General features: G+C 73.4%; 52 protein-coding genes, 1 tRNA gene and 1 riboswitch (1 of these 54 only partly in view). Of the genes, 32 read left to right on the top strand and 21 right to left on the bottom strand.

The genetic code is table 11. The features are described from left to right. Positions 1-123: 123 nt before the first annotated feature. Both ABEA93_RS04890 and ABEA93_RS04895 read left to right on the top strand, forming a co-directional pair. Positions 124-1,470 carry a sensor histidine kinase gene (locus ABEA93_RS04890; protein ID WP_345674018.1) on the top strand — a complete coding sequence of 449 codons (1,347 nt, stop codon included), beginning with the start codon at positions 124-126 and terminating at the stop codon, positions 1,468-1,470. Positions 1,471-1,484: 14 nt separating this feature from the next. Further along, positions 1,485-2,123 (top strand): response regulator transcription factor, encoded by a 639-nt coding sequence (locus ABEA93_RS04895; RefSeq protein WP_345674287.1) that lies wholly within the window; start codon positions 1,485-1,487, stop codon positions 2,121-2,123. 37 nt (positions 2,124-2,160) lie between these two features. On the opposite strand, the gene pheA is transcribed toward ABEA93_RS04895, so the two are convergent. After that, the gene (gene pheA, locus ABEA93_RS04900; protein ID WP_345674019.1) at positions 2,161-3,108 is read right to left on the bottom strand and encodes a prephenate dehydratase; all 948 of its coding nucleotides are present in this window, start codon (positions 3,106-3,108) and stop codon (positions 2,161-2,163) included. Between the two features lie 143 nt (positions 3,109-3,251). Here pheA and ABEA93_RS04905 point away from each other — a divergent pair, with 143 nt between their 5' ends. From ABEA93_RS04905 to ABEA93_RS04915, 3 genes are all read left to right on the top strand, one after another. Beyond that, a complete protein-coding gene (locus ABEA93_RS04905) occupies positions 3,252-4,118 on the top strand; it encodes an ABC transporter permease (protein WP_345674020.1) in 867 nt (288 codons plus the stop codon). 305 nt (positions 4,119-4,423) lie between these two features. Continuing rightward, positions 4,424-4,666 (top strand): hypothetical protein, encoded by a 243-nt coding sequence (locus ABEA93_RS04910; protein WP_345674021.1) that lies wholly within the window; start codon positions 4,424-4,426, stop codon positions 4,664-4,666. A 7-nt stretch (positions 4,667-4,673) separates the two neighbouring features. After that, entirely contained in the window at positions 4,674-6,347 is a 1,674-nt protein-coding gene (locus ABEA93_RS04915; protein WP_345674022.1) for an alpha/beta hydrolase, read from the top strand. A gap of 3 nt (positions 6,348-6,350) precedes the next feature. Here ABEA93_RS04915 and efeB read toward each other — a convergent pair whose 3' ends face one another. The 6 genes from efeB to ABEA93_RS04945 all read right to left on the bottom strand — a co-directional run bounded on the left by efeB (position 6,351) and on the right by ABEA93_RS04945 (position 12,387). Then, entirely contained in the window at positions 6,351-7,577 is a 1,227-nt protein-coding gene (efeB, locus tag ABEA93_RS04920) for an iron uptake transporter deferrochelatase/peroxidase subunit (RefSeq protein ID WP_425584818.1), read from the bottom strand. Between the two features lie 5 nt (positions 7,578-7,582). After that, positions 7,583-9,385, bottom strand: a complete 1,803-nt coding sequence (locus ABEA93_RS04925; RefSeq protein WP_345674023.1) for a copper resistance protein CopC — start codon at positions 9,383-9,385, stop codon at positions 7,583-7,585. Beyond that, positions 9,375-9,911, bottom strand: coding sequence for a copper chaperone PCu(A)C (locus tag ABEA93_RS04930; protein WP_345674024.1), 537 nt, complete (start codon positions 9,909-9,911; stop codon positions 9,375-9,377). Before ABEA93_RS04930 ends, ABEA93_RS04925 begins: the two co-directional genes overlap by 11 nt. Then, complete coding sequence (locus ABEA93_RS04935; RefSeq protein WP_345674025.1) at positions 9,908-10,606, bottom strand: SCO family protein; 699 nt, start codon at positions 10,604-10,606, stop codon at positions 9,908-9,910. The genes ABEA93_RS04930 and ABEA93_RS04935 overlap by 4 nt, the downstream gene beginning before the upstream one ends. 42 nt (positions 10,607-10,648) lie before the next feature. Further along, a complete protein-coding gene (locus tag ABEA93_RS04940) occupies positions 10,649-11,407 on the bottom strand; it encodes a YcnI family copper-binding membrane protein (protein WP_345674026.1) in 759 nt (252 codons plus the stop codon). A gap of 212 nt (positions 11,408-11,619) precedes the next feature. Continuing rightward, positions 11,620-12,387: a hypothetical protein gene (locus ABEA93_RS04945; RefSeq protein ID WP_345674027.1), complete on the bottom strand. Its 768-nt coding sequence runs from the start codon at positions 12,385-12,387 to the stop codon at positions 11,620-11,622. 242 nt (positions 12,388-12,629) lie between these two features. Between ABEA93_RS04945 and ABEA93_RS04950 the strand changes: the two genes are divergently transcribed. Together ABEA93_RS04950 and ABEA93_RS04955 are read left to right on the top strand one after the other, a co-directional pair. Next, positions 12,630-13,073 (top strand): ATP-binding protein, encoded by a 444-nt coding sequence (locus ABEA93_RS04950; protein ID WP_345674028.1) that lies wholly within the window; start codon positions 12,630-12,632, stop codon positions 13,071-13,073. Between the two features lie 175 nt (positions 13,074-13,248). Further along, positions 13,249-15,450 carry a hypothetical protein gene (locus tag ABEA93_RS04955; protein ID WP_345674029.1) on the top strand — a complete coding sequence of 734 codons (2,202 nt, stop codon included), beginning with the start codon at positions 13,249-13,251 and terminating at the stop codon, positions 15,448-15,450. Here ABEA93_RS04955 and ABEA93_RS04960 read toward each other — a convergent pair. Further along, positions 15,394-16,896 carry an MptA/MptB family glycosyltransferase gene (locus ABEA93_RS04960; RefSeq protein ID WP_345674030.1) on the bottom strand — a complete coding sequence of 501 codons (1,503 nt, stop codon included), beginning with the start codon at positions 16,894-16,896 and terminating at the stop codon, positions 15,394-15,396. The two genes, ABEA93_RS04955 and ABEA93_RS04960, sit on opposite strands and share 57 nt — an antisense overlap. A gap of 117 nt (positions 16,897-17,013) precedes the next feature. Then, the gene (locus ABEA93_RS04965) at positions 17,014-17,850 is read right to left on the bottom strand and encodes a glycosyltransferase (RefSeq protein ID WP_345674031.1); all 837 of its coding nucleotides are present in this window, start codon (positions 17,848-17,850) and stop codon (positions 17,014-17,016) included. Positions 17,851-18,301: 451 nt separating this feature from the next. Between ABEA93_RS04965 and ABEA93_RS04970 the strand changes: the two genes are divergently transcribed. From ABEA93_RS04970 to ABEA93_RS04980, 3 genes are all read left to right on the top strand, one after another. Continuing rightward, positions 18,302-19,024: a bifunctional DNA primase/polymerase gene (locus ABEA93_RS04970; protein WP_345674032.1), complete on the top strand. Its 723-nt coding sequence runs from the start codon at positions 18,302-18,304 to the stop codon at positions 19,022-19,024. 158 nt (positions 19,025-19,182) lie between these two features. Continuing rightward, a complete protein-coding gene (locus ABEA93_RS04975; protein ID WP_345674033.1) occupies positions 19,183-19,941 on the top strand; it encodes a hypothetical protein in 759 nt (252 codons plus the stop codon). Between the two features lie 297 nt (positions 19,942-20,238). Beyond that, positions 20,239-20,880 carry a hypothetical protein gene (locus ABEA93_RS04980; RefSeq protein ID WP_345674034.1) on the top strand — a complete coding sequence of 214 codons (642 nt, stop codon included), beginning with the start codon at positions 20,239-20,241 and terminating at the stop codon, positions 20,878-20,880. 323 nt (positions 20,881-21,203) lie between these two features. Here the strand turns inward: ABEA93_RS04980 and ABEA93_RS04985 are convergent, their stop codons facing one another. From ABEA93_RS04985 to ABEA93_RS05000, 4 genes are all read right to left on the bottom strand, one after another. Continuing rightward, entirely contained in the window at positions 21,204-22,184 is a 981-nt protein-coding gene (locus ABEA93_RS04985; protein WP_345674035.1) for a DUF5926 family protein, read from the bottom strand. Positions 22,185-22,402: 218 nt separating this feature from the next. Beyond that, the gene (locus tag ABEA93_RS04990; protein ID WP_345674289.1) at positions 22,403-22,885 is read right to left on the bottom strand and encodes an ATP-binding protein; all 483 of its coding nucleotides are present in this window, start codon (positions 22,883-22,885) and stop codon (positions 22,403-22,405) included. Positions 22,886-23,160: 275 nt separating this feature from the next. After that, complete coding sequence (locus ABEA93_RS04995; protein ID WP_345674036.1) at positions 23,161-23,970, bottom strand: glycerophosphodiester phosphodiesterase; 810 nt, start codon at positions 23,968-23,970, stop codon at positions 23,161-23,163. Between the two features lie 76 nt (positions 23,971-24,046). Further along, positions 24,047-25,396, bottom strand: a complete 1,350-nt coding sequence (locus ABEA93_RS05000) for a purine-cytosine permease family protein (protein ID WP_345674037.1) — start codon at positions 25,394-25,396, stop codon at positions 24,047-24,049. 209 nt (positions 25,397-25,605) lie between these two features. Here ABEA93_RS05000 and ABEA93_RS05005 point away from each other — a divergent pair, with 209 nt between their 5' ends. From ABEA93_RS05005 to ABEA93_RS05020, 4 genes are all read left to right on the top strand, one after another. Continuing rightward, a complete protein-coding gene (locus tag ABEA93_RS05005; protein ID WP_345674038.1) occupies positions 25,606-26,076 on the top strand; it encodes a TFIIB-type zinc ribbon-containing protein in 471 nt (156 codons plus the stop codon). Between the two features lie 144 nt (positions 26,077-26,220). Continuing rightward, a complete protein-coding gene (locus ABEA93_RS05010; protein ID WP_345674039.1) occupies positions 26,221-27,909 on the top strand; it encodes a S1C family serine protease in 1,689 nt (562 codons plus the stop codon). A gap of 490 nt (positions 27,910-28,399) precedes the next feature. Beyond that, positions 28,400-28,488, top strand: a tRNA-Ser gene (locus tag ABEA93_RS05015). Between the two features lie 82 nt (positions 28,489-28,570). Next, positions 28,571-29,062, top strand: coding sequence for a peptidylprolyl isomerase (locus tag ABEA93_RS05020; protein ID WP_345674040.1), 492 nt, complete (start codon positions 28,571-28,573; stop codon positions 29,060-29,062). 144 nt (positions 29,063-29,206) lie between these two features. On the opposite strand, the gene ligD is transcribed toward ABEA93_RS05020, so the two are convergent. Then, the gene (gene ligD / locus ABEA93_RS05025; RefSeq protein WP_345674041.1) at positions 29,207-30,964 is read right to left on the bottom strand and encodes a non-homologous end-joining DNA ligase; all 1,758 of its coding nucleotides are present in this window, start codon (positions 30,962-30,964) and stop codon (positions 29,207-29,209) included. Between the two features lie 152 nt (positions 30,965-31,116). Between ligD and ku the strand changes: the two genes are divergently transcribed. Next, the gene (gene ku / locus ABEA93_RS05030; RefSeq protein WP_345674042.1) at positions 31,117-32,139 is read left to right on the top strand and encodes a non-homologous end joining protein Ku; all 1,023 of its coding nucleotides are present in this window, start codon (positions 31,117-31,119) and stop codon (positions 32,137-32,139) included. A gap of 812 nt (positions 32,140-32,951) precedes the next feature. Then, a complete protein-coding gene (locus tag ABEA93_RS05035) occupies positions 32,952-33,698 on the top strand; it encodes a transglycosylase family protein (protein WP_345674043.1) in 747 nt (248 codons plus the stop codon). A 171-nt stretch (positions 33,699-33,869) separates the two neighbouring features. Here ABEA93_RS05035 and ABEA93_RS05040 read toward each other — a convergent pair whose 3' ends face one another. Next, complete coding sequence (locus ABEA93_RS05040; protein ID WP_345674044.1) at positions 33,870-34,043, bottom strand: hypothetical protein; 174 nt, start codon at positions 34,041-34,043, stop codon at positions 33,870-33,872. A gap of 234 nt (positions 34,044-34,277) precedes the next feature. Between ABEA93_RS05040 and ABEA93_RS05045 the strand changes: the two genes are divergently transcribed. The 3 genes from ABEA93_RS05045 (at position 34,278) to ABEA93_RS05055 (ending at position 38,389) form a co-directional block, all read left to right on the top strand. Beyond that, complete coding sequence (locus ABEA93_RS05045; RefSeq protein ID WP_345674045.1) at positions 34,278-35,678, top strand: vWA domain-containing protein; 1,401 nt, start codon at positions 34,278-34,280, stop codon at positions 35,676-35,678. Positions 35,679-35,860: 182 nt separating this feature from the next. Next, a complete protein-coding gene (locus ABEA93_RS05050) occupies positions 35,861-36,901 on the top strand; it encodes an LLM class flavin-dependent oxidoreductase (protein ID WP_345674046.1) in 1,041 nt (346 codons plus the stop codon). Between the two features lie 117 nt (positions 36,902-37,018). Beyond that, the gene (locus ABEA93_RS05055) at positions 37,019-38,389 is read left to right on the top strand and encodes an MmgE/PrpD family protein (protein ID WP_345674047.1); all 1,371 of its coding nucleotides are present in this window, start codon (positions 37,019-37,021) and stop codon (positions 38,387-38,389) included. Between the two features lie 4 nt (positions 38,390-38,393). On the opposite strand, the gene ABEA93_RS05060 is transcribed toward ABEA93_RS05055, so the two are convergent. Beyond that, positions 38,394-38,978, bottom strand: a complete 585-nt coding sequence (locus ABEA93_RS05060; RefSeq protein ID WP_345674290.1) for a TetR/AcrR family transcriptional regulator — start codon at positions 38,976-38,978, stop codon at positions 38,394-38,396. Between the two features lie 159 nt (positions 38,979-39,137). On the opposite strand from ABEA93_RS05060, the gene ABEA93_RS05065 reads away from it, so the two are divergent. Genes ABEA93_RS05065 through ABEA93_RS05080 form a run of 4 tightly spaced genes read left to right on the top strand, consistent with a single transcriptional unit; the run spans position 39,138 to position 41,072 of the window. Further along, on the top strand, positions 39,138-39,809 hold the full coding sequence (locus ABEA93_RS05065; RefSeq protein WP_345674048.1) for an FMN-dependent NADH-azoreductase: 672 nt from the start codon (positions 39,138-39,140) through the stop codon (positions 39,807-39,809). Position 39,810: 1 nt separating this feature from the next. Next, positions 39,811-40,128, top strand: coding sequence for a DMT family transporter (locus ABEA93_RS05070; protein WP_345674049.1), 318 nt, complete (start codon positions 39,811-39,813; stop codon positions 40,126-40,128). A gap of 42 nt (positions 40,129-40,170) precedes the next feature. Next, a complete protein-coding gene (locus ABEA93_RS05075) occupies positions 40,171-40,653 on the top strand; it encodes a thioredoxin family protein (RefSeq protein WP_345674291.1) in 483 nt (160 codons plus the stop codon). Then, complete coding sequence (locus ABEA93_RS05080; RefSeq protein ID WP_345674050.1) at positions 40,650-41,072, top strand: DUF4395 domain-containing protein; 423 nt, start codon at positions 40,650-40,652, stop codon at positions 41,070-41,072. The genes ABEA93_RS05075 and ABEA93_RS05080 overlap by 4 nt, the downstream gene beginning before the upstream one ends. A gap of 4 nt (positions 41,073-41,076) precedes the next feature. On the opposite strand, the gene ABEA93_RS05085 is transcribed toward ABEA93_RS05080, so the two are convergent. After that, complete coding sequence (locus ABEA93_RS05085) at positions 41,077-41,277, bottom strand: hypothetical protein (protein ID WP_345674051.1); 201 nt, start codon at positions 41,275-41,277, stop codon at positions 41,077-41,079. A 100-nt stretch (positions 41,278-41,377) separates the two neighbouring features. Further along, positions 41,378-41,489, top strand: a riboswitch (TPP riboswitch). Between ABEA93_RS05085 and thiC the strand changes: the two genes are divergently transcribed. Further along, complete coding sequence (gene thiC, locus ABEA93_RS05090) at positions 41,480-43,243, top strand: phosphomethylpyrimidine synthase ThiC (protein ID WP_345674052.1); 1,764 nt, start codon at positions 41,480-41,482, stop codon at positions 43,241-43,243. It overlaps the preceding riboswitch by 10 nt. Positions 43,244-43,310: 67 nt before the next feature. Here thiC and ABEA93_RS05095 read toward each other — a convergent pair whose 3' ends face one another. The 3 genes from ABEA93_RS05095 to ABEA93_RS05105 form a co-directional block, all read right to left on the bottom strand. Next, positions 43,311-43,940 (bottom strand): hypothetical protein, encoded by a 630-nt coding sequence (locus ABEA93_RS05095; RefSeq protein WP_345674053.1) that lies wholly within the window; start codon positions 43,938-43,940, stop codon positions 43,311-43,313. A gap of 253 nt (positions 43,941-44,193) precedes the next feature. Next, a complete protein-coding gene (locus tag ABEA93_RS05100; RefSeq protein ID WP_345674054.1) occupies positions 44,194-45,117 on the bottom strand; it encodes a metallophosphoesterase family protein in 924 nt (307 codons plus the stop codon). A 327-nt stretch (positions 45,118-45,444) separates the two neighbouring features. Next, positions 45,445-46,542, bottom strand: coding sequence for a LacI family DNA-binding transcriptional regulator (locus tag ABEA93_RS05105; protein WP_345674055.1), 1,098 nt, complete (start codon positions 46,540-46,542; stop codon positions 45,445-45,447). Positions 46,543-46,814: 272 nt separating this feature from the next. On the opposite strand from ABEA93_RS05105, the gene hisC reads away from it, so the two are divergent. Continuing rightward, positions 46,815-47,915: a histidinol-phosphate transaminase gene (gene hisC, locus ABEA93_RS05110; protein ID WP_345674056.1), complete on the top strand. Its 1,101-nt coding sequence runs from the start codon at positions 46,815-46,817 to the stop codon at positions 47,913-47,915. 91 nt (positions 47,916-48,006) lie between these two features. Here the strand turns inward: hisC and ABEA93_RS05115 are convergent, their stop codons facing one another. Next, positions 48,007-48,630, bottom strand: a complete 624-nt coding sequence (locus ABEA93_RS05115; RefSeq protein ID WP_345674057.1) for a hypothetical protein — start codon at positions 48,628-48,630, stop codon at positions 48,007-48,009. Between the two features lie 202 nt (positions 48,631-48,832). On the opposite strand from ABEA93_RS05115, the gene ABEA93_RS05120 reads away from it, so the two are divergent. The 7 genes from ABEA93_RS05120 to ABEA93_RS05150 form a co-directional block, all read left to right on the top strand. Then, positions 48,833-50,332 (top strand): efflux RND transporter periplasmic adaptor subunit, encoded by a 1,500-nt coding sequence (locus ABEA93_RS05120; RefSeq protein WP_345674058.1) that lies wholly within the window; start codon positions 48,833-48,835, stop codon positions 50,330-50,332. After that, the gene (locus ABEA93_RS05125; RefSeq protein WP_345674059.1) at positions 50,329-51,153 is read left to right on the top strand and encodes an ABC transporter ATP-binding protein; all 825 of its coding nucleotides are present in this window, start codon (positions 50,329-50,331) and stop codon (positions 51,151-51,153) included. The genes ABEA93_RS05120 and ABEA93_RS05125 overlap by 4 nt, the downstream gene beginning before the upstream one ends. Next, complete coding sequence (locus ABEA93_RS05130) at positions 51,150-52,370, top strand: ABC transporter permease (RefSeq protein WP_345674060.1); 1,221 nt, start codon at positions 51,150-51,152, stop codon at positions 52,368-52,370. Before ABEA93_RS05125 ends, ABEA93_RS05130 begins: the two co-directional genes overlap by 4 nt. Continuing rightward, positions 52,363-53,169: a hypothetical protein gene (locus ABEA93_RS05135; protein WP_345674061.1), complete on the top strand. Its 807-nt coding sequence runs from the start codon at positions 52,363-52,365 to the stop codon at positions 53,167-53,169. Before ABEA93_RS05130 ends, ABEA93_RS05135 begins: the two co-directional genes overlap by 8 nt. Before the next feature lies 1 nt (position 53,170). Continuing rightward, positions 53,171-53,971 carry a response regulator transcription factor gene (locus ABEA93_RS05140; RefSeq protein ID WP_345674062.1) on the top strand — a complete coding sequence of 267 codons (801 nt, stop codon included), beginning with the start codon at positions 53,171-53,173 and terminating at the stop codon, positions 53,969-53,971. Between the two features lie 128 nt (positions 53,972-54,099). Next, on the top strand, positions 54,100-55,593 hold the full coding sequence (locus ABEA93_RS05145) for a sensor histidine kinase (RefSeq protein ID WP_345674063.1): 1,494 nt from the start codon (positions 54,100-54,102) through the stop codon (positions 55,591-55,593). A 343-nt stretch (positions 55,594-55,936) separates the two neighbouring features. After that, positions 55,937-56,661, top strand: the 5' portion of a protein-coding gene (locus ABEA93_RS05150) for a cytochrome ubiquinol oxidase subunit I (protein WP_345674064.1). The gene runs 724 nt beyond the window's last position; only the first 725 of its 1,449 coding nucleotides appear in the window; it begins with the start codon at positions 55,937-55,939; the stop codon falls past the right edge of the window.

The raw sequence follows: 56,661 nt of genomic DNA on the forward strand, positions 1-56,661 counted from the left end.
GGCCGTGGAGCGGGCCCGGACCGCGGCCGGTCGGCGAGGCCCGAAGGCAAGCGGCGGAACCGGTCCGTCGGGTCGGTGTGTAGCGTTCGCGCTCCGACCCGGAGCGATCGTGAGAGGAGCGTCGTGCTGCTGTCCGCCCGCTTCGCCCGCCGACGCACCGGGGTCCGTCCGGCCGCCGCCGCGCGGCTGCCGCACCTGGCCCGCGGCCTCGGCTACCTCGCCCTCGGCCTGCCGTCGGCGCTGCTTGCCGCGCTGCTGTTCGGCGGTCTCGCCGTGCCGGTGCTGACGGCGGCCGGGCGGCTGGACGGGGTCTCCTCGGTGGAAGACGCGGTCGTGCCCGCCCTGCTCCTGCTCCTGGGGCTCCTGCTCACCGTCGTCCTCGCGCCCTGGGCCGCCGCCCCGGTGGCCGCCCTGGAACGGCGCAGGCTCCGGGTGCTCACGCCGGGCGCCGCCCACGAGCCCCGGCACCGCGAACCGCGCCCGGCAGCCGCCCGGTTCCGCGAGCGCTATGCCCGGGCGTGGCGCGAGGTGGCCGCCGGATACCTGACCGCGGTCGGGGTGACCCCGCTGGTCCTGCTCGCGCTGGTCTGGGCTCTGGTGTGCCTGGGCTGGATCACGGCTCCGCTCCTGGTCGCGGCGACCGGCAGCGGCCCGGTGGCGCTCGTCGTCGGGCACACCGACAGCGCGCTCGCGGCGGTCCCGTACACGCTCGCCGGGCTGGCCGGCGCCGGCCTCGGCGCCGTGGTCTTCGCCCGCCTGGCGTACCTCCAGGCCGGCCTGACCCGGGCGCTCGTCGAACCCCGCTCCGACGCCCTGGCCTCGCGCCTGGTCGAAGTCACCCGCTCCCGCTCCCGCCTCGCCGACGCCTTCGCCGCCGAGCGCCGCCGCATCGAACGCGACCTGCACGACGGCGCCCAGCAGCAGCTCCTCGTCCTCACCCTGGAACTCGGCCTCGCGCGCATGGACCTGCCCGCCGACTCCCCGGCCGGGCAGTCCGTCGCCAAGGCCCACGAGCAGGCCAAGACGCTGTTGGCCGACCTGCGCGGGCTCATCCGCGGCATCCACCCCCAGGTGCTGACCAACCGCGGGCTCGGCGCCGCACTGTACGAACTCGCCGAGTTCTGCCCGCTGCCCGTCGGCACCGACATCGACCTCCCGCACCGTCCGCCGCAGGCCGTCGAGACCGCCGCCTACTTCGCCGCCGCCGAGGCGCTCGCGAACGCCCTCAAGCACAGCGGCGCCGACGACATCCGCATCACCGCCCGCCTGCGGAGCGGCAGCCTCACCGTCGACGTCGAGGACAACGGGCACGGCGGCGCGAGCTTCTCCGACGGCACCGGGCTGACCGGGCTCGCCGACCGGGTCGCGGTGGTCGACGGGACCCTCCGGCTGTCCAGCCCGGCGGGCGGCCCCACCGTGGTGCGGGTGGAAATACCCTGTCCGACCCTCAGGAGCAAGGACGACCACTGAACACGCTGCGCCTCATCCTCGCCGAAGACTCCGTCCTCCTGCGTGCCGGGCTCACCGGGCTGCTGGAGCGCCTCGCTTTCGAGGTGACCGCGGTCCCGGACGGTGCCGCGCTCACCGCGGCCGTCCGCGAGAGCGTCCCCGACCTCGTGGTGACCGACGTCCGCATGCCCCCGGCGTTCGCCGACGAGGGGCTGCGCGCCGCGCTCGCGCTGCGCGCCACCCGGCCGGACCTCCCGATCGTCGTGCTCAGCCAGTACATCGAGCCGGACGGCGCCGCCGAACTCCTCACCACCGGCGGCGGCAAGGCGATCGGCTACCTCCTCAAGGACCGCATCGTCGACGTGGACGACTTCGCCGCGACCCTGCGCCGCGTCGCCGCGGGCGGCACCGCCGTCGACCCGCAGGTCGTCGCCCGCCTGCTGCGCCGCCGTGCGGAACCCGTCGCGGCGCTGTCCCCGCGCGAACGCGAGGTCCTCGGACTCATCGCCGAGGGCCTGTCCAACGCCGCGATCATGCGTGCCCTGGAGATCTCCGAGCCGGCCGTCGGCAAGCACGTGCGCGCCATCTTCACCAAGCTCGGCCTGCCGCCGGACGACGACACCCACCGCCGCGTCCTGGCCGTCCTGGCCTACCTCGGCTCGGGGATCGGCTGATTGCCCCGCGCCGGCTTGTCCCTCGGGTGGCGCCCGGTCAGCTCTCCCCGCGGCGCGCCCGGTCGAGCCAGCGGGCCGCGTCGTCGAACTCCGCGTCGGACGTGCCGCGCCGCACCTGCGGGCGCGCGCCGTCGGCCCGCGGATACGAGCCGAGGAACCGCACCCCCGCACACACCCGCCGCAGGCCCATGAGCGCTTCGCCGACCCGGGCGTCCGCGATGTGGCCCTCGGCCTCGATCGCGAAGAAGTAGTGGCCGAGGCCGTCCCCGGTGGGGCGGGACTGGATGTGGTCGAGGTTGACCCCGCGCACCGCGAACTCCTGGAGGATCTCCAGCAGCGCACCCGCGTGGTCGTCGACGATGAACGCCACCACCGACGTGCGGTCCGCCCCGGTCGGCGGCGATACCGGAGCCGGCCGCCGGACCTGCACGAACCGTGTCACCGCGCCCTCGACGTCGTGGATCTCGGCGACCAGCGGCACCAGGCCATAGCGCTCGGCCGCGAACTCGCCCGCGAGGGCGGCGTCGTAGCGGCCTTCCTGGACGAGCCGGGCGGCATCCGCGTTCGAGGCCGACGAGAACCACTCGGCGTCCGGGAGGTTCGCCCCCAGCCAGCGGCGGACCTGCGGCTGCGCGTGCGCGTGGCTCGACACGGTCTTGATGTCGGCCATCGTGGTGCCGGGCCGGACCAGCAGGGCGAAGGAGATCGGCAGCAGGATCTCCCGCTCGATGACGAGCGGCTCGCCGGTGGCCAGTTCGTCGATCGTGACGGACACGGAGCCTTCGACCGAGTTCTCCAGCGGCACGACCGCCGCGTCGGCCTCCCCGCGCCGCACCGCGTCGAGCGCGGCCGGCACCGAGGCCATGGGCAGCGCCTCGGCCCGCGCGGCCTCCGGCAGCGTCAGCAGCGCGGCCTCGGTAAACGTCCCTTCCGGCCCGAGGTAGGACCAACGGGGGGCACCGGAAGCGGCGGAGGAGTGAGGCATGCCAGCAAGCGTATGCCCTCGCTCCGAGAGCACTCGCCGACGGATCATCACCCATCCGGGCGAATCACCGTTCCGGTCCGTTCCTCGGCCGCTTCCCTGCGCGTCCTCTCCCGCGCCCGCCCCCGACGCCCTACCGTCACCCCATGCCCCACCAGCCCTGGGAACCCCACCTGTTTCCCGACGCGGCCCCCATGGATTCCTCCGTCTTCTCCCCGCTCGCCGCGCCCGCCCCTGCAACCGCGGCATCCTCCTCGGGCCAGCTCCCGGTCACCCCTTCTCTCGGCGCCGCCATCGCCGTCCTCCTGCTCCTGGCCTTCGCGATCACCGCGGTCTCGCACCTCGGGCACGGCCGGGCGGTGCTGCTGGCCGGGGTCCGGGCCGCGCTGCAGCTGCTCGTGGTCGCGGTGGTCATCACGCAGGTGGTGGACCACTGGTGGGCGAGCCTGCTGTTCATCGCCGTCATGTACGCGGTCGCCGTGGTCACCGCGTCCGGCCGCATCGTCGGCGCCGTCTACGAACCCTGGATCGCGGTCCCGATCCTCGTCGCCACGATTCCGGTGCTGGCCGTCCTCATCGCCGTCCGCATCGTGCCGTTCGAAGGCCTTGTGCTCATCCCTATCGCAGGCAGCCAGCTCGGCGGCGCCATGACCGCGACCGTCCTCTCCGGGCGCCGGGCATTGGAGGAGCTCACCCTGCGGCACGGCGAAGTCGAGGCCGCGCTGTCGCTCGGGTTCCTCGACCGCGACGCGCGGACGGAGATCTGCCGGCCCGCGGCGTCGGGTGCGCTGATCCCCGCGCTGGACCAGACCCGGACGGTCGGACTGGTCACGCTGCCGGGCGCGTTCGTCGGCATGCTGCTCGGCGGCGCCTCGCCGTGGAACGCCGGTGCGGTGCAGTTGTTCGTGCTGATCGCGCTGCTGGCGGTGGAGGCCGCCGCGATCACGGTGACCGTCGAGCTGATCGCGCGCGGCCGCATCGCCCGGCCGCGGACCGCAGGGGTCACCACCTGAGTCGCCAACGACGCGCGGGCTTCCGGCAATTCGGCAGCAAACGCCAGACCTTTATCCACAGGGTTGTGGATAATTTCCCGGGGATCACCGGCCTGCCTGTGGATATCTCTGTGGACTGCCTCGCCGGCGTACGGGAGATGCCCCTTATCGGTGAAGATTTCCGATCTCCCCGTGAACTGGCCGATTTGGCACCGCACTCCGCATAGAGTCGGAGCCGCAACCAACCGGCCGGAAGTGCGAGGGGAAGGCATTCCGTGCATGTGGATCCTGCCGTACTGAGGACGGCCGCCGCGGAAGCGCATCGGATGGCGGACGAACTCCCCCGGCTCGCCGACGGCATCGTTATCACCGGTCATGAAGCCGCCGCGGCCTGCCCGGGGTTCGCCACCGCCACCGCGCTCGCCGAGGTCACGGCCGCCTGGCAGGGCCGACTGGCCGCCGTGGGCGAGACGTTCGCGCGCACCGCACAGGCTCTCGCGAGCACGGCAGACCGCGACTCCGCGGCCGACGGCCGCGCCGCCGCCGCGTTCGACGCCGCCGCACGCTGAGCGGACCATGACCCCCGGCACCGTTTCCTGGCTCCGGAATCTCCGCCCGGACACCCTGGATGCCGCCGCTCGCCAGTGGCTGCGCTTGGCCGGCGACGTGGAGAACGCCCTCGGTCGGGCCGCGGCCGAGATCGCCGGGGTTCTCACCACCGCCGTTTGGCAAGGGGCCGACGCCGATGCGGCCGCCCGACAACTCGACGACCAAGAAACCGAGTTGCGCATCGCGACGCAGGAAGCGGCGGCCGTGGCCGCCCTGATCGGCCGGGCAGCCCAGGAACTGGCCGCCGCCCGGCGGAATGGGGAATGCCTGCTGGCCGAGGCCTCCGCGGCAGGACTCCAGGTCGACGACGACGGCACCATCCGTCCCACCGCCGCTGCCGGGGATCCGGCCGACGCCGCCCGCCTCACCGCCGCGCTCACCACCGTGCTCGACTCCGCCGCCATGGCCGACCGCCGCTTCGCGGCCGTCCTGCGCGACCTGGCCCCGGACGCGGTCCGCCCCGGCCTCGACCGCTGGGCCGACGCGGTGGACGACGGCACCGCCGTCGCCCTCCTCGCCCGCATCGACGCCCGCGCCATCCCGTCGGCGGCGAGTCCGGACGCCGTACGTGCCTGGTGGGCAGGCCTCGACGACGGCGCCCGGCAACGGTTCCTGGTCGGCTGCCCCGCCGTGCTCGGCAAGCTCGACGGACTCCCCGCCACCGTGCGCGATCGCGCCAACCGCTTGCTGCTGCACGCGTCCGAGGCCGGCCTCCGGCGGGAACTGCGGGCAGCGGAGACCGCGTTGGCGCAGGCCGGAGCGCGCAACGGCGGCGGTCCCGCACTCGTGAGCCGCATCGGCGACCTGCGCCGCCGTCTCGCCGGGGTCGAGACCCTGCGCGGCCACCTGGAGTCCGCCGCCCACCGGTGGGGTCCCACGTATCTCCTCGCCTTCGACCCCGACGGCGACTACGCCGCGGGCGGCCGAGGACGCGGACGGGCGGTCATCGCCGTCGGCAATCCCGACCACGCGCGCCACACCGCCGTGTTCGTCCCCGGCATGGGCGTGGGCCTCGACGCCGCGGGGGACGAGTTGGGGCGCGTGGCCGACCTGCGCGCCGCGGCCCAGGCCAAAACCGGCAGCCCGGACGTGGCGGCCGTCGCCTGGATCGGCTACGACACCCCCGACCGGCTCGCCCAAGCCCTCGATCCCCGCTATGCCGAACGCGCCGCCCCGCACCTCGGCCGCTTCACCGGGGGACTCCGCGCCGCGCACGAGCCGGGCGCCGGCCACCTCACCGTGATCGGCCACAGCTACGGATCCCTCGTCGTCGGCGAAGCCGCCCAGACCGGCTCCGGCCTGCACGCCGACGACATCGTCGTGGTCGGCAGCCCCGGTGTGCACGCCACCCGGGCCACCCAACTGGGCGCCGGACCCGGCCATGTCTGGGTGGGCCGCGCGCAGGGCGATCCGGTGCCCGGCCTCGGCGCGATGACGTACGCAAGCCCGGTCACCGGAACGACCCCCACCGACCCGGCGTTCGGCGCCAACCGGTTCACCACGGACGGCGCCGCCGGCCACAGCGACTACTGGAGCACGGCCCGCCCGGACAGCCTCGCCAACCAGGCCGCGATCGTGGCCGGCAGGTACGGCGACGTCCGGTTGGTCTCCGGCGCCCCGCCCGCGGACGGGAAGCCGTAGCCGCTACCCCTCGAACAGCCCCTGCCCGACGTACCCGCCCGGCGCGCAGCCCGGCGGCGCCACGAACAGTCCGCTCGTCTCGTGCCGGATGAACGGCGACAGCGCGTCCCCGCGGGCCAGCTTCTGCTGCACCGGCACGAACCCGTCCCGCGGATCCGCCTGCCAGGCGACGAACAGCAGCCCGGCGTCCGCCGTCCCGTCCGGGCGGAACCCGTCGTCGTAGGAGTAGCCGCGCCGCAGCATGGCCGCCCCGCGGTTGAACTCCGGTGCGGTGACCCGGATGTGCGCGTTCGCCGCGATGACCGGCGTGCCGTCGCCGTTGCGCCGCCCGTAGTCCGGCTCGGTGCGTTCCGCGCCGCCGGTCAGCGGCGCCCCGGTGTCCTTGCGCCGCCCGATGACCCGCTCCTGCGCGGGCACGTCCAGCCCGTCCCAGCTGTCGAGCAGCATGCGGATGCGCCGCACCACGACGTACGAGCCGCCCCGCGCCCACACCGGATCCGCCGTGGGCGCGATGAACAGCTTGGCCTCGAAGTCCGCGTCCCCCGGACGCGGGTTCTTGGTGCCGTCGACCTGGCCCATGAGGTTGCGGTGCGTCATCGGCGCGGCCGTCGCGCCCGGCGACCGGGCGAACCCGGCCATCCGCCAGCGGGGGCGTGCCGTGCCCCGGGCGAGCTTGTGCAGCGTGCGCAGCGCGTGGAAGCCGACCAGCGCGTCGTCCGCGCACACCTGGACCAGCAGGTCGCCGTCGCTGCGCGCCGCGTCCAACTCTTCGCCGGGGAACGCCGGAAGGGGTTGGAGCGCGGCGGGCCGCCGGTCGGCCATGCCGAGCTTGTCGAACAGCGCGGACCCGAACGCGAACGTCACGGTCAGCGACGAGGGCCCCGCGTCGAGCGCCACTTGGTCGTCGGCGTCGGCGCGTCCCCCGCGGCTCATCCGCGCGGCCGCGTCCGACCAGCGCCGCAGCAGCGCCGCGGTCTTCGCCCGGTCGGCTCCCGGCTCCAGGTCGTAGGCGGCCAGTACGGTCCGGGCCTGCGGCGGCGTCGTGATGCCCGCCTGCCGGGCGCCGTGGAACGGCACCGCCGTCGACCCCAGCGAGGTCAGCGCGGGACCGCCGCCGGACGAATCCGCCACGGCCGCCGCGACCCCGGCGCCGCCGGCCCCGCCGAGCACCAGCCCGGCCGCGCCGGCGGCACCCAGCAGACCGCGCCGCGACATTCCGTCGTTGCCCACTGTCCTCACCGCACCTTCACCGGCAACGTCACCGTCGCCCGATCGATCTCACTCGTCCGCACCGAGACCGACAGCTGCCACGTGCCCGCCATCGGCAAGGACACGTTCTGCGCCCGCCACTGCCCCGGCCCGATGTGCTCCAGCGCCAGGGTGATCCCGTCGATCTGCTTGTCGGGCAGCGCGATGGCCGCGGTGACCTCGGGCGGGTCGATCGGGTTCTTCTGCGGGTCGCGGACGAACACGTCCACCGTGTTCGTACCGGTGCGGGCCGGGTCGACGACCGCCTCCACGAGGCCCTTGCCTGCCGCAATGCCTGCCGAGCCACCCGCGTCGTACTGCTGCGTGACGCTGACCGTACGCGGCTTCGTCGCCTGCTCGCGCTCCCACGCGGTGCGTCCCGGCTCGGTGTTCACCAGCACGGCGGTGACCGCGATGACCGCGATCGCGAGCGCGGCTTCCGCGCCGACCGCCCGCTGGAGGGTCCGGCGCTGCGGCAGCGGGTCCCCGGCGCGGGCGCCCGCACCGGCGCGCGAGCGCAGCCGGGCTTGCAGCCAGCGCCGCGCGACCCACGCGGCGGCGATCATCAGCACGACGAAGTTGACCTTGAGGATCAGCAGCAGGCCGAACGTCGTGGAGAACAACGCGTCGAACGACCCGACTTGCCGCCACGCCGCGTACACGCCGGTGACCGCCAGCACGGAAACGCTCGCCATCGCCGCCTTCGAGAACGTGCCCACCGCGGGCACGTCGAGGCCGCCGGGCAGTTCCTCGCCGTCCTCGTCCCGGTCCGGACCGAACAGCAGGGTCAGCATGACCGCGAGCCCGCCGATCCAGCAGCCCATCGCGAGCAGGTGCACGATGTCCGCGGCCGTCGCGAGCGGCGCCTGCCGCCCGACGGACGCGTGGTCGGCCATCGACCAGGTCGCGGCAAGGCCCGTGGACAGCAGGACCCACGCCGAGCCCAGCACGATCCTGGCGCGGCGTTCGGCTTCGCCGAGCACCGCCACCAGGTAGCCGAGCAGGGCGCCGGCCGCGCCGAGGACCAGGATGCGCACCGACAGCGCGCGCCCGAGTTTGCTGTCCAGGGTCACCCGCAGCACGTCCAGGTCGAACGCCGACGAGAACGACAGCCCGGAGGCCCTGGGCCCGTAGAACATCAGCGCCGCGACCGTGGACACGAGCAGTCCGGCCCACGACGCGAACAGCAGCATCCACACCCGGAACCGGCCGACCGCGGCAGGCCGCAGCGCGACCAGGAACAGCACCGAGCCGGACAGCAGCGCGAACGACAGGAACGCCGCCCACCGCGCCACCCCGTCGGCGAAGTTGACCGCGCTGTCGGTGCCTTGCCCGAGCCCGGACACGTTCGCACCGGCCGAGGCCCGGATCACGTTGAACGTGAACGCGCCGGAGACGGGGTGCGAGTCGTCCGAGACGACCCGCCACGCGACGGTGTAGGTGCCGGGACCGAGCCCGGACAGCAGCTTGACGCGCACCGTCGAACCGCCGCCGATGCCGTGCTCCGGGTTGCCGGAGTCGACGCGCTTCCCGGCCGGGTCGAGGACCTTCACGCCGCCGAGTTCGGTCGACACGGACTCGCTGAACCGCAGCGTCACCGTCGGCGGGCCGGACGGCAGCGTCGACCCCGACACCGGATCGGTCGAGTCCAGGCTCGCGTGCGCGGACGCGGTGCCCGCGCCGCCGAGCACCAGCGCCACCAGCAGGACGGGCAGCGCGAAGATCCAGGCGAACCGGCGGCGCCCGGGCCCGGCGGCGGCCGCCGGACCCGTCATCGGCTCAACCGCCATGGCCCGTGTGCTCCGGTGACCCCGCCGTCACGGCCGGTCCGGACGGTACGCCCGGATCGCCGGGCCGGTCCGCCGCCCCGAGCACCGGCACGTGCACGGTGATCGGCGCGGATTTCGCGAACGTCAGCGTCACGTCGACGGATTCGCCCTTCTTCAGCTGGCGCGTGGGATCCATGAACATCAGGTGCATGTTGCCGCGTCCGAGCACGCCTTGGCCGTGCGCCGGGATGTCGAGGCCTTCGACTTGCTGCATCGAGTTGCCGCTCGACTCGTGGATCTCCGCGCTCGGCGCGAACGTCGAGCTGACCGCGACCAGCCGGTCGGCGGAGTCCCCGTCGTTGCGCACGACCAGGTACCCCGCCGCCACATCCGGCGACGCGGGCTGCGGGATGTACGGGTCGACGACCGCCAGCTTCGGCGCCGACCCGGACGACCCGCCGCTCGCGCACGCGACCAGCGCGATCCCGCCCGCGAGGACGACGGCCCCGGCCGCTCCGAAGAGCACCGTGCGGTGGGGCAGCCTCATGACGCGTCCGGGTGGATCAGCAGCGGCAGGTCGTGCGCGAAGTCGTCGGCGGTGATCCCGGCCGCGCTGCCGTCCGGGTTCATGCCGACCGACGCCAGGTACACGACGCGCGCCCGGTTGTCCGGCGAGAACGCCACGACCTGGGTGCCGTGCGTGCTGGTGACCTTGCCGTCCTTGACCACCGGCGGCTCGATCGGCACGCCGACGCTCTTCGCGGCCGCCCGGATCGTCTCGAACGAGCCGGTCAGCCCGGTGAACGACGGATCGAACGCGTCGAGCCACTGCCGCAGTTCCGGACCGGTGTCGCGCTCCGGGTCGGTGGTCACGAACACCACGTTGACGTTCGCCCGGTCCTCCGCCTTGAGCTTGGTGAGGGCGCGGGCCACGTCGGCCATGGTGGTGGGGCACACGTCGGGGCAGTGCGTGTAGCCGAAGTACAGCAGGGTGACCTTGCCGGCCGTGCGGGCCTTGAAGTCGTACGCCTGCCCCGACGTGTCCGTCAGCGCCAGATCGGGCTTCTCCATGGGCCGGTCCAGTTCGGTGCCGCGGAACTTCGACGGCGGACCCGACGAGGTGATCTTCACCGGCGCGCCGTTTCCGCTCGGAGTGCCGTTGCCGTCGGAGCTGCTGCAGCCCGCGGCGAAGAGCAGCCCCGCCACGGCGAGTGCCGCGGTCCTGACCAGTGCCTTGCGCATGGATTTCTTCCGATCGATGACGTGGACGGAGGGGGAGCGGGGCTACGAGGCCCGGCGCGAGCCGCGGATCAGGCCGAACGCGCCGACCGCGAGGCCGAGCACGCCGACCACCAGCCCGGCGATGCCGAGCGTGCGCGCGGTGGAGTCACTGGCCTTGTCCGACTTCGACGCGGCGACGGTGACGTTCTGGTCGGACGCGCCGGACGCCGCCGGGCTCGGCTTGGCCGCGCTGCCGGTGCCCGCCGGGACCAGCTTCAGGGTCGGCGCGGGCTTCTCCGGCTCCTTGCCGTCCGGGCCGGGCAGGTCGATCCAGCGCACGACGTCGCCGTTGTCGTACGTCTGCAGCGCCTTGAAGACGAGCTTGTCGGTGTCGGTCGGCAGCGGGCCGAGGGACACCTCGAAGTCCTCGTACTGGCCGGGGTTGATGCGGGTGCCCGCGTTGGCGGTCCACGTCACCTTGGACACCGCCTCGGTGATCGTCTTGCCGTGCGACGTGATCGGCGTCGCCAGGGTCTTCTTCTCGACGTTGGCCGTCCAGCCCGCCAGCGGGCGGGTGCGCACCGAGGTCAGCGGCTTGTCGTCGGGCAGGTTGACCTCGAGCTTGGTGGTGCCCGCGTTGTCGTTCTCGTTCGGGACGCGGAACGTCACGCCCGCGTAGCCGCCCTGCTCGGCCTGGCCGGGCTGGACGCTGACGTGCGCGGACGCGGGCGCGGCGAGTCCGAGGACGGCCGCCGCGGCGATCGCGGTCAGCGTCAGCGCACGGCGGCGGGCGGGACGGGCGGTGCGGATGTTTGCACGCATGGGTGCTGAGTCTCCCTGGATGGGCGTACGCCGCCGCGGCACAGCGCGGGCGGGGTACGGAAACCGGATGCGCGGCCTTCGCGGACGCGCGGGCGAGAACGGCGGAAACGCCGGACAGGCCTGCCGGATCCGGTCTCCTCCCACGGCACGGCGGCCGAGGCCGCGCACACGCCCGGATACCGGGGCGGCGGCCGACACAGCAGGAGAAAGGGTCAGCAGGCGGGCGCGAACGCCGGCGGCCCGCGCCGCACGACGGCATGCCGCAACTCGGCCGACAGCAGGCGGCGCACCGCGGCCCGCGGACGGCGCACCGGCAGCGGGGTGCCCGCCGCCGGAACGGTGCCGAACAGCACGGCCAGCACCGCGCGCAGCGGCGCCACCGCGGCGCCGCTCAGGCGTGCCAGCAGGCGGAACAGCGCCGCTTCGCCCTGGCGCAGCCACCACGCGGCGACGAGCGCGGCGGCCGCGTGCGCGGCGAGCATGCCGTAGCCGCCGTCGAAGATCATCGGGCCGACGGAGTGGCCTCCGCCGTGTGCCCCGCCCGGCATGGAGGGCAGCGCGCCCGCCTTGTCGGGGTCGATGCCCGCGCTCGCCACGACGTCGCGGGCCGACCAGCCGGACGGCAGCATGATGTGCCCGCCGGAGTCGCGCGACCCGCACAGCAGCCGGTCGAGGACGCTCAGCCCGGAGGCGCGGCCGTCCATCGCCGCGCCGGTGTGCGACGCGGCCATGCCGAAGCTGAAGAGGGTGTGCAGGGCCACCTGCCCGGCGGCCAGCAGCACGCCGATGCCCGCCCACGAGCGCTCCCGCCCGGCGGCCGCGCAGGCCACCGCGAAAACGCCGGCGAAGCCCGCGGCGAACGTCCACCACGGCAGCGGCTCGGCCGTCATGAACGCGTGCCCGGCCGCCGACAGCGCGACGCACACCGCGGCGAACACGGCGGCTCGCGCGGCGCGAAGCGGGGCGGACACGGTAGGCATGACGCCCCATGGTCTCACCGCGGATCCGACACCCCTACGCAGCCCCCGGATTCGCCTCGCACGCGCCCGGCCGCGGGCTCCCTCGGACCTCCCCCGGCACTCCCTCGCGTCCCCCTCGATCACCGCGGCGCGCGGTACACCGGAGGCCGAAGGGGAAGAAAATTCGTTGTTGACTTTCTGCGTGATTCGGGTATATGCGCTGAGTCTTTGTCTGAAAGCGCCCCACTGACTGGAGGCCGTTCATGGACATGCGGTGGACCGTCCACCTTCCGCGGGAGACGGCGAGCGTTCCCATGGTGCGGCGATTGCTGATGGGGGCCATGGAGACCGCGGGCGTCGATCCCGGGGTCGCCGCGGAGATCGGCCTCGCGCTGTCCGAGGCGTGCGCGAACGTCGTGGAGCACGGCTGCGGCGCCGACCCGGAGGCCGAATTCGAGGTCCGCGCCGGCATCACCGGCAACCGGTGCCGCGTCGAAGTCTCCGATACCGGACCCGGGTTCAGCCCGGAACGGCTCAATACCCCGCTGCACCACGTCGCGTCGCCGGGCGCCGAAAACGGCCGCGGCCTCCTCCTCATCGAAGCGATGAGCGACCGGGTGCAGCTGCGCAACCATCCGCGCAAGGGCGCGGTCATCCGCTTCGAGAAGTCCCTGCGCTGGCGCAAGGACGCCCTGCTGCCGGTCTGACCCGGCCTCGGCCCCGCGCCTCTCCTGGCGTCCCCCGCCCCTCCTGCCCCTCCTCCTGCGTCCTGCCCCGCCCGTCTCCCCGGACCCCCGCGGCACCCGGCGTGCCCGCGGCGGGTGCGCGCTCCGCATAGCCTGGTGGCCCCCCGCACCGGACCGTACGAGGAGCCCGCACGCCGTGACGACCCGCCTCGCCAGGCCGCTCCTTGCCGTGGCCGCGCTGCTCGCCGCCATGGCCGGCGTGCTCCTCGGCACCCCGGCCCACGCCGCCTCGGCCGCTCCGGCGGCATCGGCGGCATCGGACAACCGGGACGCCGACCACGTGGTGTTCGTCGGCATCCCCGGCCTGCGCTGGTCGGACGTCACCCCGGAGCGCACGCCGAACCTGGCCGGGCTCACCGGTCACGCCTCGGCCGCGACGCTGTCCGTGCGCACCGTCGAGAAGACCACCTGTCCCGCCGACGGATGGCTGACCGTCGGCTCCGGCGCCCGCTCGTCCGCGCCCCGCCAGGACGGCGCATGCGCCCCGCTGCCCGCCGTGGCCGCCGGCCCGGACGGCACGGTCACGGTGCCCGACCTGCCGCGCATCGCGGACTTCAACACCACGTACTCGTACGACCCGAAGTTCGGCACCCTCGCCGCCACCGCGGCCCGCGGCAACCAGTGCGTGACCGCCGTCGGCCCCGGCGCCGCGCTCGCCACCGCCGACGCCCAGGGCCGCAGTCCGGCCGCCTACCTGCCCGGCGCCGACGCCCTCGACGCCGCGGCACTGGCCCGCTGCGGGCTGACCCTCGTCGACCTCGGCGCGCTCACCGACGGCGCCCCCGACCGCGACGCGCGCCTGCGCGCCGCCGACGAGGCGGTCGGCCGCATCGCCGGCATGCTGCCCGAACGCACCGAACTCGTCGTCGCGGGTCCCGGCGACGGCGGCACGACCGGCACGCCGCACCTGCGCACGCTGCTCGCCACCGGGCCGGGCACCCGCTTCGACGGCGGCTACCTGACCGCGCCGTCCACCCGCTACGACGGCATGGCCCAGCTCACCGACCTCGCGCCGAGCCTGCTCGACCCGCTCGGCATCGACCCGCCGTCCGAACTCGTCGGCTCGGTCGTGGCCCGCGCCTCCGGCCCGACCGGCGCCGCCGCCGTGCGCGATCTGAACCTGATCGACGTCGGCGCGCAGGCCGCCCGGGACGTCCGCGAGACCTACCAGTTCTTCACCTGGCTGACCGTCGTGCCGCTCGTGCTGTTCGCCGCGGGAATCGCCGCGGCGGCCCGCATGCGGAAACGGGGGGCGCCGGACGCCTCGCGGCGGAAGCTGTACCGGGCGCTGCAGGTCGTGGGCGTGACCGCCGGAACGGTGCCCGGGGCGACCTTCCTCGTCGGCCTTTTCCCCTGGGAGAAGGCGGGCAGCCCGGAAGCCGCGCTCGTCCTGCTCAGCCTGGGCTGGACGGCGGTGCTGACCGCACTGGCCTTCGCCGGGCCGTGGCGGCGCAGCCCCTACGGCCCGCCCGGCTTCGCCGCCGCGGCGACCGCGCTCATCCTCGCCGCGGACGTGGTCACCGGCTCGAACCTCCAGATGAACACGCTGTTCGGGCTGTCCCCGCTGGTCGCGGGCCGGTTCTACGGCTTCGGCAACGTCGCCTGGTCGGTGTTCGGCCCCGCCGTGCTGCTCGCCGTCGCCTGGCCGGTCGGCCTCCGCCTCGGCGCGGGACGCCGCCGCGCGGCACTCGCGGTCCTGGCGGCCGGGGCCTTGGCGGCGATCGTGGTGGACGGCTGGCCCGCGTTCGGCAGCGACTTCGGCGGCGTCCTCGCCCTGGTGCCGGGCTTCGCGGTGCTCGGCCTGCTGCTGTTCGGCATCCGGATCTCGTGGGGCAAGGCGGCCCTGGTCGCGGCCGGTGCGGTCACCACCGTGGCGATCATCGCGGTCTTCGACTGGATGCGTCCCGCGGCCGGCCGCTCGCACCTCGGCAAGTTCGTCCAGCAGGTGATCGACGGCGACGCGGGCAGCGTGCTGCACCGCAAGGTCGCCGACAACCTCAGCTCGTTCCACGGGCCGATCGCGTACCTGATCCCGGTGCTCTACGCCGTGCTGCTCGTCGCGATCCTCGCCCCGCACCGGATCCGCGCCACCGCACTGCCGCCCGCCTACGAGCGGATCCCGTGGCTGCGCGCCGTGCTCCTCGCCTGCTGGATCGCCGCCGCGGTGGGCTACGCCGCCAACGACTCGGGCATCCAGATCCCCTCGGTGGCGCTGCTCATCGGCCTTCCGCTGCCCGCCGCGGCGCTGGCCGCGGTGGCCGCGGAACGCGCCGGCCGCGCGTCACGCGGCGACGGGAGCCCGGCGCGCCCGCAGGCCCAGCCACAGGGCGCCGAGTAGCAGCGCGATGCCGGCGTACGGGCCGACGCTCGCGCGCAGTGTGTGCGCGAGCGAGTCGACGGCGTGCGGCAGCGGCACCACACGGCCCGGCACGTAGGCGCACACCAGCACCGTCGTCCGGCCCAGGAGCAGCCCGTCCGCGCCCGACGCCGCGACGAGCACGAACGGGGCCCACGCGGCCACGTCGTACCAGGGCAGGCTGTAGGGCGCGGTCAGCAGCCACGCCAGCGCGAGCAGCGCCGCGGCCCCCGCGGCGTCGGCCGACACCCCGTCGCGGAGCGGCCCGCGCGCGGCCGCCCGCATCACGACGGGGGCCAGCAGCCAGGCGACCAAGGCGAGCGTGACGTAGCCGACGAGGCCGATCAGGTTCCGGGCGGTATCCGCACCGAGCGCCGATTCCAGCGGGTGCACGGCCAGCCGCAGCGGCATGGCGAGCGACACCAGTTTGCTGTTCTCCCGCATCTGCGCGAACGCGTCGCCGCCGCCCGCCGCATAGACCGGCAGATAGGCGAGCACACCGACCGCGAGGCCGGTGCCGAGCATCGCCGCCAGATCCCGCCGCCGATGCCGCAGCCCCCACGCCAGCGCCAGCACGAACAGCCCGAGCGTGATCTTGGTGGCGCATGCGAGCCCCACCAGCACGCCCGCGAGCACCGGCGAGCGGCGCACCGCCACAAGCGCGCCGACCGCGAGGGCGACCGCGAACGCGTCGATATGGCCCGCATTGACCCCGACGAACAGCAGCAGCGGATTCAGCGACCACAGCAGCGCCACCCGGGCCCGCGCCTCCCGGGTGCGCACCGCGCGCTGCAGCAGCAGCCCGGTGAGCACGAACGCGGCCGCGCCGATCAGGGTCAGCACGAGCACCGTCGTGTGCGCCGACGTGCCGCCGATCTTCGCGGCCAGCCACTGCTCGGCCGTGGCGACCGGGCCGTACACCGACGGGGTGTCCTGCCACGGCGCCTCGACGGCCCGGCCGACCGGATCGCCCGACCGGGCGAGATCCGCGGCGGTGTCGAGGTACGGGTTGCCGCCGGTCGCCGTGAGCCTTCCGTAGGCCGCGTACACCAAATGGTCCGCGGACCCCATCGGCGGCACCAGCACGGCCGCCGCGGCCGCCACCGCGCCCGCGATGGTCAGCCGCCGGGGATCCGGCGCCCACCCGCCGCGCAGCGCGAGCATCGCCAAGCCCAGCCCGACCGCCCCCGCCAGCGCGGAGCCCAGCAGCAGCCCGGTCACCAGCCCCGCGGACGGGCCGGTGCCCAGGTCGTACGGCGGCAGCCATCCCGGCCCGCCGGGCAGCGGGGGAGCGGCGGCGGACGTGCCGAGGAGCCCGGCGGCCAGCAGCAGCCCGATCCCGGCGGCCAGAAACGCGAGCGCGGCTTTGCCCGCGCCCGGTAGGCCGTCCGCTCCGAGCGCCCGCAACCGCGCGGCGACCCCGGTCACGGCGGTCGCCCCGGTCGCGGCGGTCGCGCCGTCGGGCCGGAGCGTCGACGCGGGGCCTGACCTGGGCGGTTGTGTTTCACGTGAAACATGCGGCGGATTCGGCACGGGCACGGCGGCTCAGACGCCCGGCTTGCCGGACAGACCGGAATCACCCGGACGGGAGACCTTGCCGCGCACCGCCCCCGGCAGCGCGCCCGCCGCCCCGCGCTCCGCCAGCGCGCGCGCCACATGCGCGTACTGCTTCGCCCGGTGCAGCTGCCCGGCCAGATCGGCCCCGGTCACCCGGTGGTGCAGGTCCACTTCCACCTCGCGGACCTCGAAGCCCTGCCGGACCAGGTCGATGGTCAGCCCGGTCTCCACGCCGAACCCGGCGGCCAGCGGCAACGCCGCATCGAACGCCTCGCGCGTCAGGCAGCGCTGTCCGGACAGCGGCTGCGTCGCCACGAACCCGCTCGCCCGGCGGATGCCGTCACGCGACGCGCGCACCACGAACCCGTGTCCGCCCCCGGCACGCTTCTGCGGCGGCAGGATCGCGATCGTCATCGCCGCCTCGCCGTCCCGCACCGGCCCGATGAGCGCCGCCGCATGGGCCGCGCTCTCCTCCAGGTCGGCGTCCAGAAACAGCAGCAAATGCGCGGTGTCCGGCTTGGCGCGGCCTTCCCTCGCGTCGATCGCGGCCACCGCCGCGGCACCCGTCTCCATCGCCGCGGCTTTGCCGCGGTTGCGGCCGTGCCGCACCACGATCGCGCCCGCCGCCGACGCCGCCGCGACCGTGCCGTCGCGCGACCCGTCGTCGACCACCACGACCAGGTCCACACCGTCCATCACCGACGCGGCACGCACCGTCGCGGCGATTCTGCGCTCCTCGTCGTGCGCCGGGATCACCACCGCGGTCGGTGCCGCGGCTCCGTGCGCCGCTGCGGACTCCGCCATTCCGGATGCCTGAACTGCCATGGCAAGGGATCGTAGAGCGTGTGCGAACCGGTCCGCCGCGACCGTACCGCGCTCCCGACGCGGCGCGGCGGCGTGCCCGGATACCCCGAAACGGGTACAAAGAAAGGCAGGACAAGGCCCGGACCGGCTTCAAGGTCATCGGGAACCTTGCGGAGTGACGATTCGTCATCTCAGAAGAGAAGAGCTGATCGGGTACACCTCCCGACGGCGTCGCACGCGGGCCGCGGCAGGCCCGTGGGATCCGGCAGACCGGGTGCGGCGCGCGGGCGGGAGTCCGGTCGAAGGCTGTACCTCCGCGGCACCGTGCCGCGTGGCCGACCCGCCCTCACCGGCGCGCGCGCAGTGCGCGGCCGGCACATCCGGCGATGTACCTCCGGCGCCCGCAGAACAGCGGCGTGCACATGCAATGCACCAGCAGTTTCCGGCAGGCTCACGGAAGGGAACGAGCGCCATGTTGCGCGAGATCCTCGGCAAGCGACGTAGGGAACGCTCCGCACTGCTGTCCGCCGCGACGGCCTGCGCCCGCTGGGGCTGGCCCGTGGTGCCCGGCATCGGCATCGCCGCCTGGGCGGGCACCTGCGGCTGCGGACAGGACGACTGCCCGCTGCCCGGCGCCCACCCGGACACCCCGCCGCCCCCCGACCCGGACACGCCCGTCCTCCCGCACACCGCGGGGTCCGCGCGGCCGCCGCTGATGGCCGCGAGTGCGGACGAGCGCATGGTGCGGTGGTGGTGGTCCCGCTTCCCGGACGCCCCGGTGGTGGTGGCGACCGGCGTCCGGGTGGCGGCGCTGAGCGTGCCTGCCGAAGCGGGCGTCCGCGCGCTGCGCCAGCTCGACACGCTCGGCGTGCGCACCGGGCCGGTGACCGTCGCGCCGGGCCGCTACGGCTTCCTCGTCCGGCCCTATGCGCTGGACGAACTCGCCGACCTGCTCGACCGCTACGGCCTCAACCGGTACGGCTCGGTGCCGTTCACGCTGCGCTGCCACGGCCCCGGCGGCTTCCTCGCGCTGCCGCCGTCGCGGGTACCCGGCGGTCCGCTGCGGTGGGCGGTCGCGCCTCGGCCCGGGGATCTTTCCGGCGCGTCGGCGCCGTGGCTGCCGCATGTGTCCGACCTCGTGCGTACGCTCGTCGATACCTGCCACTCGGTCACCCACGTGCGGCGTTCGGCCTGATCGGACACGGTACGGGTTGGCCTGCCGGGGGTTCGTGCCCGGCGTGGCGGGGCGTGCGAGATGTCGCGTCCCGTGACCGCGGAGTCGCGATGAGTCTCCCGCGACCGGCGCGACGGCGGTAGCGTGAGACCGGATCGGAAGCGGCTCGGGGAGGGCGAATGCGTCAGCCGGACGGGTACGAATCCGGTGCCACGCGGGACTTCGCCGGGCACGGCGGCCGTGGCGCGGAGCCGGGAGGATGGGACGGCTCGCTGCTGCCGCCGACTGTGTCCGGCGGGTTGGAAAGCCTTGCCCGCTTGTGCGTGGACATGGATTTCGCCTTGGAGAGCGCCGACTTGGCAGTCGGCAAAGTGCGCGTCGCCTACGAGCGGGCCCGCCAGGACGAGTCGGGCGCGTCGTTCCAGCCGCGGACCGCCGTCGCGTGGCAGATGGAGTCGCTGGTCTACGCGCACTACAACGGAATTCGGCGGCTGGCGTTCGAGCGCAACGCGGCTTATGCGCTGGCCGCGGCGGCGGTCCTGCAGGCGGTTGTCGAGGGGCGCACGCCGGGAGACGGCGATCTCGCGCCGGCCGGGGATCCGGAGCACATTCGGCAAGTACTCGACGATGCGGCGGTGTTGCGGGAGATGCTGTCGCGGCCGGTGACCGGCAACGTCGAGGTCGACGACGTCCTGGGGCGGGCACACCGCGCGGTGCTGCGTGCGCTGGGGGCCGCCGGTTCGCAGGAACTCCCGTGGAGCCAGGCGCATTTGCACCTGGCCGAGCTGGTGGACGACTTGGCCGAGCTGGACCCGCCGGTGGCGACGGGAGAGCCGGGGATCAACCTGTCGCTGCGGGCTTACGCGCAGGGGTGTCATGGGGTGGTGTTGGGGTTGGCGCCTGGGGGGTGGTTGGCGGTCAGTCCGGTGGCGGGCTGACGTCTACGCCGCTTCTTCAAGGGCCCTCCCTCCTCCCACCACTGTCGGGAGTCCGCGTCGGTGGCCCCTCCCCCGCCCCCTCCGCCATCACGCAAGCGCGACACCCCGAGTCTGGCAATCCACCCTCGCCTCCGCACCCCGCAAAACCCGTCCTGTGGACAACCGCCCGGGACAATCCGATCATCACCACAACTCCCCTACAGCTGTGGCATATCCGGGACATCCCGTGATCGTTTCGCCTCCCGCAAGGCGATAGGCTCACCTCTGCCGGTCGGCAGGGACGTGCGAGGAGACAACATGCAGCGGGCACGTGCGGCACGCGTTCGTACAGCGGCACTCGGCACCACCGTCGGCCTGTGCCTCCTCATCCCCCTCGCCGCCGCCTCCGCGGACTCCGCGCACGACCGCGGCGCGTCCGCCGACGGCCCTCGCGCCGCCGCGTCCGCGACGCCCAAGCCGTCCGGCGGCGGCCACGACTTCGGCAACGGTGTCGTCCCCGGCGGCCCGGACGGCATCGACGCGGTCAAGCAGCTGCTCGGCCCTGCGTCGTCGCCGGCCGCGACCAAGTCGGTGCCGGTCGTTCCGGCGGGCACCGTCGCGGTGGCCGACAAGCTGTGCGGGAAAGCCGTCGAGGTGCAGGGCGTGCGCGCCCAGACGTGTGTGGAGCGCGAGGGCAGCGAGGTGTGGGCCCGGGTGTACTACCGCAACACGTCGGCGGAGCCGCTGATGCTGGTGCTCGGCATGGTCCGTCCGGGGGTCGGGGCCGGGAGCCTGCAGATGACCTGCGACATCGACGCCAAGTCGGGCGACGGCCAGTGCGACACCCCGCGCCTGCGTACCGAACAGCCGCTGGCGGCGTGGTCGGCGGTGTCCGAGATCGCCACCGCGGACGGCTCCCGCAAGGTGCTGCGCAGCGGCACGGCCGGCGCCGCGGGCTGACGGTGGGAGCCCGGCCGGACGGCGGGGCGGCAGCGGGACGGGTTCCGCACAAGAAAAAACAAGGGCCCGGCCGCTGAAGACGGGGGATGCATCAGCGGCCGGGCTGGGTCAAAGGTAACAGGCAATTTCCCTGTACCCAAGTCCGCGGCGACATTGGACCGGGTCCAATGTGTGGGCCCGGCTCCGAGCCCGGGAATCCCACGGTGACCTGCTGCACTTTCCCGTCGTGCGGCGGCGTGTTGCCGACAGGTGCCGGTAAAGCCCGAGGAGCCGCGCAGGGTCGGAATCCGGCCGTGCGCGGCCCCCTCGGGCGGTCGTGTCGCTCAGTTCAGGGTGATCTGGCGGTTCAGCAGCCCGTTCCGGGCGCTGCGCTGACGGGGCGTCAAAGCCGTTGTGTCGGCGAGGGATTCGGCCAGGCGCACGGCGAATTCGGCGGCCGGCTTCTCGACGTCGTCGGCCGTCATGCCGGCCGGGAGGTCCCACACCGGCACGAGCAGGCCGTGCGCGCGGAAGGACCCGACGAAGCGCGTGCCGTCGCCCAGCGACGACGCGTCGGCCGCGTGCAGGCGGGCGATCGCGTCGAGGAGCTGCTCCTCCGGGTGCGGCATGACCCAGCGGAGGTGATTCTTCTCACGCATGCTGCACCAGTAGGCGGCGTCCACCGACGTGAGGCGCGCGGTCGGGGTCGCGGCGGCGTTGGCGCGCTCCAGGGAGGCGGCGACGTCGCCGGTCGCGGCGTCGGCGTCCTCGACCCAGAAGTCGAAGCCGGTGTGCACGGTGACCTCGAGCGGCGCCGACACGTCCAGCAGGTCCTGGAGGCGCGCGCCCGGGCCGGGCAGCGGGCCGGGGGTGATCGGCGTGCCGTCCTCGGCGGCCAGTGCGCGCTCCAGCGAGTCCGCGAGGTCGCGGCTCACGTCGCCGGAACTGGTGTGCGTCTGCAGGCCGATGAGGATCTCGCCGGTGTCGCGGCGGAGCGCCGGCCAGGCCATCGGCAGCACCGTGGCGAGCGTGACCGGGCGGGCGGCCTCGGCGCCGGCGAGGGTGAGCGACGCGGTGGCGGCGGGCACGAGTTCGCGCATCGCGACCCAGTCGCACTCGTTCGGCAGGCCTTCGAACGGCCGCTGGACGAGCGTGTCCGCGGCCACCGCCGCGTCGCGCCCGTGGCAGGCCTTGTAACGGCGGCCGGATCCGCACGGACAGGGTTCGCGACCGCCTACCACCGGGACCGTGTCCGCGGCGCCCGGGGAACCCGGGGCAGTTGCGCTGGTGTTGTGCCGGATGTTCCGCGCGGCCTTCTTGCCCATGCTGAGATCTCTCCCGGTCGCGGATCGCGATTGTGGGCGGCACGGACCGAACGAGTGCCCGACGCCGCAGGACGGTGAACGTCCGTCGAGCGTAGTGCGCTCCCGGCATATAACCCATTCCGCGGCACGCGCCCGGGGCCGGCACCGGGCGGATGCGGTACAGCCGACCAGTACAGCCGCGCAGTACAGGCGGGCCGTGCGGGCGGGTGGTGCGGCGGTCAGCCGTCGAGCGGTTCGACCGCGTCGAAGTCGAAGGCGTCCCACGCGGAGGACGCGTGCCCGTCCGGGCGGCCGGTGGCGAGCAGCGCCCACACGGTCACTTCGTCGCCGCCGCCGCGGACGCCCCATTCGGCGGAGAGCGCGTCGATGATCGACAGGCCGCGGCCGCCGCGTGCGGTGAGCGACGGGCTGGACCGGCGGGGCAGCGTCGGGCCGCCGCCGTCGGTGACCTCGATCCCCAGCAGGTGGTCCGGGCGCACCGCCCAGGCCGCGCGCACGCTTCCGGACGGCAGGGCGTGCGCGTGCTTGAGCGCGTTGCTGAGGAGTTCGGACAGGACGAGTGCGGCGTCGTCGACGACTTCCGGCGCGATGCCCCGGTCGGTGAGGTCGGCGATCATCCGGTGCCGGGCGGCGGCGACTCCGACAGAGGCGTGCGGGACGAGTACAGCCTCGGAATCGGGCACCCCACGGGCCACGACCATTGCCACCCCCGGACCTCCTTCTCACCCACACGTCGGGCATGGGATGCCCGGTGCGCGTCGATCGGAAACAGAATCGTCATCCGCCCGCGAGTACGGGTACGGCCCCCGAGGCACCGGACCCGCGCGTCGGCCGGACCGGCCTGCGGCGCGGAGCCGCGGTGTGTGCGCTCCTTTCTACCCCGTCGGAGCGCCGGAGCCGGAGACCGCGGCCAAGGCTGATGAGGACTTGTTACCGAGTTCGTGTCGCGGCAGTAGCCGCGCGGTCACCGGATCGTCTACCCGGAGATCTGGCGGAGAACCGCCCCGGGCCGGTTCGTGATGATGGCGTCGACGCCGAGCGTCATGCACAACTCGACGTCTTCGGGCCGGTCGACGGTCCAGACGTGGACGCGGTGCCCGGCGCGGTGCAGCCGGGCGACGAAGCGCGGGTGGGCGCGGACGATCTCGATGCTGGGCCCGGCGATCCGCACGTCCTTCGGCAGCGCGCCGTCGCGGAAGCGGAGGGGAACGCGTTCCATCAGGAACACCGCGGGCAGGCGGGGTGCGAGTTGCCGCATGCGGCGCAGGGACAGTTGGGAAAAGCTCATCACGCGCACCGGAGAGGGGGTGTCGCCGACGGGGCGGGCCAGGCCGAAGCGGTCGAGGAGTTCGACGAGGCGGCGTTCGACGAGGCCCGCGTACCGCGTGGGGTGCTTGGTCTCGACGGCGAGTTGCACGGGGCGCCCGGCGTCGACGACGAGTTGCAGGAGCCGGTCCAGGGTGAGCACGGACGTGCGGTCCCAGTCCGGGGCTTCGGGGTCTTCCGCGTGGATGCCGCCGGCTTTCCAGGAGCCGAAGTCCAGGGCGGCGAGGTCGGCGAGTTCCAGCGTGGAGACCAGGCCGCGGCCGTTGGAGGTGCGGTTGACGCGCCGGTCGTGCACACAGACGAGTCGGCCGTCCGCGGTGAGCCGCACGTCGCATTCCAGCGCGTCGGCGCCGTCGTCGATCGCCTTGCGGTAGGCGGCGAGCGTGTGTTCGGGCACGTCCTCGGACGAGCCGCGGTGTGCGACCACCTGGACGGCGGGGCGCGGTGCGGGAGCGGTCACGCCCACATCGTGCCACCTCGCCCCGAACACGAGGTGACGTGCGGCCGACGCGCCGGGAGGTGCCGCGCCCTGCTGCTCAGCGGGTGCGGCGGGCGTCGAGGCGGACGAGGAGCAGGGTGCCGAGGGCGGAGGCGGCGAACGCGAAGAGGGTGGCCGAGGTCCAGGTCTGCGGGTGGACGTGCAGGGCGTCCTGCGCGCGCGTCCAGAAGTCCGCCCACCAGCCGATCGTGCCGGGGTTGATGAGCTGGTACACCGCGAACCCCAGCAGCCACGGCAGCAGCATCGCCCAGCGGGCGGGCGCGTCGTCGCCGAGGTTCCACGCGGTGCGGCCGCGGCCGAGGAACCAGTCGACGGCGGTGACGCCGAGCAGCGGCACGAAGACCGAGCCGATGAGGTAGAGGAAGCTCTCGTATTTGGAGAAGTCGTCGACGAGCATCGCGCAGCCGGTGACCAGCGCGCCGACGGCGAGGCAGATCGCCCGGCGGTCGAGCCGGGGCGCGAAGTTCTGCAGCGACATCGCGGTGCTGTAGACGTTCGCGAACGACTGGTCGACCTCGCGGATCACCAGCACGGCGAAGAACAGCCAGCCCGCGGTGAAGCCCAGCAGGGTGTCGAACACGTCCTGGTCGGCCCTGGTCTGGGCGAGCGCGAGGATGCCGACGACGCTGCACCAGATGCCGGTGGTCGAGTAACCGCCGAGCGCGCCCCAGAAGGCGGTGCGGGTGCTGCGCGAGTGGCGCGTGTAGTCGGACGCGAGCGGGACCCACGAGACGGCGAGCGCGACGGACGCGTCGACGACCGGCAGGAAGCCGTCCCAGGAGCCCGCGGTGACGTCGGGGACGCCCGCGCGCACGAGCTGGACGGTGAAGTAGAGCATCGCGATGCCGACGGCGATCGTCACGTAGCGGCGCAGGATGCGCAGCATCCCCAGGGGCCGCAGCGTCATCGCGGTGGTGAGGATGCCGGCGAGCAGCACGTAGAGCCAGTGCGGTCCGCGGCCGTCGGTGAGCTTCTCGACGCCCATCGCGATGACGGTCAGCTCGAAGACGCCCCATCCGACGCACTGGACGATGTTCATCCCGGTCGGCAGGTACGACAGCTTGGTGCCGAACAGGCCGCGCAGCAGCGCCATCGCGGGCGCCCCGGTCGCGGCGCCGGGCAGCCCGGACACGGCGACCATCGCGGTGCCGGCCACGGTGCCCACGGTGATGGCGACGGTCGCCGCGATCAGCGACATCTGCGGATAGCTCTCGGGGGCGAGGAACGCGGCGGCGCCGCTGAAGCCGATGAGGCTGACGCCGAGGTTGGCCCAGAACGAGAACTGGTCGCGGAACCCGAGCGTCTTCGGCGGCGCGGTGTCCAGGACGAGCGGTGCCTCGTCGCCGGACGGGTGCGGGCGCGGTCCGGTGGCGGCTGGAGCCGACATGGCTCTCCTCTTCTCCCTACGCCGGCATTACCCGGTCAGGTTCGAGCGGTCGGCGGCACCGGAAGCCCTCTGGCTTGCTCCCAGCCGCCCTCTCAGCCTGGTTGGCCCAAGCTCCCGCGTGTGGTGAGGAAGAGCACAGTACGCGGTGGAGTCGCGCGCGATCGCGGCAGGGTCCTCCGCGGAACCGTTTCCGTGGGTACGTTGGCGAGATGAATACCCTCACCTGCCCGCGCTGCCACGGCATGATGCAGACGTTCCAGCGCGCCGGCGTCTCGGTCGACCAGTGCACCCAGTGCCGGGGGATCTTCCTCGACCACGGGGAGCTTGAGCACATCCTCAACGCGGAGAAGTCGTGGGGCGCGCAGGCCTATCCGCAGCAGCCCGGATACCCGCAGCCGGGCCAGCCGCAGCCCGGCTATCCCCAGCCCGGGTATCCGCAGGCCGGGTATCCGCAGCCGGGTTACCCGCAGCAGGCTCCGCCGCCGCCCGGGTACGGCGCGCCGGTGCCGGGGGCGCACGGGGCGCCGCATGCGGGCGGGCACGCCTACTACGGCCATGCCAAGCACGGCGGTCACGCGTACTACGGGCATGGAAAGAAGGGGCACGGGTACTACGGCCACCGGCGGCACGGCGGCCACTACGGGCACCGGAAGAGCTTCATCCAGGAGCTGTTCGACTGACCGGGCCTCGTGCGCCGGCGGTGCCGCGGGTGCGTAACCCCGGCGTAAAGATGCCGTGGGCCAAGTCGCGCGGGCATTAACCGCGTTCCGACATGCCATCCGGAACGATGAGCGCACAAGGTAGCCCGACGAGTGGAGGAACCCGTGGCCAACGACGATCGCGAGGGCGCCGGCAACGTGCCGGCCGAGGGGGAGGGCAGCAGCCTCGCGCCGTCCGAGCCCGAGGCGTTCCCGGCGGCGGACGGCGGCGCGGAGCGCGACAGCGCGCCGCCGCGGCCGCAGCAGCCGCCGGTGGTCGGCATGGGGTCCGACGAGGTCGAGCGGGCCGCCGCGGCCGGGGACACCGGGCAGGCACCGGCCGTGCCGCCGGCGGAACCGCCCGTGGCGGCTCCGGCCGAGCCGACCGCGCCGGTGGCGGCCGTGCCGCCGTCGGTGCCGCCTGCCGTTCCTGCTGTGCCCGCGGCTTCGGCGGCCGAGCCGCCCGCGAGTGTTCCGCCGGCCGACGCCGACGACCCGTTCGCCAAGCCCGGTGCTCCGGCGGCCGATCCGGCGACGGCGGTCTTCGGCATGGCCGCGGCGGGAGCCGGGGGTTCGGGTGCCGGGGGCGGGTCGGGGATGCCGCCGTACGGCTTCCCGGGCGGCCCCTACGGCAGCCAGCCCAACTTCGTGATGCCGCCCGCGCCGCGGCGCCGTCGGCCGAACCCGCTGGTGGTGACCGCGCTCGTGACGGCGCTGCTCGCGGGCGGCGTGGGCGGCGGCATCGGCGCGTGGCTCGCGGACCGGGACAACGGCTCGTCGTCGTCGAGCGTCAATACGTCCAGCGGCCCGGTCGACCCGGCGTCCCTCAACCGCGCGCCCGAGTCGGTCGCCGGAATAGCGGCCAAGTCGCTGCCCGGCACGGTCACCATCAAGACCAAGAGCGGCGGCACCGGCCGCGGCGGCCAGGAAGGCACCGGCGCGGGCTTCGTCCTCGACGACCAGGGCCACATCCTCACCAACAACCACGTGGTGTCGCTGGCGGCCGACGGCGGCGAGCTGACCGTCACGTTCTCGGATGGCAAGACGGTGCCCGGCAAGATCGTCGGCCGGGCCGAGGGCTACGACCTCGCGGTGGTCAAGGTCGACGGCGTGCAAGGCCTCAAGCCGCTGCCGCTCGGCGACAGTTCGGCCGTCGCGGTGGGCGACCCGGTGCTCGCGATCGGTTCGCCGTACGGGCTCGACGGCACGGTGACGCAGGGCATCATCAGCGCCAAGAACCGGCCGGTGGCGTCCGGCGACCAAGAGCAGACGTCGTACATGAACGCGCTGCAGACCGACGCGTCGATCAACCCCGGCAACTCCGGCGGGCCGCTCCTCGACGCGCAAGGCCGCGTGGTGGGCGTGAACTCGGCGATCCGTTCGGCGGGCGGCAGCGGCGCGGACCCGTTCGGCGGCCAGCAGCAGGCGGGCAGCATCGGCCTCGGCTTCGCCATCCCGATCGACCAGGCCAAGTGGGTCGCCGACACGCTGATCAAGACCGGGAAGCCGGTCTACGCGCAGGTCGGCGTCATCCCCGACCCGGACTACCGCGGCGTCGGCGCGCGCATCCGCCAGGCCACGGTGCAGGGCCAGGTCCCGGTCACCCCCGGCGGCCCCGCCGACAAGGCGGGCCTCAAGGCCGGCGACGTCATCACCAAGCTGGGCGACCGCCCGGTGACCGGCTACGAAGAACTCTTCAGCGAGATCTGGAGCCACAAGCCGGGCGAGAAGGTCAAGATCACCTACCAGCGCGACGGCAAGGAGAACACGACCGAGCTGACCCTCGGCCAGCGCGACGGCGACCAGACGAACTAGTCGACCCCGAGCGCGGCAATGCTGCGGTGGCGGTGGAACCGGGTGGGGCCGGCCACCCCACCGCAGTTGTCGTTCGGGGTGCTTCAAGGTCCTTCGAAGCCCTTCGAGGCTCTTCGAGGTCGGTCCCGGCCGATTGCGCCGGCGGCTCCCGTCGCGCGGGACGAGCGGTGGGGACCGGCCGGACGGTTGTGGGGCTCGATCCCGCGGCGGGGCGTGGTGTGTCGGCGTGTCCGCCCCGACCGCGGCCGGGCGGGTCCCCGTCTTGCCGCTTGCCGGGGTCTGCGGCGCACGTCGGCCGCCGAGGGCGAACCCGCCCACGGGTATCGCCGCCCGCCGTCGATTGCCCCACCACAACCGGTCCGACGTCGCGTTTTCCGTGCGGTCGGTTCTCGTGCCTGCGATCCTGCCGACCACACCTCAGGGGCCGAAATCCGCCGTCGGCACGAGGCCCCGTCATGAGAGACTGTCGAGGCCCGCGCAGCGCGGGCCTGGAGGGCTCGCCTAGAGGCCGATGGCGGCGGTCTTGAAAACCGCTAGCAGGGGTGACTCTGCTCGTGGGTTCGAATCCCACGCCCTCCGCTTCCGGTACCACACGCCGGCCCCCGCCCGCCTTCCGCGCGGCCGGGGGCTTCGGGTGCGGGGGCTGTGTATGTTCGGGGCTATGAGCAACGTCTTCTTCGACATCACCATCAACGACGAGCCCGCGGGCCGGATCGTCTTCAACCTGTACGACAAGGCGGTCCCCAAGACCGCCCGCAACTTCCGCGAACTCGCCACGGGCCAGCACGGCTTCGGCTACGAGGGCTCGTCGTTCCACCGCATCATCCCGGCGTTCATGCTCCAGGGCGGTGACTTCACCCGCGGCAACGGCACCGGCGGCAAGAGCATCTACGGCGAGAAGTTCGAGGACGAGAACTTCCAGCTGAAGCACGACAAGGTCGGCCTGCTGTCCATGGCCAACGCGGGCAAGAACACCAACGGCTCGCAGTTCTTCATCACCACGGTCGTGACCCCGTGGCTGGACGGCAAGCACGTCGTCTTCGGCGAGGTCGTCGAGGGCCTCGACCTGGTCCAGAAGATCGAGTCGCTCGGCTCCTCCAGCGGCACCCCCAAGGCCAAGATCACCATCGCCAAGTCGGGCGTCGTCGAGTAATTCGCCCGGACGGCTGCCGGCCGCGCGTCGCGGCGACCGTCGGACCCCCACAGGGTCACCGACCGCCCGACCGCACCCCCGGTACGGACCCGGACCTGCCACCCCCGCGGCTGCGCGCCGCGCCCTGGCGGGTCCGGGTCCGCGTCATGCCGGCGGGCTCTCGACCGTTCGCCAGGCGGTGCGCCGCCGCGCGCTGTAGCGGGTGCTGAGGCCTTTGGCGACCAAGCCCTCGATACCGGTCGGGGCCAGGGCACGCTGCCATCCGACGGCTTCGGCGCGGTTGGTGGTGGCCATGACGATTTCCAGCGGCGGTCCGACGCCGTCGAGCGTGCTGTGGAGCAGCTCCCAGCGGTCCCGGAGCGGGAGTTCGCGGACATCCCGGCCGGGCGCGGCGAGCAGGTCGAAAGCGGCGTAGGTGAGGGCGACGCGGTCCCGGTCGCGGGCCGCGCGGGTGCGGGCGAGCTGGTCGAAGGCGAGGCGCCCGTCGTGCCAGGCGCACAGCTCGCCGTCCAGGACGGTGCCCGCCGGGAGCGCCGCGACGGCCGCGGCGACGGTCGGGAAGTCCGCGGCGAGGTCCCGCCCGGTGCGCGACTGCAGCACGGCCCGCCCGGACCCCAGTGCGAACGCGACCACCCGGAACCCGTCGAGTTTGATCGAGTACTGCACTCCACCGGGCATGCCGCCCTCGTCGGGCAGGTCCGGGACGGCCTTCGGCCGCATGACGGTGACCGGCGGCGACAGGACGACGGAAGCCGCCTCCGGCGTCGCCGCCGCCCGGGCACGGCCGGGGCCGCGGCCCGCCGCGTCGGCTTCCGCCCCGCTGCCGGCACCGCGGCGTGTCCCGGCACCGCGCCCGAGGCCCGGGCCGCCACGCGACGGGCCCGATGCCGCCCGCGCCCCCTTGCCGCCCGTATCGGCCCCCCGCGGTTCCCCGGATTCACCCCCCGCCGCCCCGCCCGGTGAATCCGCCGCCCCTGCCCGGTCCGTCGGCCCCCGCGCGGCCCCACGCCGCACTCCACCCGCCCCCGGCAGCCTCTCCCCCCGCCGCGGGTTCAGCATCGGGGCCAGGAGGTCCCCCATCCGGGCGATTCGCTCCGGTACCTCGTCGATCGTGAAGACCAGGTCCGCCACCGCATTCGCTTTCGCCAGTTCCTCCCATCCCACCGGCGTCGACACCGTCGGGGTCGGGCGGGCGCGCACCGTATAAGGAGCCGCCGTGGTCTTCGCGGCGGCGTTCTGGGAGAAGTCGAGGAAGACCCGGCCGGGGCGCCGGGCCTTGGCCATGTCGGCGACGATCAGCGACGGGTGCGCGCGGGCGAGTTCCACCGCCAGTGCCTTCGTATAAGCGGTCACCTCGTCCGACGGCACCGGTTCCAGCGCCGCGACCAGGTGCAGCCCCTTCGACCCCGACGTCTTCGCATAGGCCGTCACCCCGTCCGCGGCCAGCCGCTCGCGCACCAGGAACGCCGCGTCGCGGCAGGCCAGGATGTCGGCCGGGGCGCCGGGGTCCAGGTCGACGACGAGGCGGTCGGCGATGCCGTACGCGTCCTCGCGCCACTGCGGCGTGTGCAGCTCGGCGACCAGGTTCGCCGCCCACACCAGCGTCGGCAGGTCCTGGACGACGACCTGCCGGATCGTCTCGGTCTTGCCCGGGGTGTCGGAGTAATGCACCCATGCGGGCGTACCGGGCGGGAGATGTTTCGTGACGAACTGGTGTCCGGTTCCGCCGTCCGGATAGCGCACGAAGGAGATCGGCCGGTCGCGCAGATGCGGCAGCAGCGCCGACGCGATGCGCGTGTAGTAGTGGACGAGTTCGCCCTTGGTGGTGCGGGTCTCCGGGAACAGCACCTTGTCGAGGTTGGTCAGGGCGATGCGGCGGCCTTCGACCATGGTCACCGGCACGGGGCGTCCTCCGGCATGCGCTGCGGCCTCCTCCGGGGGCGCCCCGCGGTCCGGCCGGGGCCTCGGACAGGAATGTTGGCGAGGCGGACAAATGAGACAATTAACGCTACTCCCGGGGGCCTGGCGAGGGGGCCGACGAACGGAGCGGACCGGTGGCGGTGCGTGCGATCTGGAAGGGTGCGATCAGCTTCGGGCTGGTCAGCATCCCGGTGAAGGTGGTCTCGGCGATCGGCAGCGAGCACTCCGTGAAGTTCCACCAGATGCACCAGTCGGACCAAGGCCGGGTGCGTTACCGCAAGGTGTGCGAGCTGGACGGGCAGGAACTGGCCTCGGGCGACATCGTGCGCGGCTACGAGGCGGCCGACGGGCGGACCGTCGTGGTGACCGACGACGATCTGGCCGATCTGCCGCTGCCGACGGCGCGGGCGATCGAAGTGCACGGGTTCCTGACCGAGGACACCGTCGACCCGCTGCAACTCGGCAAACCCTATTACCTGGCGCCGGACACTGCGGGCGCCAAGCCGTACGTGCTGATGCGCGAGGCGCTGCGCCGCTCCGGCAAGGCCGCCGTCGCGAAGCTCGCGATGCGCGGGCACGAGACCCTGGCCCTGGTGCGGGCGCAGGACGACGTCCTGGTGCTGCACCAGCTGTACTGGCCGGACGAGATCAACTCCACCGACGGTGTCGCGCCCACCGAGCGGGTCCAGGTGACCGACGCCGAATTGGACATGGCGGACACCTTGATCGACACCCTGGGCGCCGCCGACTTGGACGAGTTCCACGACGAGTACGCGGCCGCCGTCGAGGAGTTGGTCACCGCCAAGCTGGAGGGCGTCGAACCGCCCGCGCCGGAGGCCGAAGGCGAGACCGGCGCGCAGGTGATCGACCTGATGGCGGCGCTGCGCCAGAGCGTCGAGCAGGCGCAGGGCAAGCGCGCCGAGGAGGCCGGGGACGAAGGCGCCAAGCCGGCCCGGAAGTCGGCGCGCGGCGGCGGTGCGTCGGGCGGGTCGGGCTCGGCGGGTGCGCGGGGTGGCGCGAAGAAGTCTCCGGCGAAGCGGGCCGCGTCCGGCGGAGCGGCCAAGAAGACGGCCGCGAAGACGGCCGCGAAGAAGACCGCCGCGAAGAGCACGGCGAAGAGCACCGCTTCGCGGAGCGCGAAGAAGAAGGCCGGCTGACCGCGCGACCACCCCGTTCAGGCCGTTTCGGGTACGGTTCCGGCCCCTTTTGCGGGCGGGTTCGGTCCGGTTCGGCCCGGCACGCGCGCGGAGGCCGAGGCGGCCCGCCGGATGCGGTTATCCCCGGGAAAGTGGGCTGAGTCACAGGTATTCGCGGGGCGCAGGTAATGCCGTCCGGGTATTGCGCCGACTTGATCGCCGTCTTTCCTTGCCGGAATCACTGCAGTTGAGAGGCGGCGCGCGCGGTCGTGCGCCGGGCGCGCGGAACCCCTATTACGCGGCGCGATCATCGACAAGGTGAACGGCCGTGTGAACTCGGTCACGCGGCAATCACAAGACCGGCAAAACCGGACGGAACGACCGTCGAGCGGTCATTCCATCTCACCGGTTGTCCGGCAATCGGGTGACTACCGTGCGTAATGTATGAACAGATGGTAACCGATTCACTCCTTTGCGCTTATCACCGAGGGGCAAACAGGACGTTTCGTTCCCCATGCGCCCCACCGGCAAACTCCGAATCACCGGGAAAGACACACCCGAGTGCATCGGAAAAACGCGGGCTGACCTGCATAAACATCGGAGGAGGTTGATAACGCCCCGATAACCTGCTTATGGTCTCGGCCAAGTGCAAATCGCACCCCGAGGGTTTCTCGACTCGAACGTCGAGGTCGGGATCCGCGCCTGGGAGGGACGCGGAACCAGCGATTGCCGGAACGATCTCGCCGCAAGGCGGAACCGGGTCGGCACCCCGTGCGGCACGGCCTTCGGGTCCGCGCCGCCGTATCGCCCCGCGGGAATTCCGAGAGGAATGTATGTCTCTCCGTTCCGCTTTCCGCAGCGACAACACCCACCGCGGCATGGGGCGCACCCAGCGCCGTGTCCGCACCGCCGTCGTCGCCGGTGCCGTGGTCGCCGCCCCCCTCGTGGGTGTCGCGGCCGCCGGTTCCGCCTCGGCCGCGAGCGTCTCGACGTGGGACAAGGTCGCGCAGTGCGAGAGTGGTGGCAACTGGTCCATCAACACGGGCAACGGTTACTACGGCGGCCTGCAGTTCACGGTCAGCACGTGGCGGGCCAACGGCGGCTCCGGCATGCCGCACCAGGCGTCCAAGTCCGAGCAGATCCGGGTCGCGGAGAACGTCCTCAAGAGCCAGGGCCCCGGTGCGTGGCCGGTGTGCGGTGCGAAGGCCGGCCTGTCGCGCGGCGGAGCCAGCCCGGACCTCGGCTCCTCGCAGACGCAGAGCAAGCCGCAGTCGAAGCCGCAGACCAAGCCGAGCACCTCGGCGGCGAAGCCGCAGACCAAGCCCCAGACGAAGCCGCAGACCAAGCCGCAGACTTCGGCCCCGTCCCAGACGTCGGCCAAGCCGGCCCAGCCGGCGGCGGCGCCGCAGGCGGCGGACGCGGCGGGTACTTACGTGGTCCAGGCGGGCGACACGCTCAGCAAGATCGCAGCGCAGCACGACGTGCCGGGCGGCTGGCAGGCGCTGTACGCCAAGAACCGCACCTTGGTCGGCTCCAATCCGGACCTGATCTTCCCGGGCCAGAAGCTCGTCCTGAGCTGACGCCGGAGAGTTTCCGAGGGTGACGTCCGAAGGGCCGTCTCGCACCGACGAGGTGCGAGACGGCCCTTCGGCATGCGCGGGTCGTTTGCGGGTAGCGCGCTGAGGGGCCGTCAGAAGGCCTCGGGAGGCCGGGAGGCGGGGGAGCCGGGTTGCGGGTCCGGCCGCGCGCCGTCAGCGCGGCAGCGGGTCTTCGGTGAGGGTCCGGCAGGCCCGTTCCATCCGGCGGGCTATGTCGCCCGCGCGTTCCAGGAGCAGCCGGGCCCGCTCGCGGTCACGCTCACGCCACACCAGGGCGTCGGCGTCCTCCGAGTCGGAGTCGCAGAGAGCGGGACCGTTGTTGTTCATGTTCGGTCGGTTTCCACATCCTTGGGAGAGTCATTCGTCTTTTGATGGATCGGCATGCGTGATTCCAGTCACGTCACGGACCGTCAGGAGTCGTCACATGATCGGAAGTTGTCGGCGCGCCCGGCCGCGGGCGTGGCCGACCGGCGGGCGCCGCAAGGCTTTTGCGGGCCGCCGCGGGCGGCAATTCGGGCCCTGGCCAGCGGGAGTGGGGCCGGGCCGGTCATCATGTCGTCCATGACGACGCTGATCGCCGGTGCCAATGTCCCCGTTCCGGCCGGGGACCTGACGGTGGTCGTCCGCTGGGCCGCGGGCGCGCACGGGTACGGCGCTTCCGCCGTGGATGCCTCGGCGCTGCTGGTCACCGCGGCCGGCCGGGTGCGGTCGGACGACGACTTCGTCTTCTACAACCAGCCGCAGGCGGCCGGCGGCGCGGTGGCGCACCACGTCGGGCAGGCCGGTTCGGAGTACCTGCGGGTGCGGCCCGAGGGGCTGCCCGCCGACGTCGACCGGGTCGTGGTGGCGGCGTCCGTGCACACCGGGACGTTCGCCGCGGTCGCCGGGCTCGCCCTCGACCTGGTCGACGCGCACGGCACGGTCACCGCGACGTTCCCGGTGCAGGCGCACGGCGCGGAGACCGTGATGGTGCTGGGCGAGCTGTACCGCCGCCAAGGCGCCTGGAAGCTCCGGGCGATCGGCCAGGGCTACGACAGCGGCCTGGCGGGCCTGGCGACCGACTACGGCGTCTCCATCGCCGAAGAGGACCCGACGCCCGCCCCGCCGCCCGGCGTGCTGCCCGCGTCCCCGCCGCCGCCCCCGGACCGCTGGGCGCCGCCTGCGTACGCCGACGACGCGACGATGCGGCTGCCCAACCCGGCCGACGACGCGGACACCGCCGGACTCCCGCCGAACATGGGCGCGTTGGTGTCGCTGCGCAAGGAGACCGTGCGGGTCACGCTGGAGAAGAAGGGCATGACCGGCGTGCGGGCGCGCGTCGCGGTGGTGCTCGACCGGTCCGGCTCGATGCGGTCGCTGTACGGCGGCGGCACGGTCGGCCGCCTCATCGAGCGGATGGCGCCGATCGCCGCCAAGCTCGACTCCGACGGTTCGCTCGACGCGTGGATCTTCGCCGACGAGTTCGCCCGGCTGCCGTCCTTCCGGGTGCCCGAACTCGCCCGCTGGATCGACTCCCACGTGTACATCCGCAGCAAGGGCCAGCAGGTCCCGCCGCTGCCGGACGGGAGCCAGCGCCAACCCGACACGCTCGCGCACGTGCGCGGCGGCAACAACGAGCCGCCGGTGATCCGCGACATCCTGGACTTCTACACCTCCCGGCCGGGCGACCCGGTCCTGGTGATCTTCTTCTCGGACGGCGGCATCAACCGCAGCAAGGAGATCGGCCGCCTCCTCACCGAAGCGGCCCGGTTCCCGGTGTTCTGGCAGTTCGTCGGCCTCGGCCGCGCCGACTACGGGGTCCTCGAGAAGTTCGACACGATGCCCGGCCGCGTGGTCGACAACGCCGGGTTCTTCCAGGTCGACGACTTCGACAAGGTGCCCGACGGCGAGCTGTACGACCGCCTGCTCGGCGAGTTCCCGCAGTGGCTCGCCGCGGCCCGCGCGCAGGGCATCGTCCGCTGACCCGGCCCGGTCCGCGCCGGGCCGGACGCGGGTCCGCCGCGACCCGGGCACCGGCGAGACTTTCGCCTGTGCCCGGCACCGGGTAGAAAAGGCTCAGCCCCCAAGGGGATGTGGGGGAACGTGGGGGATGCGGCCTTTGCACGGAGCGCGTACCGCCCCGCTCGCGAGACGGAGGTGCTCCGGTGACCCGGCTGCGGATCACATACAGCCCGTGGGGCGAAACGCTTACCGAGCTGTGTGCCGCGGCGGCGGCCGCCGAGGACGCCGGCGCCGACGTGCTGTGGGCGCCCGAACTCCACCGCAGCGGCACCATCGCGGCCGCCGCGATCGCGCACGCCACCAACCACGCGCACATAGGCACCAGCGCCGCCCTGGCGTTCACCCGGTCCCCGATGACCACCGCGCTGGAAGCCCTCGACCTCGACGAGCTGTCCGGCGGCCGGTTCCTGCTCGGGCTGGGAAGCGGCGTGCGGCGGCTCAACGAGGAGTGGCACGGCGTCCCCTTCGACCGCCCGGTCCGGCGCATGATGGAGACCGTCGCCGCGATAAGGCAATTCACCACGCAGTGCACCACCGGCGACCCGGTGGAGCTGCGCGGCGAGGTCGTCGGCATGCGCCTGCACGGCTACCGGCGGCCGTTCCCGGTGCGCCGCCCCCGCATACCCGTCTACGTCGCGAGCTTCGGTCCGGAGATGACCCGCTGCGCGGGCCGCGTCGCCGACGGGTGGATATCCCACGAACTGTGCTCGCCCGCCTACCTGAAGGACCGGCTGCTGCCGCACTTGGGCGAAGGCTTGACGCAGGCCGGGCGCGGGCCCGGCGACGTGGACGTGGTGGTGTCCGCGTGCTGCTCCGTCGACCCGGACCGGGCGGTCGCCCGGCGCCGTGCGGCCGGCACCGTCGGCTTCCACGCCACCGTGCGCACCTACGCCGACCTGTTCACCTACCACGGTCTGGGCGCGGAACAGACCGAAATAGACCGCCGGTTCCGGGCCGGGGCGGCCCCCGACGGTCTCGCCGACGCGGTGCCCGACCACATGGCCGACGCGCTGGCGCTCACCGGCACCGCCGACGACGTCCGGGCCCGGATCCTCGCCTACGAAGGCGTCGCGGACACCGTCCGGCTCACGCCGCCGACGCACGGGCTCACCCCGCGGGAGATCCGCACGGCGCAGCAGCGCGTCATCGAGTTGATCGCGGACCTGTCGGCCGACTGGCGGTGACCGGACCGGCCGCCAACGCCTCTGTCGGCAATCCCCAGTCGTAATCGGCCCTTCCACCGGGTACGACGCGGGGCAGGGACGCGGCACAGGGCCGCGCGGCCAGGGTGGGGGCCCGACATGACCGTTGCGACACACCTGGCGTTGTGGGCATTGGGACTGGCCGACGACGACGTTCCGGACGAGGTGCGCGACGCCGCGTGCCGCCAACTCCTCGACGGGGTCGGCACCGCGGTGGCGGCGGCACGGACGGGTGCCGGGGGACCGGCCGTGACGGTGGCCGGGCTGCTCGGCGGCCCGCGCAGAGCCGCGGTGATCGGTTCGACGGGCCCGAAACTGTCCGCACCGGCCGCCGCGTTCGCCAACGGTGCGCTCGTGCACGCACTGGACTACGACGGCACGCATCCTGCGGGCGTCGTGCACGCGACGGCTCCCGTGCTGGCCGCGGCGTTCGCCGCCGGCCAGGAGGCGCGGGCCACCGGGCGCGAGGTGCTGCTCGCTTCGGTCGCCGGGCTGGAGGCGGTGTGCCGGATCGCGGCCGCCGCGCCGCACGCGTTCCATGCCCGCGGCCTGCACGCGACCGGCATGGCCGGGGTGTTCGGGGCGGCGCTGGCGAGCGCGCGGCTGCTCGGGCTGGACGTGCAGCAGACCGTGCATGCGCTGGGTATCGCGGGGAGTTCCTCGTCCGGGCTGCTGGAGTGCCTGAACACCGGGGCGGAGACCAAGTTGCTGCACCCGGGCTCGGCGGCGGCCGGCGGGATGCTGGCGGCGTGGCTGGCCCGGGCCGGGGCGACCGGGCCGGACACCGTGTTCGAGGGCGAGTTCGGGTTCTACCGGGCGTTCACGGGGCGCTCCGTGGCGCCGCACCAGGTGATCGGCGGGCTCGGCGAGCGCTGGGAACTGCCGGACATCACGGTCAAGCAGTACCCGTGTTGCGAGCTGATCCACGCCTCGCTGCGCGCGGCGGCGACGGCGGCCGCGCAGATGGCCGAGGCGGGGCTGGGGCCGGACGACGTCGAGTCGGTGAAGGTCGCGGTGCCCAAGGAATCGATTCCGCTGGTCGGTACGCCGGACAAGGCGGCGCCGCGGTCGGTCTACGAGGCGAAGTTCTCGCTCGCGTGGTCGGTGGCCGCGATGCTGGTCGACGGATCGGTCGACGTCGACACGTATGCGGAGGGCTGCACGCGGCGGACCGCGCCGGCGGAACTCGCGCAGCGGGTGCGGATCTCCACGATCCGGTGCGACGGGCCCGCGGTGTCCGCGCCGGGCGAGCTGACCGTCCGGTTCCGCGGCGGGCGGCGGCTGCGTGTGGACGAGCCCGGGCTGACCGAGGTGCCGGACGAGGTGGTGACCGCGAAGTTCCACGCCAATGCGGGCGGCACGACGTCGGACTCGGAACTGCTGGCGGCGAAGCTGCGTGCGCTGGGCACGGTGTCGCGTATCGGGCCGCTGATCGAGCTGACCGCGAAGATCGCCGCCCCGCGCGGGTGACGGGTCAGGCCCGCGGTGCCAGCACGCCGCGGGCCAGCGCGGCCAGACCGGCCGCGATGCGGTCCGGACCCAGGCCGCGGCCGCGCTGCATCCGGTACACGTCGGGGGCCAGCGGGGCGAGGAGCTGGTCGGCGAGGACATCCGGGTCGGCGCCGGTGCCCGCCTCGGTCACCAGGTGCCGGACGTGCGCGCGCCAGAAGCCGTACGCGCCGGTCGCGAACCGGGCCTGCCCGGTCTCCGCGCCGAGCACCAGGTCCACATGCGACTCCAGCAGGTCGACCATCGCGGCGTAGAACGCGGCGAGCCGTTCCGCGGGTGCGGCCGGGCCCGGGCCCAGCGGCGCGGGGCCGCGCATGAGCCGTTCCTGGAGCGCGCGTTCGTGCTCGTCGAGCAGGGCGCGGGCGATGGAGGCGCGGTCCGGGTAGCGGCGGTAGAGGGTGCCGCGGCCGATCCCGGCGGCTTTCGCGATGTCGTCCATCGTCACCGCGGCCGGCTCGCCGTCGCGGAACAGCCGGTCCGCCGCGGCGAGCACGCGCGCCCGGTTGCGGGCCGCGTCCGCCCGCTCGCGGGCCGGGGCGGGGGCGGCCATCGGTAGCTCGGGAATCGGGTTCACGCCGGCCACTCTACGGCACCTCCGCGAATAAATGGACATGGCGTCCGGTTGACCCGTAAGGTCGTCTCCGAACAAGCGGACGGCATGTCCGCTTGTTCGGAAGCCGATGCCTGCCCCGCGACCTGGGAGTACGCCATGCCCCGCCTCCTCCACCTGGACAGCAGCGCCCGATCCGATGCGTTCTCGCGCCGCCTCGGCGCCGCCTTCGTGACGTCGTGGCAGGCGTCCGGCGGCGGCCCGGTCACCCACCGCGACCTGGCCGCCGACCCGCCCCCGCCGATCGGCGAAGCCTGGACGACGATCTGCGACACGCTGCTGCGCGAGGGCATCACCGACATCGCCCGCTACCCGGAAGCCGTGCGCACCGACGCCGAACGCGCCGCGTGGGCGATCGTGGCGCCGCTGCTCGACGAACTGGTCGCCGCGGACGTCGTGCTGATCGGCGCACCGATGTACAACTTCGGCGTGCCGGCCGCGCTCAAGGCGTGGATCGACCAGGTGACCTTCCCCAAGATGGTGCTGGCCCCGCGCCGCTTCGTCGTGGTGACGGGGCGCGGCGGCGCGTACGGCCCGGGCATGCCGCGCGAGCCGTTCGACCACCACGGCCGCTACCTCGCCGACTTCTTCCGCGGCCACTACGCCGTCGACGACGCGGTGTTCGTGCACGCCGAGCTGACCAACGCGCTCGTCGACCCGGGACTCGTGGAGCGGTTCCCGCAGCACAAGGAATGGGCCGTCGCCGCCTATGCGCAAGCCGCCGGCCTGGGCGCCGAGCTGGCCGGATTCGTCCTGCCGAGGGAGGACTGACATGCCGTGGATATGGCTGCTGCTGGCCGGCGTCGTCGAGGTCGCCTGGTCGCAGAGCATCAAACCGACCGAGGGCTTCACCAAGCTGCCGCAGACCGCGCTGTGCTTCGTCCTCATGGTCGGGGCGGTCTACCTGCTGTCCCGCGCCATGAAGGACCTGCCGACCGGGACCTCGTACGCCGTCTTCACCGGCATCGGCACGATCGGCGCCATCACGCTCGGCGTGGTCCTCCAGGGCGACAGACTCGACCTCGCGCGGATCACCGCACTGGCGCTCATCGTCGCCGGACTCACCGTGGCACGGCTCACTTCCGCCTAGCAGGGGGAATAGCGTCGGCATACGGGTGTGTTGTCCGTCGTCATGCTCACCGGACTCGCCGTCGTCGCCTGCGTGCTGGCCGCCGCCACCGCGGTCGGCCTGTGGCGCCGCCGGACCGACGGAAGGATGCGCCCGGTGGCCGACTCCGCCGCGGCGGCGCCCGCGCCCGCCCTCACGCCCGACGAGATCGGCACCGCGCTCGGCGACCGCGCCACGTTCGTGCAGTTCTCCACCGCGTTCTGCGCCCCGTGCCGGACCACCCGGGCGCTGCTCGGCCAGGTCGCGGGCGAACTCGGCGGCGTCGTGCACGCCGAGATCGACGCCGAGCACCACCTGGATCTGGTGCGCCGCCTCGACGTCACCCGGACGCCGACCGTGCTCGTCCTCGACGCGCACGGCACGGTCGTCAAGCGCGCCACGGGCATCCCGCGCAGGCAGGACGCGCTGGCCGCGGTGGCGCTCGCCGCGGCGGGGGCGTCGGGGACCGGGGCGTCGGGGACCGAGGCGTCAGGGGTCGGGGCATGACCACGGGCCTCGACCCCCGCGGGCCGCGGTTCGCCGCCGCCGTGACCTCCGTCGTCCTCGCGGTCGTCGTGGTGACGGGGAGCGGATGGCTGCTGGCCGCGCAGGCGGCCGTGTTCGCCGTCGGGGCGTTCGCGGGTCCGGGCGCCGCGCCGTACGGCATGTTCTACCGCCGCGTCGTCGCGCCCCGACTGGCCCCGCCCGCCGAGCGCGAGGACCCGCGGCCGGTCCGGTTCGCGCAGTTCGTCGGACTGGCGTTCGCGGTCGTCGGCGCGGCGGCGTACCTGCTGGGCGCCCCGGTCGTCGGCATGGTCGCGGCCGCGGGCGCGCTGTTCGCGGCATACCTCAACGCGGCGTTCGGGCTGTGCCTCGGCTGCGAGATGTACCTGCGCTACCGCCGCGTGGTCCCGGCCCGCGGCTGACCGGTCAGCCGAACGCGGACTGCACGTACACCGTCCGCGGCGCCTGGTACTCCACGACGGTCACCAACTGCCCCACCTCGAACGTCTCGTCGGGCGTCACGGGATAGGCCAGGAACGCCTCGATGCCGCCCCGCACCCCGACCATGACCTCGCCCACCAGACCGGGACCGATCCGCCCCGTCACCTTCCCGCGCAAGCCGACCATGCGGCAATTGTGGACTGCCGCGGTGCCCCACGGCCGCCGGGATCCCCCTCGACCGGACGGGGCTGGCCGGAATGCCCGTTGTATGCCAGGGTGGTGGCCGACCGATACACGCGGGAGCTCGGGGCACCGGGCTGAGAGGGCGCTGACAGAGCCGCGCCGACCGCAGAACCTGACCGGGTAATGCCGGCGTAGGGAGATTTCGATGTCGACGCCCTCCAATGCGTCCACGCCTGCCCGCAACTCCGCCCCCGCCGGGGCCGGAACGGGCATCACCACCGGTGCGATCTCCGCGGCGCACCACAAGCAATACCTCACCGGATCACGCGACGACCTGCGGGTTCCGGTGCGGACCGTGCACCTGACCGACGACTCGACGGTGCGCTTGTACGACACGTCCGGCCCGTACACCGACCCCGCCTACGAGGTCGACGTCCGCCGCGGCCTGCCGCCGATCCGCGATCCCTGGATCGACGAACGCGGCGACACCGAGCGCTACGACGGCCGCATCGCGGCCCTCGGCGTGCTCCCCGGCGCCCCCGTCGTCCGCCCCCGCCGTGCCACCGGCGGCACGGCGGCCACCCAACTCGCCTACGCGCGCCGCGGCGTGGTCACCCCGGAGATGGAGTTCGCGGCGATCCGCGAAGGCCTGTCCCCGGAAACCGTGCGCGAAGCCCTCGCGGCGGGGCGCGCGGTGCTGCCCGCGAACATCAACCACCCGGAGATCGAGCCGATGCTCATCGGCAAGGACTTCCTGGTGAAGGTCAACGCCAACATCGGCAACTCGGCGGTGACTTCCTCGATCGAGGAGGAGACCGACAAGCTGGTGTGGGCGATCCGCTGGGGCGCCGACACGGTGATGGACCTGTCGACCGGCGATGACATCCACACCACGCGCGAGTGGATCGTGCGCAACTCGCCCGTCCCGATCGGCACGGTGCCGCTGTACCAGGCGCTGGAGAAGGTGAACGGCAAGCCTGAGGCCCTGACATGGGAGCTGTACCGGGACACCGTGGTCGAACAGGCCGAGCAGGGCGTCGACTACATGACCGTGCATGCGGGCGTGCTGCTGCGGTACGTGCCGCTGACCGCGCGCCGCAAGACCGGCATCGTCTCGCGCGGCGGATCGATCATGGCGGCGTGGTGCCTGGCGCACCACGAGGAGAACTTCCTCTACGCGAACTTCCGCGAACTCACCGAGATCCTGCGGGCGTACGACATCACCTACTCGCTCGGCGACGGCCTCCGCCCGGGCAGCACCCACGACGCCAACGACGAGGCGCAGTTCGCCGAACTCACCACGCTCGGCGAACTCGGGCGCATCGCCCGCGAGATGGACGTCCAGGTGATGATCGAGGGCCCCGGCCACGTGCCGATGCACAAGATCAAGGAGAACGTCGACCTCCAGCAGGAGATCTGCGACGAGGCGCCGTTCTACACCCTCGGCCCGCTCACCACCGACATCGCGCCCGGCTACGACCACATCACCTCGGCGATCGGCGCCGCGATGATCGGCATGTGGGGCACGGCGATGCTCTGCTATGTGACTCCCAAGGAGCACCTGGGGCTTCCGGACCGCGACGACGTCAAAGCGGGCGTGATCGCCTACAAGATCGCCGCCCACGCCGCGGATTTGGCCAAGGGCCACCCCACCGCCCACGAATGGGACGACGCCCTGTCCGACGCCCGTTTCGAGTTCCGCTGGCAAGACCAGTTCGACTTGGCCCTCGACCCGGATACCGCCCGCGCCTTCCACGACGAAACGCTCCCGGCGGCCCCGGCGAAGACCGCGCATTTCTGTTCGATGTGCGGTCCGAAGTTCTGCTCGATGCGCATTTCTTCGGACATCCGTGCGTACGCTGCGGCGCGCGGAGTGGACGAGGAATCCGCACGCACTGACGGCATGCGTGAGAAGTCCGCGGAATTCGCCGCGCAAGGCGGCAGGGTGTATCTGCCGCTCGCCGACTGAGCGGCCGAGCGGCGTTCGGTGACCCGGGCCCGGGCGTTCCCCCGTCGGGACGTCCGGGCCCGGGCGGTCAGCCGACCACGCCGTCGCGGCCGAGGGCCGCCGCGGCGAGGCGGGTGGTCATGAACGGCAGGATGCCGCGGTGCAGCAGGGCGCGGTGCCAGGCGTCGCGGGCCCGGCGGACGTCCTGGTCGGGGGCCGGGGTGCGCTGGTTGCGGCCCGCGGAGAAGAGCATGGCGAAGCCCGCGACGACGGCGGTGGTGAGGGCGATGGCCAGGGAAGCCAAGCCGACCAGGCGGAGCGGGGCGACCCCGTCGTCGTGGCGGGTGGTCAGGGCGATGGCGTAGTAGGCGCCGAGGAAGACCGCGGCGGAGATCGTCGCGACGATGATGGTCACCCAGGACGTCAGGGCGAACGCGCCGACGCCTTCCGCGGGTTCGGCGGTGTCCACGGCGTCGAGCGCGGCCGGCTCGGCGCGGTCCTCGGCGTCGGTCAGGCGCAGGTACTCGGCCGCGGCCGCCCCGGTGATCAATTCGGCGTGCGCCCAAGTGGCCGTGCGGAGTTGCTCGGCATTGATATCCGGCGTTTCGGCGAGAGCCTTCGCGATTTCCTCGACGTGCAGGGCCTCGTCGACGAACTGCTCGAAAAGCCTTCGGTGTTCCTCACGTCGGAAGGGGTGTGGGTGCTGGTCGTTGTGCATCGGATCCCCCGAGGTCGACCGCCGCGCGGGTGCGCCCGCGTCCGCCCCAAACCCGCCGGGCCGCAAAGGTGGCGACGATTCCCGTCGCTCGCCGCCTCGCGGCCGGGCGGCGGCGGAGCGGATATCACCGATGGTAGAGCGCAGCCGGGGGATTTCGGACAGGGATTTCCCTCTGGTGCGGGGCATTCCGTCCGCGGGGGAATGCGCGGCGGTACGCGGGGCAACGCGAGTGAAACCGCAGCGGGGGAGAGACTCAGCGGTACTCGGGGTCCTCGTCGATGTCGTAGACCATGCCGAGAGTTTCGTCGTCCGACCCGGACACCGGCGGCTCGACCGGCTCGCGCAGCGGCAGCCGCGCGACCAGGCACGGACCGCCCAGGTAGATGCCGCCGTCCAGGTTGATGACCTGGCCGTCGGCGTACACCCGCGGGCCGTCGATCAGCGCCGGGTCCTCGCCGGTCTGGTACGGGATCGGCGTGTGCCCGTGCACGATCTGCCGTCCGCCCAGCTCGCCCATCAGGTCCGCGGCCGCCAGCGTGCCCGTCTCGCCCATGAAGGCGCCGCGCCGGGTGAGGTTGCGGAACAGGTCCCAGCACGGCAGCGGCTCGGGGTCGCCGAGCAGGTCGCGGATCTCGCCGTCGATGTCCTCGATGGTGCTGCCGTACTCCAGGTACGCGTTGCTGTCCGAGTGCACCAGCAGGTACTGGTCGACGACCGCGGCGACCGGCTGGCGGGCCAGCCACAGGGCCTGCGCGTCGGTGAACCGGTCCAGGTCCCACTGCAGGCCGCCGTTGCGCAGCCAGATCTCCCGGAACGTCGTCGAGCCGCCCGCCACCGGCACCGGGTGGTCGCCGAAGAAGTACACGCCGAGCAGCAGGATCTCGTGGTTGCCGAGCAGCATCCGCGAGCTGCCGCCGGCCTCGGCGGCCTCCTCGGACAGCTGCATGGCCAGCTCGACCACGCCGATGCCGTCCGGGCCCCGGTCGGTGAAGTCGCCGAGGAACCACAGGCGCGCGGCGCCGCCGGCCCAGTGGCCGTCCTCGTCGATCAGACCTTGTTCCAGGAGTGCCTCGCGCAGCGGCTCGAGGTGGCCGTGCACGTCGCCCACCACGTACAGCGGCGCGTCCTCGACGCCGACCGCGCCCGAGGTGTCGGGCGCTCCCGAGGCGATGCTCACGAGACGATTCCTTTCTTCCGCCCCCACGCCACACGGCACGCCATGAGGGTGCTGCCTGTCATGAAGCATGACGCACTGGCCGGCTTCCCGGCTGCGGTGGCGGGGCCCGAACATCTGTCGGAACCGCCGCCGGCCGCGGAGGCCGTGCGGTGACCGTATCCTGCGCGGGCTGATCCGGGAACGGTACGGCCCGGACGCGTCGCGCGTCCCGCGCATTCCGGGCGCTCCGGGGGCCTGTTCGCGGCGTCCGGACACGCCGGTGCTCGACCGATCGGAGCAGCCCCGCGCGGGCGGTCCGTCCGCCGGGCGGCGGCGGACGGACCGCCGCTACCCGCCGGGCACGGCCTGGACGCCCTGCCCGGACCGGGCGGCCGCGGTACGCGCGCTGGAATCGCGGACGGACAGACGGATCGGCACCGTGCGCTGCGCGGGGATGCGCGTGCCCGGCCCCTGGGCGTCGTCCTCGATCACCCCGACGAGCAGTTCCACCGCGCTGCTGCCCGCCACCCGCGGCTGGAGGCTCAGCGTGGTGAGCGCCGGGTCGCCCGAGGTGGCCGCGGCGTCCTCGCCGCAGCCGGCCACCAGCACGTCCTCCGGGACGCGCAGACCGCGGGTGCGGGCGGCGGCGAGGAGTTCGGCGCCGCAGCCTTCCTGGATGCCGTAGACCGCGTCGGGGCGTTCCCCGGCGGGCCGGTCGAAGAGCCGTCCGGCGGCTTCGCCGGCGGCGCCCGGGCGGCCGAGCACGTAGGTCTCGATGAGCGGCTCCCGGCCGTGCTCCGCGCACCAGGCCTGGTACGCCGCCACGCTCCGGCGCGCGTACGTCCCTTCGCCCGCCGCGAGCACCGCGATGCGCTGCGCGCCCGCGTCGGCGAAGTGCCCGAGGACGGTGTCCATCGCCAGCGCGTGGTCGATGTCCACCCAACCGTGCACCGTGCTGTCGCCCGGGTGGCCGCCGGTCACCACCGGGACGCCGCGGCGCAGCAGCTCGCGCACCATCGGATCGTCCTCGGCGGGGTCGACGACGATCGTGCCGTCGAGCGCGACGTTGCTCCACACGTCGTGGCGCGACGAGGTCGGCAGCACGACGAGCGCGTAGCCGCGGTCCAGCGCGGCGCCGGTCGCGGCGCGCACCAGCTCGGTGAACCAGCCGTACTCGGTGAGCGCGAACGGTTCTGCGGCGTGGTTGGTGGTGGTCAGCCCGATCAGGCCGGACCGCCCGGTGCGCAGGGTGCGCGCGGCGGCCGACGGGCGGTAGCCGAGCCGGTCGGCGACCTCGCGCACGTGCACGCGGGTCGAATCCGGAAGTCTGCCTTTGCCGTTCAGGGCATCGGAGACGGTCGTGATCGACACCCCGGCCGCGGCGGCCACATCGCGGATACCGACGCGCGCGGGGCGGCGCGCGGGCACTCCCTGGTCAACAGTCATCGCGACCGACATTAGGGCCGTTCGGGGGGCCAGGTGCCCGCCATGGGCTTCCTTTTGCGAAGAAACGGTTTTCCGCATACCTGGTCCTGAAGGTGTGTATTCCTTCGGCATTCCGCCGGGGGCGGCACAGGCCCGGGCTTCTGTTGCCCAGGGAACGCACCGGGGCGTCTCCGGGTTGCAATCGGCAGGCTCGTAAGGTGAGCGAAGGGCGTACGACGAGGTGCGCGCCTGCTCGTGCAAACCCGCATTCCGCGGGCGACTGGAGGACGACGGTGACCCACGACCACGCCGGAACCACCGGGCCCAGGCTGCGCGGCGTCCTGGACACGCTGCCCGCCTACACGCCGGGCCGCCCGGCCGCGGCGGGGGCGGACGCGCCGTCGTACAAGCTGTCGTCGAACGAGAACCCCTACCCGCCGCTGCCGGGCGTGCTGGCCACCGCCACCGCCGCGGCCGGGGAGATGAACCGCTACCCGGACCTGACCGCGGCCGCGCTGACCGCCGAACTCGCCGACCGGCTGGGTGTGCCGCAGTCCCATCTGGCGACCGGCACCGGCTCGGTCGGCGTCGCGCAGTCGCTGCTGCACGCCACGGCGGGCCCGGGCGACGAGGTGATCTTCGCGTGGCGGTCGTTCGAGGCGTACCCGATCATCACGCAGATCGCCGGCGCGACCGCGGTGACCATCCCGCTGCTGCCCGACGAGAGCCACGACCTGGACGCGATGGCCGACGCGGTGACCGACCGGACCCGGCTCATCTTCGTCTGCAACCCCAACAACCCCACCGGCAACGCCATTCGCCGTGCCGAGCTGGAGCGGTTCCTGGACCGCATCCCGACCTCGGTGCTGGTCGTGCTGGACGAGGCCTACAAGGAGTTCGTGCGCGACCCGGAGATCCCGGACGGCATCGAGATCTACCGCGACCGCCCGAACGTGGCCGTGCTGCGCACCTTCTCCAAGGCCTACGGCCTGGCCGGCCTGCGGGTCGGCTTCGCGGTGGCGCACGACCCGGTCGCCATAGCGCTGCGCAAGGTCGCGGTGCCGTTCGGCGTGAGCCACATCGCCCAGGAAGCCGCCATCGCGTCGCTGCGCTCGGAGGACGCGCTCCTGGAGCGCGTGGAGAACCTGGTCGCCGAGCGCACCCGCGTCTTCGACGCGCTGGTCGCGCAGGGCTGGACGGTGCCGGAGACCCAGGCCAACTTCGTGTGGCTGCGCCTCGGCGACCGCACGCAGGCGTTCGCCGCGGCGTGTGCGGAGGCGGGCGTCGTGGTCCGGCCCTACGGCGACGAGGGCGCGCGGATCACGATCGGGGAAAAGGAAGCGAACGACCTGTTCCTGGAGGTGGCCGGGCGGCTGGTGGGCGGCGCGGCCTGACGCCGACCCCCCGGTCATCCGACGGCTCGACCGCGCGGCGCCTCCCTCCGGAGCGCCGCGCGGCCGCATTTTCCGCGGTGGGCCGACGCCCTTACGGCGTGCCGGTGGCGGCCGGCGTCGGCGCGAGTGCCGCGCACGCCTTCAGCGCGTCCGCGACGCCCGCTGCCGAGCGGTCCAGCGCGGCGATCCCGCCCTGGGGGATCGTCACCTGGTGGTCCTTGAGGCAACTCGCGTACACCCGCTCGGCATTGCCGCCCCCGTTGCCCGCGCCGCCGGGCCCGGTGCCATTCCCGGCGCCGTTCCCGGGGCCGTTGCCGCCGTCCGGGCCGCCGCTGCGCTGCGGCCGCAGCGACGCGCACGCCTCCTGCGCCTTCTGCCACGCCGGGTCGGTGGCCCGGCCCTCGGGGAAGCCGGACGGCCGACCCGACGGGCGGTCGGTGGGCCGGTCGGTCGCGCGGTCGGTCGGCCGTCCCGACGGGCGTCCGCTGGGGCGGTTCGAACCGAACCCGCCGGCGCGCTCCGTGGGCATGGCGACGCCGTTCGCGCGCAAGCAGTCCGTGTACGCGGAGTTCGCGCCGGACTGGCCGGCCGCGCTGCCACTCGGCGCCGCGGATGCCGCCGCCGATTTGCCGCTGCCGCCGCCTCCGCAGCCCGCGAGCAGCAGTACCGCGGCCAAAGCCGCCGCGCCTGCCGCCCCCGTCCGGTTCGCGTCCACGTTTGTCCCTCCCGATCGATCCGGGTACGACGTAACCGCGCGGAGGTGTCCGCACCCCGGGAGAACACTGGGAGTTTCCGGGCAACCGCCGCCCCACGGGCAGGAAATATGAGGGAAAGTCCGGTTTTGCCGATCGGCTCTCCCAGCTTTCTCCCAGCCCGCCCCCAGCCTTGCGCCACCCCGGCGGCGAAGGCTGGCCCGCATGAGGCGAGTGAGACGACGCGGACCGATCCTGATCAACGCGGCACTGGCGGTCGCGCTGCTGACCGGTGCCGGGTTCGGGTATGCCGCGGTCAACGACAGCGGCAAGTCATCCTCCACGCAGCGGGTCCGCACGTCGGCCGTGGCGCGCGGCACGGTGCTCGCGTCCGTTTCGGCGTCCGGGACGCTCGTCTCGCCGTCCGACACCGGCGTTTCGTTCGGGGCGTCCGGCAAGGTCACCGAGGTGGACGTCAAGGTCGGCGACCAGGTCAAGACCGGCCAGGTGCTGGCCCGGATGGACGCCACGCAGGCCGACGAGGACCTCGCCGCCGCGCAGTCCGGCGTCACGGTGGCACAGGCCAACCTGGACAAGGCGGAGAAGGGCACGGCGGTGCAGTCCTCCGGCGGAGGCGGCAGCGGCGGCGGCAACAGCGGCAACAGCGGCAGTGCGCAGGCCGATGTCCGCCCGGCCGCGGCCGGGGCGGACGAGACCGCGTCGGAGCCCGCCGCCGGGTCGTCGGCGACGCCGCGTCCGGAGACGTCCGGCGGCAAGCAGACGTCCGCGCCCACGGTGACCGTGACGATCACCAAGACCGTGGCCGCTTCGCCGACGCCGAGCCCGTCCACCACGGTCGACGCCGCGCAGGTCGCGCAGGCGCAGAACGCGCTGGTGCAGGCGCAGAACAAGCTCGCGCAGGCACAGCGCGCGGTCGACGGGACGGTGCTGAAGGCTCCGAACGACGGCGTCGTGGCGTCGGTCGCGGGCAAGGTCGGGGACACCGTCGGGTCGTCGGGCTCCTCCGCTTCGGGGTCGGGGTCGACCGGGGGCGGGACCGGCGGCAGCGGCAACTCGGGGAGTTCGTCGAGCAGCAGCACGCCCAGCGGGTTCGTGGTGCTGACCAACCCGGGCGGCATGCAGGCCACCGCCTCGTTCTCCGAGGCGGACGCGGGCAAGATCAAGGCCGGGCAGGCCGCCGTGGTCACCCTCAACGTGGACAGCTCGGTCAAGCGCAACGCGAAGGTCGTGAGCATCAACCCGCTGCCGGACAGCGGCGGTTCGTCGGGCTCGGTGAAGTACTCGGCGCGCGTCGCGCTGGACGGCGACCTCAGCACCCTGCGCACCGGCCAGACCGCGAGCATCCAGGTGGTCATCCAGCAGGCCGACAACGCGCTGTATGTGCCGGCGGGTGCGGTCACCGGCACCGGCACCACCGGCACCGTGCAGGTCGACGTGGCCGGGCGCACCGAGCGCCGCCAGGTCGAACTCGGTGTCAAGGGCGACCAGACGACGCAGATCGTGTCCGGGCTCAACGAGGGCGACCTGGTGGTGACCGGCATCCAGGGCACGACCGGTACGGGCACCGGCGCGACCGGCCAGCAGGGCACGGGCACGACCCGCGGTGGGGCGGGCGGTGCCGCTGGGTTCGGCGGCGCCGGAGGCGCGGGCGGGCTCACCCTGCCGGGCGGCGGCGGTGCGGGCTTCGGCGGCGGTGGCCGGTGACGCGGCGTTCCCGGCACGGCCGGGCCAGACCCGACGACCGGCCGGCTGCCGCCGGCGCGAGCGCGGCGAAGTCCGACGCTCCGGTGATCGCGCTGCACGGCGTGGTCAAGTCGTACGGCATAGGCGACGGCGCGGTGCATGCCCTGCGCGGTGTCGACCTGGTCGTCGAGCGCGGTGACTACGTGGCGGTGATGGGTAGTTCGGGCTCCGGCAAGTCGACGCTGATGAACATCATCGGCTGCCTCGACGTGCCGACGGACGGGCGCTATCTGCTCGACGGGCTCGACGTCGGGGTGATGGACGAGCGGCGGCTGAGCCTCGTGCGGTCGCGGCGGATCGGGTTCGTGTTCCAGTCGTTCAACCTGATTCCGCGCACCAGCGCGCTCGCGAACGTGGCGCTGCCGCTGGCCTATGCGGGCGTCCGGGGCCGCGAGCGCCGCAAGCGTGCGCTGGCGGCGCTCGCCCACGTGGGCCTCGCGGACCGGGTGGACCACCACCCCAACGAGCTGTCCGGCGGCCAGCAGCAACGCGTCGCGGTGGCCCGGGCGTTGGTGACGGCGCCCGCGCTGCTGCTCGCCGACGAGCCGACCGGCAACCTGGACAGCCGCAGCACCGACGAAGTGCTCGGCATCATCGACCGGCTGAACGACGCGGGCCGCACGGTCCTCGTCATCACCCACGAGGCCGAAGTGGCCGAGCGGGCCAAGCGCGTGCTGCGGCTGGTCGACGGCCGCGTGGTCGAGGACCGGCGTCAGGCCGCGGTGGACGGGCCGCCCCCGGCGCTCGCCGCGGCGGCCGCTCCGGTGGGGGTGAGGCGGTGAATCCCTTCGAGATCATGCGGTTCGCGGTCCTCGGGCTGCTCGCCAACAAAATCCGCACCGGGCTGACGATGCTGGGCGTGCTGATCGGCGTCGGCGCGGTGATCATGCTGGTCGCGGTCGGCAACGGCTCGTCGCAGGCGGTGCGTTCGTCGATCGAGCAGCTGGGCACCAACCTGCTGACCGTGTCGCATACCGCGGGCGGCGGCCGGTTCGGCGCGGCGGGCTCGGGCAGCACGCTGAAGGACCTCACGGTCGACGACGCGAAGGCGCTCGCCGATCCGGCGGCCGCACCGCACGTGAAGTCCGCATCGCCGGTGCAGAGCACGTCCCAGAGCGTGACCTACGCCGGACAATCGGTGACGGTGAACCAGATCGTCGGCACCACGCCCGACTGGTTCGCGACGACCAACCACGACCTCGGCGACGGCGCGCTGTTCACCGCCGACGACGTGACGCTGTCCCGGCGCGTGGCGGTGCTCGGCACCACGACCGTCGAGAACGTCTTCGGGCCGGAAGACCCGATCGGCAAGGACGTGCTGGTCGGCGGCGTGCAGTTCCGCGTGGTCGGGGTCCTCCAGACCCGAGGCGGCTCGGGCGGGCAGGACCCGGACGACACCATCGCGGTCCCGCTGACCGCGCTGCGGGAGAGCCTGACCGGTTACGGCTCGCTGAGCCAGATCGCCGTCCAGGCCACCTCGTCGGGCGCCACCGCGCAGGCGCAGGCGGAGATCACCGAGATCCTCAATACCCGGCACCAGATCACGTCGTCGTCCGCGGCGGACTACCGCATCGTCAGCCAGGAATCCCTGCTCAGCGCCCGGGACGAGACGACGCACACGTTCACTGTGCTGCTCGCCGCGGTCGCGGCGATCTCGCTGCTGGTGGGCGGGATCGGCATCACCAACATCATGCTCGTGACGGTCGCCGAGCGGACCCGCGAAATCGGCATCCGGAAGGCGATCGGCGCGCCGCGCGGAGCGATCCTCGGGCAGTTCCTGGCCGAGTCGACGCTGCTGTCCGTATGCGGCGGGGGACTGGGCGTGGCCGCGGGCCTGTTCGCGTCCCGGTTCACGGTGGTCGGGATCGAGCCGGTGGTGGTGCCCAGCTCGGTGGTGGCGGCGTTCGGGGTGTCGGTGCTGATCGGGCTGTTCTTCGGCAGCTACCCGGCGGGGCGCGCGGCGGGCCTGCGCCCGATCGAGGCACTGCGGCATGAGTAACGACTTGCGCCCCGCAGGGCGCACCGGCACGGCGGAACAGGCGACGGAGGAGACGGCCATGGCGGCATCGGAGTACGCGGGCGAGGCGGACACCCGCGAGTTCGTCGGCGGCTTCTCGGGCCTGGCCCCCGAGGCGGCGGACCCGCAGGGCCCGGACGAGGCCGCGGCCGCCGCGGCCTCGGTGGACCTGCTCGCGCCGCCGGAAGGCGCCCGCGACGTCGAGGAGGAGCTGGCGGCGCCCCCGCGGGCGAAGCTCCCCCGGGTCACCCTGCTGCTGGCCGCGGGCGTGCTCCTGGCGGGCGGCTTCTTCGCCGGTGTCAAGGTCGACCGGTGGCAGAACGGCACCGGCGAGGACGCGGCCCGGGGCACCGCGCCCGCTGCGGGACGGCAGAACACCGCAGCTCAGGGGCAGGGTGCGGCGGGCACCGCGGGGCAGCCCGGGGGCCGCACGGGCACCGGCGGCGCCGGGACGACGACGGGGACGGTGAAGCTGGTCGACGGGTCCACGGTCTACGTCACCGACGCATCAGGCACCATCGTGAAGGTGACGACGAACGCGGATACGAAGATCCAGGTCTCCCAGGACGGCAAACCCGCCGACCTGAAGCCGGGCGACACCGTCGTGGTGCGCGGTGCCGCGGGCGACGACGGCACGGTGGCGGCGAGCACGGTGACGCAGGGCCAGGCCGGGGCGGGCCTCGCGTCCGGAGGCTTCGGCGGCGCCGGGACGGCCGCGGGGACGGGCGCCGGGACCGGCGCCGGCGGCACCCGTGCGGGCACGGGCTCAGGGCGCGGCTGACATGGCGGGCATATCCGGGATGTCCGGCCGCGGCGACTCCGGGCCGGCGGCGGGATTCCCGCACCCGGTGCCCGCGGCCCGCACCCCCGCGCCGACCTCCGGAGCCCGTCTGCTGGTCGTCGACGACGAGCCGAACATCCGCGAGCTGCTGTCCGCGAGCCTGCGCTTCGCCGGATTCACCGTCGAGTCCGCCGCCACCGGCGGGGAAGCCGTGGCGGCCGCCCGCGCCCGGCGCCCCGACCTGGTCGTCCTCGACCTGATGCTGCCCGACATGGACGGCTTCTCCGTCGTCCGCAAACTGCACGCCGACGGCAGTCGCCCGCCGATCTTGTTCCTCACCGCGCGTGACGGCGTCGACGACAAGATCACCGGGCTGCGCATCGGCGGCGACGACTACGTCACCAAGCCGTTCAGCCTGGAAGAGCTGATCGCCCGCATCCAGGCCGTGCTGCGCCGCACGTCCGGCGAGAACGCCGAACCGGCCGCGCCGACCGAACGGCTCGCCGTCGCCGACCTCGTCCTCGACGTCGACGGCCACGAAGTGACCCGCGCGGGCGCCGAAGTGCCGCTTTCGCCCACCGAGTTCAAGCTGCTGCACTACCTGATGGTGAACACCGGCCGGGTCGTGTCCAAGAGCCAGATCCTCGAACACGTCTGGCACTACGACTTCGGCGGGGACGCCAGCATCGTCGAGTCGTACATCAGCTACCTGCGGCGCAAGGTCGACAACGCCGAGCCCAAACTGATCCACACGGTGCGCGGGGTGGGGTACGTGCTGCGCCGTCCGCCCGCCTCGGCCTGATCCCGGTGCCCGAAATGCCTCCGACTTCGGACCGGTTGCCGCCGCCGCCCGCGTCTTCCCGGGCCCGCGGCCGGTTCCGGCGCGGGCTGGGGCGGGTGCGGCCGAACCGTTTCTCGCTGCGTTCCCGCGTGCTCACCACCGCGATCGCGCTGGTCGCGTGCGCGCTCGCGGTGAGCGCCACGTTCGTCACCGGCGCGCTGCGGGGCTACCTGACGGATCAGGTCGACCGGCAATTGGAGACCGCGGCACGGCAGCTGTCCCACGCCGGGGGCGACCGCACGGTGGAAGGGCCGGGCGGGTCCGGCGTCTCCACCTCCGGCAGCGGCACCGTCGGCCCCGGCTCCGGCACGGGTACCGGCGGCGGCACCGGAAGCGGGACGTTGTTCCCCCGGCCGCGCGTGAACGTCCTGCCCAGCCGGGTCGTCGCCGAATACCTCAACGAGGACGGCACCACCCGCGACCGGCTCCGCTCGCCCGGCAGCGAAGCCGAGAAGGGCCCCCGGCTCCCGCGCCTCGACGGCGCGGCGGTGCGGGACCGCGACCGTGCGCCGTTCGAAGCACGCAGCGCCGAAGGCGAAGGCCGGTGGCGGGTCATCGCGGTGCCGATGTCCAACGGCAACGGCAGCGTGGTCGTGGCGACGTCGCTGCACGACGTGGACGCCACGGTCGCCCGCATGGACATGCTGTGCCTGGTGGTGGGCCTGGTGTCCATCGCGGTTCTCGGCGGGGTGGGGTGGTTCGCGATCCGCGCGAGCCTGCGCCCGCTGCGCCGGATCGAGGAGACCGCGGCGGCTATCGCGGCCGGCGACCTGTCGCACCGTGTGCCGGTGCCCGTGACCGGCACCGAGGTCGGGCGGTTGTCCGGCTCGCTCAACGGGATGCTCGCGCAGATCGAGTCGGGGTTCGCGGCCAGGGCCGAATCCGAGGCGCGGATGCGGCGCTTCGTCGCGGACGCCGGACACGAACTGCGCACGCCGCTGGCCAGCGTGCGCGGCTTCGCCGAGCTGTACCGGATGGGCGCGCTGTCGGATCCCGACGAAGTCGCCCGCACGATGCGGCGGATCGAGGACGAGGCGGTGCGGATGGGCGGCCTGGTCGAGGACCTGCTGCAGCTCGCCCGCCTCGACGAGCAGCGGCCGCTGCGCCTGGAACCGCTCGACCTGCGCGTGCTGGCCGGCGACGCGGTCCACGACATCGAAACGCTGGCCGCGGACCGCCCGGTCACCCTGAGCGGACGCGACGGCCGCCCGGCCCGGGCGGTGGTGGTGCCGGGCGACGAGGCGCGGTTGCGGCAGGTCGTGGGCAACCTGGTGACGAACGCGCTGAAGCACACGCCGCCGGGGACGGCGATCCACATCGTCGTGGACACCGAGGGCGGGTACGGCTACGTCGAGGTCGCGGACGAGGGGCCGGGGCTCGACGAGGTCCATGCGGCACGGGTTTTCGAACGGTTCTACCGGGTGGACTCGTCGCGGAGCCGGGGGACGGGCGGGGGATCGGGGCTGGGGTTGGCGATCGTGGACGCGTTGGTGACGCGGCATGGGGGGCAGGTGGAGTTGCGGAGTGAGGCGGGGCGGGGCGCCGCCTTCCGCGTCCTGCTGCCTCTTGTCGCCCCGTCATAGGGCCCTCCCTCCTCCCACCATCTCCAGGAGTCTCGCGTCGAAGGCCCCTCCCCCGCCCCCTCCGCCATCGGATCCATCCGACCCCCGCACCCTCCCACGTCGGCCCCCGGCGCCGACGTCCACTAACCCAGCCCTGTGGACAACCCCCACCCCACCCCCTGTAAGAACCCGTTCCACCCCCCGGTTAGTGTTTGTGAACGGATGCACAAGCCCGACTTTGTGAACGCATGCACAATGTCGAGCTTGTGAATCAATTCACAAGCTACACCCGCAAACCCTGTCAGACCCGCACAACCCAGCCCCGCTCAGCCAGCACCCAAGAACGATCCGGAGGAGGTCGTCCGTGGACCTCGCCCTCGACACCGTCGATATAGCCCGGTGGCAGTTCGGCATCACGACCGTCTACCACTTCCTTTTCGTCCCCCTGACGATCGGCCTGTCGACGCTCGTCGCATGCCTCCAGACCGCGTGGTACCGCACCGGGAAGGAGCACTACCTCAGGGCCACCAAGTTCTGGGGCAAGCTCTTCCTCATCAACTTCGCGATGGGCCTGGTCACGGGCATCGTCCAGGAGTTCCAGTTCGGCATGAACTGGTCCGACTACTCGCGGTTCGTCGGCGACGTGTTCGGCGCCCCGCTCGCCATCGAGGCGCTGCTCGCGTTCTTCCTCGAGTCCACGTTCCTCGGCCTGTGGATCTTCGGCTGGGAACGCCTGCCGAAGAAGATCCACCTCGCGGCCATCTGGGCGGCGGCCATCGGCACGATGCTGTCGGCGTACTTCATCCTCGCCGCCAACTCGTGGATGCAGCACCCGACCGGCTACAAGATCAACCCGGAGACCGGGCGCGCCGAGCTCACCGACTTCGTCGCCGTGCTCACCCAGAACACCGCGGTCTCCGCGTTCGCCCACGTGATCACCGCGGCGTTCCTCACCTCCGCGGCGTTCCTCGTCGGCATCAGCTGCTGGCACCTGCGCAAGCGCAACGAGGTCGAGGTCTTCCGCCCCTCGCTGCGCCTCGGCCTGTGGGTCGCCGTCGTGGCCGGGCTCGGCGTCGCCATCACCGGCGA

Source organism: Yinghuangia aomiensis (assembly GCF_039542225.1).
GTDB lineage: Bacteria > Actinomycetota > Actinomycetes > Streptomycetales > Streptomycetaceae > Yinghuangia > Yinghuangia aomiensis.

Coding starts and splice junctions, on each gene's coding strand:
- pheA (WP_345674019.1), bottom strand. CDS start 3,108: ATGCCTCACTCCTCCGCCGCTTCCGGTGCCCCCCGTTGGTCCTACCTC.
- ABEA93_RS04905 (WP_345674020.1), top strand. CDS start 3,252: ATGCCCCACCAGCCCTGGGAACCCCACCTGTTTCCCGACGCGGCCCCC.
- ABEA93_RS04910 (WP_345674021.1), top strand. CDS start 4,424: ATGGCGGACGAACTCCCCCGGCTCGCCGACGGCATCGTTATCACCGGT.
- ABEA93_RS04915 (WP_345674022.1), top strand. CDS start 4,674: ATGACCCCCGGCACCGTTTCCTGGCTCCGGAATCTCCGCCCGGACACC.
- ABEA93_RS04925 (WP_345674023.1), bottom strand. CDS start 9,385: ATGGCGGTTGAGCCGATGACGGGTCCGGCGGCCGCCGCCGGGCCCGGG.
- ABEA93_RS04930 (WP_345674024.1), bottom strand. CDS start 9,911: ATGAGGCTGCCCCACCGCACGGTGCTCTTCGGAGCGGCCGGGGCCGTC.
- ABEA93_RS04935 (WP_345674025.1), bottom strand. CDS start 10,606: ATGCGCAAGGCACTGGTCAGGACCGCGGCACTCGCCGTGGCGGGGCTG.
- ABEA93_RS04940 (WP_345674026.1), bottom strand. CDS start 11,407: ATGCGTGCAAACATCCGCACCGCCCGTCCCGCCCGCCGCCGTGCGCTG.
- ABEA93_RS04945 (WP_345674027.1), bottom strand. CDS start 12,387: ATGCCTACCGTGTCCGCCCCGCTTCGCGCCGCGCGAGCCGCCGTGTTC.
- ABEA93_RS04950 (WP_345674028.1), top strand. CDS start 12,630: ATGGACATGCGGTGGACCGTCCACCTTCCGCGGGAGACGGCGAGCGTT.
- ABEA93_RS04965 (WP_345674031.1), bottom strand. CDS start 17,850: ATGGCAGTTCAGGCATCCGGAATGGCGGAGTCCGCAGCGGCGCACGGA.
- ABEA93_RS04970 (WP_345674032.1), top strand. CDS start 18,302: ATGTTGCGCGAGATCCTCGGCAAGCGACGTAGGGAACGCTCCGCACTG.
- ABEA93_RS04975 (WP_345674033.1), top strand. CDS start 19,183: ATGCGTCAGCCGGACGGGTACGAATCCGGTGCCACGCGGGACTTCGCC.
- ABEA93_RS04980 (WP_345674034.1), top strand. CDS start 20,239: ATGCAGCGGGCACGTGCGGCACGCGTTCGTACAGCGGCACTCGGCACC.
- ABEA93_RS04985 (WP_345674035.1), bottom strand. CDS start 22,184: ATGGGCAAGAAGGCCGCGCGGAACATCCGGCACAACACCAGCGCAACT.
- ABEA93_RS04990 (WP_345674289.1), bottom strand. CDS start 22,885: ATGGTCGTGGCCCGTGGGGTGCCCGATTCCGAGGCTGTACTCGTCCCG.
- ABEA93_RS05000 (WP_345674037.1), bottom strand. CDS start 25,396: ATGTCGGCTCCAGCCGCCACCGGACCGCGCCCGCACCCGTCCGGCGAC.
- ABEA93_RS05005 (WP_345674038.1), top strand. CDS start 25,606: ATGAATACCCTCACCTGCCCGCGCTGCCACGGCATGATGCAGACGTTC.
- ABEA93_RS05020 (WP_345674040.1), top strand. CDS start 28,571: ATGAGCAACGTCTTCTTCGACATCACCATCAACGACGAGCCCGCGGGC.
- ABEA93_RS05035 (WP_345674043.1), top strand. CDS start 32,952: ATGTCTCTCCGTTCCGCTTTCCGCAGCGACAACACCCACCGCGGCATG.
- ABEA93_RS05040 (WP_345674044.1), bottom strand. CDS start 34,043: ATGAACAACAACGGTCCCGCTCTCTGCGACTCCGACTCGGAGGACGCC.
- ABEA93_RS05045 (WP_345674045.1), top strand. CDS start 34,278: ATGACGACGCTGATCGCCGGTGCCAATGTCCCCGTTCCGGCCGGGGAC.
- ABEA93_RS05055 (WP_345674047.1), top strand. CDS start 37,019: ATGACCGTTGCGACACACCTGGCGTTGTGGGCATTGGGACTGGCCGAC.
- ABEA93_RS05060 (WP_345674290.1), bottom strand. CDS start 38,978: ATGGCCGCCCCCGCCCCGGCCCGCGAGCGGGCGGACGCGGCCCGCAAC.
- ABEA93_RS05065 (WP_345674048.1), top strand. CDS start 39,138: ATGCCCCGCCTCCTCCACCTGGACAGCAGCGCCCGATCCGATGCGTTC.
- ABEA93_RS05070 (WP_345674049.1), top strand. CDS start 39,811: ATGCCGTGGATATGGCTGCTGCTGGCCGGCGTCGTCGAGGTCGCCTGG.
- ABEA93_RS05075 (WP_345674291.1), top strand. CDS start 40,171: ATGCTCACCGGACTCGCCGTCGTCGCCTGCGTGCTGGCCGCCGCCACC.
- ABEA93_RS05080 (WP_345674050.1), top strand. CDS start 40,650: ATGACCACGGGCCTCGACCCCCGCGGGCCGCGGTTCGCCGCCGCCGTG.
- ABEA93_RS05085 (WP_345674051.1), bottom strand. CDS start 41,277: ATGGTCGGCTTGCGCGGGAAGGTGACGGGGCGGATCGGTCCCGGTCTG.
- thiC (WP_345674052.1), top strand. CDS start 41,480: ATGTCGACGCCCTCCAATGCGTCCACGCCTGCCCGCAACTCCGCCCCC.
- ABEA93_RS05095 (WP_345674053.1), bottom strand. CDS start 43,940: ATGCACAACGACCAGCACCCACACCCCTTCCGACGTGAGGAACACCGA.
- ABEA93_RS05105 (WP_345674055.1), bottom strand. CDS start 46,542: ATGACTGTTGACCAGGGAGTGCCCGCGCGCCGCCCCGCGCGCGTCGGT.
- ABEA93_RS05120 (WP_345674058.1), top strand. CDS start 48,833: ATGAGGCGAGTGAGACGACGCGGACCGATCCTGATCAACGCGGCACTG.
- ABEA93_RS05135 (WP_345674061.1), top strand. CDS start 52,363: ATGAGTAACGACTTGCGCCCCGCAGGGCGCACCGGCACGGCGGAACAG.
- ABEA93_RS05140 (WP_345674062.1), top strand. CDS start 53,171: ATGGCGGGCATATCCGGGATGTCCGGCCGCGGCGACTCCGGGCCGGCG.